At 64.3% G+C, this 57,671-nt stretch carries 47 protein-coding genes (1 of these 47 running past the window's edge); 23 read left to right on the top strand and 24 right to left on the bottom strand.

Translation table 11 applies throughout. The features are described 5' to 3' along the window. Positions 1-934, top strand: the end of a protein-coding gene (paaZ, locus tag AC07P1_RS28410; RefSeq protein WP_494698992.1) for a phenylacetic acid degradation bifunctional protein PaaZ. The gene continues 1,130 nt to the left of window position 1, outside the view; only the last 934 of its 2,064 coding nucleotides appear in the window; its start codon lies off the left edge, out of view; the stop codon is at positions 932-934. Positions 935-1,006: 72 nt separating this feature from the next. Continuing rightward, a complete protein-coding gene (locus AC07P1_RS28405; protein WP_494698991.1) occupies positions 1,007-1,438 on the top strand; it encodes a hypothetical protein in 432 nt (143 codons plus the stop codon). Positions 1,439-1,572: 134 nt separating this feature from the next. On the opposite strand, the gene AC07P1_RS28400 is transcribed toward AC07P1_RS28405, so the two are convergent. Both AC07P1_RS28400 and AC07P1_RS28395 read right to left on the bottom strand, forming a co-directional pair. Further along, positions 1,573-1,803 carry a hypothetical protein gene (locus tag AC07P1_RS28400; RefSeq protein WP_494698990.1) on the bottom strand — a complete coding sequence of 77 codons (231 nt, stop codon included), beginning with the start codon at positions 1,801-1,803 and terminating at the stop codon, positions 1,573-1,575. An 8-nt stretch (positions 1,804-1,811) separates the two neighbouring features. Beyond that, entirely contained in the window at positions 1,812-3,041 is a 1,230-nt protein-coding gene (locus AC07P1_RS28395) for a M24 family metallopeptidase (RefSeq protein WP_494698989.1), read from the bottom strand. 163 nt (positions 3,042-3,204) lie between these two features. Between AC07P1_RS28395 and AC07P1_RS28390 the strand changes: the two genes are divergently transcribed. Continuing rightward, complete coding sequence (locus AC07P1_RS28390; RefSeq protein ID WP_494698988.1) at positions 3,205-4,836, top strand: CehA/McbA family metallohydrolase domain-containing protein; 1,632 nt, start codon at positions 3,205-3,207, stop codon at positions 4,834-4,836. 12 nt (positions 4,837-4,848) lie between these two features. On the opposite strand, the gene AC07P1_RS28385 is transcribed toward AC07P1_RS28390, so the two are convergent. The 12 genes from AC07P1_RS28385 to AC07P1_RS28330 form a co-directional block, all read right to left on the bottom strand. After that, positions 4,849-7,098, bottom strand: a complete 2,250-nt coding sequence (locus tag AC07P1_RS28385) for a M4 family metallopeptidase (protein ID WP_494698987.1) — start codon at positions 7,096-7,098, stop codon at positions 4,849-4,851. 129 nt (positions 7,099-7,227) lie between these two features. Beyond that, positions 7,228-7,749 carry a type II secretion system protein gene (locus AC07P1_RS28380; protein ID WP_494698986.1) on the bottom strand — a complete coding sequence of 174 codons (522 nt, stop codon included), beginning with the start codon at positions 7,747-7,749 and terminating at the stop codon, positions 7,228-7,230. Beyond that, entirely contained in the window at positions 7,724-8,101 is a 378-nt protein-coding gene (locus tag AC07P1_RS28375) for a type II secretion system protein (RefSeq protein ID WP_494698985.1), read from the bottom strand. Before AC07P1_RS28375 ends, AC07P1_RS28380 begins: the two co-directional genes overlap by 26 nt. A 4-nt stretch (positions 8,102-8,105) precedes the next feature. Further along, positions 8,106-8,606: a type II secretion system protein gene (locus AC07P1_RS28370; RefSeq protein ID WP_494698984.1), complete on the bottom strand. Its 501-nt coding sequence runs from the start codon at positions 8,604-8,606 to the stop codon at positions 8,106-8,108. A 2-nt stretch (positions 8,607-8,608) separates the two neighbouring features. After that, positions 8,609-10,561: a secretin GspD/PilQ domain-containing protein gene (locus AC07P1_RS28365; protein ID WP_494698983.1), complete on the bottom strand. Its 1,953-nt coding sequence runs from the start codon at positions 10,559-10,561 to the stop codon at positions 8,609-8,611. After that, the gene (locus AC07P1_RS28360) at positions 10,558-11,103 is read right to left on the bottom strand and encodes a hypothetical protein (RefSeq protein ID WP_494698982.1); all 546 of its coding nucleotides are present in this window, start codon (positions 11,101-11,103) and stop codon (positions 10,558-10,560) included. The genes AC07P1_RS28365 and AC07P1_RS28360 overlap by 4 nt, the downstream gene beginning before the upstream one ends. Beyond that, a complete protein-coding gene (locus AC07P1_RS28355) occupies positions 11,100-11,699 on the bottom strand; it encodes a hypothetical protein (protein ID WP_494698981.1) in 600 nt (199 codons plus the stop codon). The genes AC07P1_RS28360 and AC07P1_RS28355 overlap by 4 nt, the downstream gene beginning before the upstream one ends. Further along, positions 11,687-12,265, bottom strand: a complete 579-nt coding sequence (locus AC07P1_RS28350) for a hypothetical protein (RefSeq protein WP_494698980.1) — start codon at positions 12,263-12,265, stop codon at positions 11,687-11,689. The genes AC07P1_RS28355 and AC07P1_RS28350 overlap by 13 nt, the downstream gene beginning before the upstream one ends. Next, entirely contained in the window at positions 12,262-13,158 is an 897-nt protein-coding gene (locus tag AC07P1_RS28345; RefSeq protein WP_494698979.1) for a hypothetical protein, read from the bottom strand. The genes AC07P1_RS28350 and AC07P1_RS28345 overlap by 4 nt, the downstream gene beginning before the upstream one ends. Beyond that, positions 13,145-14,827 (bottom strand): GspE/PulE family protein, encoded by a 1,683-nt coding sequence (locus AC07P1_RS28340; protein ID WP_494698978.1) that lies wholly within the window; start codon positions 14,825-14,827, stop codon positions 13,145-13,147. Before AC07P1_RS28340 ends, AC07P1_RS28345 begins: the two co-directional genes overlap by 14 nt. After that, entirely contained in the window at positions 14,824-16,026 is a 1,203-nt protein-coding gene (locus tag AC07P1_RS28335; RefSeq protein WP_494698977.1) for a type II secretion system F family protein, read from the bottom strand. The genes AC07P1_RS28340 and AC07P1_RS28335 overlap by 4 nt, the downstream gene beginning before the upstream one ends. Positions 16,027-16,097: 71 nt before the next feature. Continuing rightward, on the bottom strand, positions 16,098-18,650 hold the full coding sequence (locus AC07P1_RS28330; protein ID WP_494698976.1) for a M4 family metallopeptidase: 2,553 nt from the start codon (positions 18,648-18,650) through the stop codon (positions 16,098-16,100). 758 nt (positions 18,651-19,408) lie between these two features. On the opposite strand from AC07P1_RS28330, the gene AC07P1_RS28325 reads away from it, so the two are divergent. Next, positions 19,409-20,065, top strand: coding sequence for a hypothetical protein (locus AC07P1_RS28325; RefSeq protein WP_494698975.1), 657 nt, complete (start codon positions 19,409-19,411; stop codon positions 20,063-20,065). A 1-nt stretch (position 20,066) separates the two neighbouring features. Here the strand turns inward: AC07P1_RS28325 and argH are convergent, their stop codons facing one another. From argH to AC07P1_RS28310, 3 genes are all read right to left on the bottom strand, one after another. Next, the gene (gene argH, locus AC07P1_RS28320; RefSeq protein WP_494698974.1) at positions 20,067-21,464 is read right to left on the bottom strand and encodes an argininosuccinate lyase; all 1,398 of its coding nucleotides are present in this window, start codon (positions 21,462-21,464) and stop codon (positions 20,067-20,069) included. A 206-nt stretch (positions 21,465-21,670) separates the two neighbouring features. Beyond that, positions 21,671-23,065: a YfcC family protein gene (locus AC07P1_RS28315; protein ID WP_494698973.1), complete on the bottom strand. Its 1,395-nt coding sequence runs from the start codon at positions 23,063-23,065 to the stop codon at positions 21,671-21,673. Between the two features lie 36 nt (positions 23,066-23,101). Continuing rightward, positions 23,102-24,250, bottom strand: a complete 1,149-nt coding sequence (locus tag AC07P1_RS28310; RefSeq protein WP_494698972.1) for a succinylglutamate desuccinylase/aspartoacylase family protein — start codon at positions 24,248-24,250, stop codon at positions 23,102-23,104. Positions 24,251-24,451: 201 nt separating this feature from the next. Here AC07P1_RS28310 and AC07P1_RS28305 point away from each other — a divergent pair, with 201 nt between their 5' ends. The 5 genes from AC07P1_RS28305 to AC07P1_RS28285 all read left to right on the top strand — a co-directional run bounded on the left by AC07P1_RS28305 (position 24,452) and on the right by AC07P1_RS28285 (position 32,231). Next, a complete protein-coding gene (locus AC07P1_RS28305; protein ID WP_494698971.1) occupies positions 24,452-27,223 on the top strand; it encodes a TonB-dependent receptor in 2,772 nt (923 codons plus the stop codon). Positions 27,224-27,330: 107 nt separating this feature from the next. Then, complete coding sequence (locus tag AC07P1_RS28300; protein ID WP_494698970.1) at positions 27,331-28,650, top strand: cyanophycinase; 1,320 nt, start codon at positions 27,331-27,333, stop codon at positions 28,648-28,650. A gap of 73 nt (positions 28,651-28,723) precedes the next feature. After that, a complete protein-coding gene (locus AC07P1_RS28295; protein ID WP_494698969.1) occupies positions 28,724-29,965 on the top strand; it encodes a cyanophycinase in 1,242 nt (413 codons plus the stop codon). Positions 29,966-30,156: 191 nt separating this feature from the next. Beyond that, positions 30,157-31,605 carry an IgA Peptidase M64 gene (locus tag AC07P1_RS28290; protein ID WP_494698968.1) on the top strand — a complete coding sequence of 483 codons (1,449 nt, stop codon included), beginning with the start codon at positions 30,157-30,159 and terminating at the stop codon, positions 31,603-31,605. A 158-nt stretch (positions 31,606-31,763) separates the two neighbouring features. Beyond that, on the top strand, positions 31,764-32,231 hold the full coding sequence (locus tag AC07P1_RS28285) for a hypothetical protein (protein WP_494698967.1): 468 nt from the start codon (positions 31,764-31,766) through the stop codon (positions 32,229-32,231). Positions 32,232-32,400: 169 nt separating this feature from the next. On the opposite strand, the gene parC is transcribed toward AC07P1_RS28285, so the two are convergent. Next, entirely contained in the window at positions 32,401-34,809 is a 2,409-nt protein-coding gene (gene parC / locus AC07P1_RS28280) for a DNA topoisomerase IV subunit A (RefSeq protein WP_494698966.1), read from the bottom strand. A 12-nt stretch (positions 34,810-34,821) separates the two neighbouring features. Further along, positions 34,822-36,819 (bottom strand): DNA topoisomerase IV subunit B, encoded by a 1,998-nt coding sequence (locus tag AC07P1_RS28275; RefSeq protein ID WP_494698965.1) that lies wholly within the window; start codon positions 36,817-36,819, stop codon positions 34,822-34,824. 223 nt (positions 36,820-37,042) lie between these two features. Between AC07P1_RS28275 and AC07P1_RS28270 the strand changes: the two genes are divergently transcribed. The 9 genes from AC07P1_RS28270 (at position 37,043) to AC07P1_RS28230 (ending at position 48,047) form a co-directional block, all read left to right on the top strand. Beyond that, positions 37,043-37,798, top strand: a complete 756-nt coding sequence (locus tag AC07P1_RS28270; protein ID WP_494698964.1) for a TorF family putative porin — start codon at positions 37,043-37,045, stop codon at positions 37,796-37,798. Positions 37,799-38,146: 348 nt separating this feature from the next. After that, positions 38,147-38,236 carry a potassium-transporting ATPase subunit F gene (locus AC07P1_RS28265; protein WP_494698963.1) on the top strand — a complete coding sequence of 30 codons (90 nt, stop codon included), beginning with the start codon at positions 38,147-38,149 and terminating at the stop codon, positions 38,234-38,236. Next, positions 38,236-40,053 (top strand): potassium-transporting ATPase subunit KdpA, encoded by a 1,818-nt coding sequence (kdpA, locus tag AC07P1_RS28260; RefSeq protein ID WP_494698962.1) that lies wholly within the window; start codon positions 38,236-38,238, stop codon positions 40,051-40,053. The genes AC07P1_RS28265 and kdpA overlap by 1 nt, the downstream gene beginning before the upstream one ends. Before the next feature lie 33 nt (positions 40,054-40,086). Further along, on the top strand, positions 40,087-42,171 hold the full coding sequence (kdpB, locus tag AC07P1_RS28255) for a potassium-transporting ATPase subunit KdpB (protein WP_494699086.1): 2,085 nt from the start codon (positions 40,087-40,089) through the stop codon (positions 42,169-42,171). 10 nt (positions 42,172-42,181) lie between these two features. Next, positions 42,182-42,772 carry a potassium-transporting ATPase subunit KdpC gene (gene kdpC, locus AC07P1_RS28250; RefSeq protein WP_494698961.1) on the top strand — a complete coding sequence of 197 codons (591 nt, stop codon included), beginning with the start codon at positions 42,182-42,184 and terminating at the stop codon, positions 42,770-42,772. A gap of 15 nt (positions 42,773-42,787) precedes the next feature. Then, complete coding sequence (gene kdpD / locus AC07P1_RS28245) at positions 42,788-45,592, top strand: two-component system sensor histidine kinase KdpD (RefSeq protein WP_494699085.1); 2,805 nt, start codon at positions 42,788-42,790, stop codon at positions 45,590-45,592. 14 nt (positions 45,593-45,606) lie between these two features. Continuing rightward, positions 45,607-46,305: a two-component system response regulator KdpE gene (gene kdpE, locus AC07P1_RS28240; protein WP_494698960.1), complete on the top strand. Its 699-nt coding sequence runs from the start codon at positions 45,607-45,609 to the stop codon at positions 46,303-46,305. A 70-nt stretch (positions 46,306-46,375) separates the two neighbouring features. Then, on the top strand, positions 46,376-47,311 hold the full coding sequence (locus tag AC07P1_RS28235) for an alpha/beta fold hydrolase (RefSeq protein WP_494698959.1): 936 nt from the start codon (positions 46,376-46,378) through the stop codon (positions 47,309-47,311). A 28-nt stretch (positions 47,312-47,339) separates the two neighbouring features. Beyond that, the gene (locus tag AC07P1_RS28230) at positions 47,340-48,047 is read left to right on the top strand and encodes an ArsR/SmtB family transcription factor (protein ID WP_494698958.1); all 708 of its coding nucleotides are present in this window, start codon (positions 47,340-47,342) and stop codon (positions 48,045-48,047) included. Positions 48,048-48,179: 132 nt separating this feature from the next. Here the strand turns inward: AC07P1_RS28230 and AC07P1_RS28225 are convergent, their stop codons facing one another. From AC07P1_RS28225 to AC07P1_RS28215, 3 genes are read right to left on the bottom strand one after another with little or no spacing between them, the layout of a single operon-like run. Next, positions 48,180-49,349: a vWA domain-containing protein gene (locus AC07P1_RS28225; protein ID WP_494698957.1), complete on the bottom strand. Its 1,170-nt coding sequence runs from the start codon at positions 49,347-49,349 to the stop codon at positions 48,180-48,182. Between the two features lies 1 nt (position 49,350). Continuing rightward, positions 49,351-49,944 (bottom strand): GNAT family N-acetyltransferase, encoded by a 594-nt coding sequence (locus tag AC07P1_RS28220; RefSeq protein ID WP_315220275.1) that lies wholly within the window; start codon positions 49,942-49,944, stop codon positions 49,351-49,353. After that, positions 49,944-50,798: an AAA family ATPase gene (locus AC07P1_RS28215; RefSeq protein ID WP_494698956.1), complete on the bottom strand. Its 855-nt coding sequence runs from the start codon at positions 50,796-50,798 to the stop codon at positions 49,944-49,946. Before AC07P1_RS28215 ends, AC07P1_RS28220 begins: the two co-directional genes overlap by 1 nt. Positions 50,799-51,016: 218 nt before the next feature. Between AC07P1_RS28215 and AC07P1_RS28210 the strand changes: the two genes are divergently transcribed. The 3 genes from AC07P1_RS28210 (at position 51,017) to mqo (ending at position 53,708) form a co-directional block, all read left to right on the top strand. After that, positions 51,017-51,361, top strand: coding sequence for a c-type cytochrome (locus AC07P1_RS28210; RefSeq protein ID WP_494698955.1), 345 nt, complete (start codon positions 51,017-51,019; stop codon positions 51,359-51,361). An 11-nt stretch (positions 51,362-51,372) separates the two neighbouring features. Then, on the top strand, positions 51,373-51,714 hold the full coding sequence (locus AC07P1_RS28205) for a c-type cytochrome (protein WP_494698954.1): 342 nt from the start codon (positions 51,373-51,375) through the stop codon (positions 51,712-51,714). 386 nt (positions 51,715-52,100) lie between these two features. Continuing rightward, positions 52,101-53,708, top strand: coding sequence for a malate dehydrogenase (quinone) (mqo, locus tag AC07P1_RS28200; RefSeq protein WP_494698953.1), 1,608 nt, complete (start codon positions 52,101-52,103; stop codon positions 53,706-53,708). Positions 53,709-53,869: 161 nt separating this feature from the next. On the opposite strand, the gene AC07P1_RS28195 is transcribed toward mqo, so the two are convergent. Together AC07P1_RS28195 and AC07P1_RS28190 are read right to left on the bottom strand one after the other, a co-directional pair. After that, positions 53,870-54,298, bottom strand: coding sequence for a DUF1841 family protein (locus AC07P1_RS28195; RefSeq protein ID WP_315220284.1), 429 nt, complete (start codon positions 54,296-54,298; stop codon positions 53,870-53,872). A gap of 91 nt (positions 54,299-54,389) precedes the next feature. After that, a complete protein-coding gene (locus AC07P1_RS28190; RefSeq protein WP_494698952.1) occupies positions 54,390-55,037 on the bottom strand; it encodes an RNA pyrophosphohydrolase in 648 nt (215 codons plus the stop codon). Positions 55,038-55,239: 202 nt separating this feature from the next. Here AC07P1_RS28190 and AC07P1_RS28185 point away from each other — a divergent pair, with 202 nt between their 5' ends. Both AC07P1_RS28185 and AC07P1_RS28180 read left to right on the top strand, forming a co-directional pair. Further along, positions 55,240-56,976: a proline--tRNA ligase gene (locus tag AC07P1_RS28185; protein WP_494698951.1), complete on the top strand. Its 1,737-nt coding sequence runs from the start codon at positions 55,240-55,242 to the stop codon at positions 56,974-56,976. Positions 56,977-57,020: 44 nt separating this feature from the next. Continuing rightward, positions 57,021-57,572, top strand: a complete 552-nt coding sequence (locus AC07P1_RS28180) for a lytic transglycosylase domain-containing protein (protein ID WP_494699084.1) — start codon at positions 57,021-57,023, stop codon at positions 57,570-57,572. Positions 57,573-57,671: the final 99 nt, after the last annotated feature.

The raw sequence follows: 57,671 nt of genomic DNA, 5'->3' as shown, positions 1-57,671 counted from the left end.
CGACGGCGTCGCCGATGGCGCCTTTTTCGCGCCGACACTCCTGTTATGTCGCAACGGCATGGTCAACGATGCGGTGCACGATGTCGAGGCCTTCGGCCCGGTCAGCACCATCATTAGCTACAACGGTATCGACGAGGCGCTGGCGCTTGCCGCGCGCGGCAAGGGCAGCCTGGTATCGACCCTTGTGACGAAGGAACCGGCCATCGCCGCCTACGCCGTGCCGGTGGCAGCCGCCTCCCATGGCCGCGTGCTGATACTGGATCGCGAAGCGTCGGTCGATTCCACCGGCCACGGCTCGCCGCTGCCGCAGCTCAAGCACGGCGGCCCGGGACGCGCCGGCGGCGGCGAGGAACTGGGCGGTATCCGCGCGGTGCGCCACTTTTTGCAGCGTGCGGCGGTTCAGGGTTCGCCGACGATGCTGGCCGCCGTCACCGGCGAATACGTGCGCGGGGCCAGGGTGCAGGAGAGCGAAGTGCACCCATTCCGTCGGCACTTCGAGGACCTCAAGATCGGCGACTCGCTGCTCACGCACCGCCGCACGGTCAGCGAGGCGGACATCGTCAACTTCGGGGGCGTCTCGGGTGACTACTTCTACATGCACTTCGACGAGATCGCCGCCAAGGACACGCAGTTCGGCAAGCGTATCGCGCATGGCTATTTCGTGTTGTCGGCGGCGGCCGGCCTTTTCGTCTCGCCGGCACCGGGGCCTGTGCTGGCCAATTATGGGCTGGACAACCTGCGCTTCATCACACCGGTCGCCATCGGCGACACCATCCGTGCGCGCCTGACCTGCAAGCGCAAAGTGGACCGCAACCGCACCGACGACAAGGGTGTTGGCCAGGGCGTGGTCGCGTGGGACGTGCAGGTCACCAATCAGAAGGACGAACTGGTGGCCAGTTACGACATCCTCACGCTGGTGATGAAACGTTCGTGATGGGGGCGGGGAGCTTTCCTTTTTGACCGCCGCCGGTCACAATAGCGCTTTATTTTTAAGCAGGCGGCAGTCATGGCGAGCACCATCACCAAACACAAAATCGTTCTCAATCCGCTGGAGAACCCGCGCAGTTGGCTGACCATCGCCGTGGCGGTGTTATGTCTATTTGTGGTGACGCAGCTGCCGCGCGGCTGGGACCTGGTCGGCGTGCTGCGGATAGTTTTGCTGGGGTTTGCCGGCTACATCGCCTCGGCGGCGATTGAGCACCTGCCGGTGCGCGGCATGGTGTCGGCGGAGAGCAGCACAGCGTTCCTCGGCCGGATCGCCCAATTCGGCTACGTCCCGGCGGAGGAAACCGCGCAAGGCCGCACCTTCGTGCGAAAAAGCGCCTCGCCGCTGCGCGCGATGTTCGGCCCGATCATCGTCGGTCGGCCGGTGGGAAACGAGTTCCCCGTCACCGTCCCGCTACGCTTCCACCGCGCTTTGAAGAGAATCCAGGCCTGAGCGTTAGCGCACCGTTAAAACACGTAGGGCGGATTAGCGAAGCGTAATCGGCCATGGTCGAGCCGTCGGCGGCTTTACCATGGCCGATTACGGCGTTCCGCCTAAGCCGCCCTACGTTATCAACATCAAATCGGTCAGCTGAGGACAACCTTCCGGAAAACCTCGTATCCCACCAACGCGAAGAAGATGTACGCGCACCAGGGAATGATAAACGCCGGCACCGCCGCGATGTATATCGCCTTGTCCAGGATCGTGTAGATCGAGGAAAAGGCGAAAGCCGCCGCCAGCACCCAGTTCTTCTGTTTCGTGAAAAGACCGACACACGTGATCGACGCGGCCAGGCTGAGTATCGTCGCAGTCTGCATCGTCACTCTCAGCGCGCCAGGCCAAACGGATCATCGATGCTGTGCGCCGGTTCGGTGAACCACTTGGGACCGTTCTCGGTCATGTAGAAATGGTCCTCGTGACGCACGCCGAATTCGCCGGGGATGCAAATCATCGGCTCGTTCGAGAAGCACATGCCCACGTCCAGCGGCGTCTTGTTGCCGCCCACCAGATACGGCCATTCGTGGATATCCAGCCCGATGCCGTGACCGGTGCGGTGCGGCAGCCCCGGCAGCTTGTAGCCCGGACCGAAACCGTCCGCCTCCAGCGAACGTCGCGCCGCCTGGTCCACTTCCTCGCACGGCACGCCCAGTTGCGCCGCGTTGAAGGCCGCCAGTTGCGCCGCCTTCTCGCTGTTCCACACCGAACGCTGACGCTCGCTGATCTCGCCGTACACATAGGTGCGGGTGATGTCGGAGATGTAGTTATGCAGCTTGCAGCCGGTATCGATCAGCACCGTGTCGCCCGGTTTGAGCGTCTGCACATAGCTCACGCCATGCGGATACGCGGTCGCCTCGCCGAACAGCACGATGACGAAATACGAACCCGAGGCGCCGACCTTGCGGTGCGCGCGGTCGATGAATTCCTCCACTTCGACGGTGGTGATGCCTTCGCGCAGAATGCTGGCGGCGGCCACGTGCACCGCCATCGTCATGTCCTTGGCGCGCTGCATCAGGGCGATCTCGTTGGCCGATTTTCGGGTGCGGCAATGCGCGGTCACGGTGCTCGCGTTCTCCAGCGCGTAGCCTTCGGCCAGTGGACGGATGCCGTCGTAGATAAAGAAGTTCGCGCTTTCGCAAATGCCTACGCGCGGCGCGGTAGCGCCAGCGGCGGCGGGCGCGATGCCCATGCGCTTGAGCGTATCGACGAACAACTGGTAAGGGCTTTCGTGCTCGTGCCAGCAGTTGACCGCTCCCTCGACCAGCATGAAGTCCTTCAGCGTGCTTTCCTCGAACGCCGGGGCGATATATTCGACCGCTCCGCTGGCGGGGATGATGGCGCCGACCATGCGTTCGCTCGCATGCCACTTGGTGCCGGTGAAGTAGGTCATGTTGGCACCGGCGTTGACATAGATCGCCGCGATGCCCTGCTGGCGCATGAAGGCCTGGGCGCGTTCGACGCGCTGCAGATGCTCCTCCTTGCCGATAGGGACCGCGCCTGCGGTCATATCGGATAACGTCGACAAAGCCTGCTCCATGGTCTTTCCGCCAATAGTCATTTTCTTAACATCCCTGTTTGAGTTTTCGAACGCGCGCGGAACCGGCCCGCGACAGCCCCCGATGATAGCAGTTTTGCGCTGGGGACTTGCCGCTGCGTCATCGTGCCGTAACAAGCAAATGCTAGTGTGCCGGCTTCTCCGCACTCACTTTCAGGACAATAGCATGCAGCGCAAAAAAGCCTTCTCCACCCGCCTCCTGTTGATTCCGACGGCCGCCGCGATCCTTGTGGCGGCTGTCGCCTGCGGCGGCGGCGATGAGCCGGTCGGCAGCAATGTGCCGCCGTTGCCGAGCGGCCGCTGGATCGCCGGCGATCTACACACCCACACCACGCAGTCGGCCGACGCCGATGTCAGCCAGACGCTGGACAAGGTACTGGGCAAAGCCTTCACCACGTTTGGCCTGGACTGGATGGCGGTGTCCAACCACCTGCGCGTATCGACGCGCGACGAGAAGGGCGCGAAGCTGGATACCACGATCCCGATGTCGGTCGGCGTGGAGCGCTACGAGATCCCGCGCGTGCAGGCCTTGCAGGCGGTCGGCACCTATGCCGACAAGCTGATTTTCAGCGGCTTCGAATGGGATATGCCGACCCACGACCATATCGGTATCGGCCTGTTCCAGGGAACCGACAAGCTGACCGCCAGCACCAAGGGCATGAAGGAATTCGAGTACTTGTTCACCACCCGCGACCCGGCCATGTTCGACGCCGCCGACGTCGCCGCGTGGAAGGCCAAGTACGGCGAGATCCGCTACAACAAGACCGCCGACGACGCGCTCAAGGCGATCAGCTGGTTGAAGGACAACTACCCAGACACCAGCTACGCGGTCATCAACCACCCGTCGCGCAACAAGGGCAGCTACACGGTCGATGACTTCCGCCGCTTCAACGACATCGCGCCGAACATCATGTTCGCCATCGAAGGCATGGTTGGCAACCAGATGGAACCGGATCGCGGCGGCTACACCGCCGCCTACACGCCGGAAAACGCGCCGCTGCGCGCATATGGCGGCGTCGATTACGTGGTGGCCAAGGTCGGCGGTGTGTGGGACGCGCTGCTGGGTGAAGGGCGCCGCGTCTGGAACCTGACCGATTCCGACACCCACTTCAAGATCGTCAACGGCAACAGCAGCGGCTACTTCCCGGGCGAGTACGCGAAGAACTATGTGTTCAACGCAGCCCAGGGCGTGCCGGCCATGAAGGACCTGCTGCAAGGTCTACGCTCGGGAAAAATGTTCTCGGTCTACGGTGATTTGATCAACGCGCTGGACTTCAACTTGGCCAGCAAGGACGATCGCAAGGAGATGGGCGGCGAGTTGAAGGTGGCCAGCGGCGAGAAGGTGGTCGTCACGATCCGCTTCAAGACTCCCGCGAAGAACAACTACGAGAAGCCGGTCGACAGCGGCACCGCCGCCAACGTCAAGCCGGTGGTCGATCACGTCGACCTGATCGTCGGCGATGTCGGACCCAAAGCAGCCCAGGGCAGCGCCGCCTACAGCGTGGCCACCAACGCCAGCGCCAAGGTGGTCAAGCGCTTCACCAGCGCCGACTGGAAGGTCGACGCCGACGGCTACTTCACCATCAGCTACGAGACCACCGCCAGCAAGAACCAGTACTACCGCCTGCGCGGCACCAATCTCGGCACCGATGTCGCCGGCCTGACTCAGGGCGGCGAGCCGCTGGCGGACCAGCGCACCGGCACCACCGACAACACCCAGCGCTTCAACGACATCAACGACCGTAACTACCGCAGCCTGTGGTTCTATTCGAACCCGGTGTTCGTCACGCTGCGGTAATCGGAACTGCCCTCACTTGGCGAGCAGGCTGACCTTGTCGAGGACGAAGGAGGTCTTCAGCGATGCGTTCTCGCGCATCGCGAAGTGCAGCGTCACCTGCTTGCCCTTGAACTCGCTGAGATCGAAGGTGCGGATCTTGTAGCCGTCGGCGGCATCGGCGTTGGAGTAGGTGGCCAGCGTGCGCAGCACCCGGCCCAAGCTGCCGCGTACCGTGACCACCAGCGTGTCGTGGGCGGTGTTGGTTGTATCGGCGCTGTCGATGTGCAGCGCGAAGCTCAGCTCCGCGCTGGTCGATTCCGCCGGTATCGTCACCGCCTGGGTCAATGTCTGGCTGGTCTTCCGGCCTTTGCCGCCCATCCAGGCGAACCTGGTGCCCTCGTGCGCGGTCTGGCCGGGCAGGCTGCCGATGGTGCTGGTGGTGCCGCGCCAGCCCGAGGTTCCGTCTTCGAAGCCGCCATTGACAACAAGTTCGGTGGCGTCGTCGCCGCCGCCGTTTTCGTCGATATCGGCGCCGACGTTGATGGCCGCGTAGGCGCGTTTGACGGCGATGGCTTCCTTGGAGTCGGCGCCGTACAGTTCCTGGGCGGACGCCAGTACCTTTTTGCGGGCATCCGCATAGTTGGTCGACGATGTGAACTTGGTGGTCAGCGCCTTGAACCAGATGCGATAGGCCTTGTCGTTGCCGATCCCGGTCATCGCCGCCGGCTGCTTGACCAGGTATTTGCTGTAATGGTCGCTGGCGGGATCGGCGTTCGATCCCTGGGACAGGAAGTAAAACATGCGGTTGTTCGGGCCGCTGGAGTAGTGCACGTCCAGTCTCTTGAGTGAGCTGCTCCAGGCATCCGGGCTGCTTCCGTCCTTGCTCGGTTTGTACATCCAGCGCAGCGGTTCGCCGCTCTTGCTGATCTCCTTGCCCGTCATCCAGTCGTTGCCGGTCGCCGGCACCACGTCGCCGGTGCCGCCCGCGCGCGCATAGGCTTCCACCATGTCGCCGCCGATGTCGGAGTTCGATTCGTTCAAGCCGCCCGACTCCCCGGAGTAGATCAGGTCCGCCGTGGACGCGGTGACCCCGTGCGACATCTCGTGGCCGATCACGTCGATCGATCCCAGGCTATAGAAAAATGAACCGTCGCCGATGTACATGCACTTGCAGCTGTCGTCGTAGAAGGCGTTGTCGTAGTTCTTGTCGACGTGGACGGCGATGTAGGTCGAGGTATTGTTCCCGTCCAGCGACTGCCATCCCAGTACGTTCTTGTTGGTGTCGTAGGTGTTCATCAGGCCCCATAGCGCGTTGACGGCGGCGGTCTGTCCATTGGCGTCGGTGGTACTGCCGCCGTTGTACTGCAGGCCGTCGCCCCAGGTGTTGGTGCTGTTGGTGTACACGCTGCCGGGGTTGGGATTGTTGGACGAGCTGTGGTTGGCGTTGGTGATGGCCATGCCGCCGAATTTGCCGCCGGTGCCGCGCATCGGGTCAAGCATCTGGAACGTGCCGCCCGATTGCGAGGTACTGATCGGCACCTCGCCGTTATACTGGCTCTTGCCCTGGCCGATCACCGTTTGCAGCGCTTTCCATTGGTCGATGATCGCGCCGGTCCGGGCGTTGACCACGGTGTCGAAGTAAAACGGCTTGCCGTCCTGCGCCATGCGGGTCTGCACATAGTAGGCCAGCTCGTGGCGCTCGACCACATCCTGGACATCGAGCGCATTGAGTTCGGCTTCCGGTTTGTTGGTCGCCGAGGCCACGCGCACCGTCTTCATGATCGGATAGAGCAGCAGTTCGGCGCTCGGCGTCCAGCGGTGAACACCATGCGGCGAGACCGACCTTATGGCGACATCGATCGCTTGTTCGGACGTCAGCGCCGGCGTCATGTCCACCGGCGTGGCGGCCGCGCCGGGGACCAGGCCGGGGCGGCGGTCCGAGACCGAGGAACTGATGATCTCCCCGGCGTTGTTGGTGACCACTACCGACTCCGAGCCGAACACCCGCAGGCCCTTGAAGGTGTGCTGCGCGCGCGTGATCTTCTGGCCGACGACGCCGGGATGCTGGGCGCTGATGCGGAAGCTGTAGTCGGCCGGGACGCCGCGCGACCTTTCGAGCGCGGTCAGTTTCGATACCAGTCCCGCGCTCTCCTGCGGGGATGGGGGCGCGATCGGCGCCGCCATCAGCTGGATGGCCGCTTGCGCCGTGGTGGTCGCGGCCATGGCGGCGGTGGCGATGCATGCGGCGATGCGTGTGACAAGTAAGGGCGTGTGCAGGTTCATCTCATCCTCCGAATCCGTTCCGGCGGGCATCGATTGATGGCGCCGAGTCCGCAAAAGCGGATGAGTCACGCTAGACCGTCCGCGCCTGTGGTGTTATGTCCCAGATCAAAAAATATTATTAATCATGCACTACTTTTTATCGCCGCCCTGCGAGACGGTGAAAAGATCGTGGGGATACGTGAAGATCCAATCGGCATAGCGCGATTTTTTGGCCAGGCCGGCATCGTCGTCGTCGAAGTTGTCCTGTTTGATCGGCCGTTGCGTGGATGCGGAGCGGATGCCGACGATGCGACCCTGCTGCAGCACCAGATGCCAATCGGCCTTGCCGGTGACCGGATCGGTGTACAGCCGGCGCAGGTGGCGTCTGGGATTGGCGAAGCGCGGGTCCTTCAGCAAGTCCTCCATCGTCAGCGGGTACTGGTTCTGGCCCGCCGCGCCGGCGTTGTAGTAGCGCTCCAGCGCGTGCCGGAACTCGTGGCCGATGAAGAGCAACTCGCGCTCCTTGTCGCGCCGCGCGGCGGTCGCGTACAGGTCCGCGCCGATGGTCAGGCCGATGCCCATGAACGCCACCAGCATCAGCGTCCATAGATAGGCGAAGCCGCGCTGGCGGGTTTGGGAGCATAGTCTAGAGCTGTTGAAACGGCGTGCCATCGCGTGTCTTTCCCTTTGCTCCACTGCGAATGTCGGCCACGCCGGGCTTCTCGGCGTCGGCGGACGGCAGCAATTGCCAGGTCGATGCGGATTCCGTCACCGGGTCCAGCGGGATCTTGCGGAAGTAGTGGTGGTTCACCAGATCGGCCAGCGCGGCGGGGTATTCGCCTTTGTCGGCGTAGTATTTGTCGATGCCGCTGCGCAGAACCTGCAGGTTTTCCTTCAACGCGATCTCCCTCGATTTGTCGACCGAGCTGAAATAGCGGGGCAGGGCGATCGTCAGCAGCAGCGATATGATCGCCAGCACCACCAGCAGTTCGACCAGCGTGAATCCCTTGTTTGTGCGGTTCATGAGGTCACCATAGACGGAGCGGAATGCCGTTCAATCCCGTTCTTGTGGAACGGGAGCTGATGTCGAAAACGTCCTCGCCCTCTGTCGGGTTGTCGGGCGGCGAGGCGTAGGAGCGCAGCGCCCAGCCGCCGCCTGCTCCGCCGCTGGCGAAGCCGTTGCCATTGCCCTCGGGCGGCGCGAAGGGATCGCGCGGCAGGCGGCGCAGGAAGTACATATTCTGCTTGCGCGGGCTGCGCAGGTCCGGCACGCCGTTGACCAGATCCTCCAGCTTCTTCGGATAGCCGGAGTCGCCGATCGCCAATTTGATGCGGCCGTTGTCGGCGGCCCGCTTGTAGGCGTCAATGGCTTCGCGTATCTCGATCAGCGCGGTGCGCAGCTGACGTTCGTGCTCGCGCTGCACCGCCACCTGCGCCATCGGCGCGGCCACCATGGCCAGCGTGGCGAGGATGGCCAGTGTGATCATCAGTTCGATGAAGGTGAAGCCACGCTGGCTTGCGCGAGACATGGCTATTGTCCCTTCTTCGGCGGGTACGGCGTCTGGCCGGTGGGCTCGGGCTTGGACGCCTGCGGCATCAGCGCGCTATCGGCGCCGGTCATGCCCGAACCGTTGTTTACGGCCGTGTTGTCCGCCGCCGGTTGCGTGGGTACGCTGTCTTGCACCATGCCCTGCGCCATGTCACCGGCCGAGGCCAAGGTGGCGCCGGACTGACCGCGCCCACCGACATCGGATTCGGTGCCCGAGTTGAATTCCGCCGCTGGCAGTTCCGGACGCTGTATCGAGCGCAGGATGCGCGGCGTGATCGACAGCACGATCTCGCTGCGGGTCGAGTCGTCCTTCTGGCTGCCGAACAGGCGGCTCATCATCGGCAGATCGCCGATGCCCGGAATCTTGTTGGCCGTTGTGCGGTCCTCGTCGTTGATCAGGCCCGCCAGCACCTGTGTTTCGCCATCCTTCAGCCGCAGCACGGTGGCCGCGCTGCGCGTGCCGATCTGGTAGGCCTGGGTGCCGGATTTGCTGATGATCTCCTTGACCACGCTGCTCACCTCCAGGTTGATCTTGATGGCCACCTCGTCGTCCAGATACACGTTAGGTTCGACATCGAGTTTCAGGCCCACGTCCACATAATTGACGCTGTCGGCGCTGACGCCATTGTTGGTGGTCACCGTGATCACCGGCACGCGGTCGCCGATCAGCACCTTTGCCTTGTCCTTGTTGCGCACGCGGATGCGCGGATTGGCCAGGATATTGCTGTCCGTGTCGGTCTTGTTGGCATTGAGTTTGACGGAACCAAGTTCCAGGCCGATCTTGCCGCTGTTTATGTGCCGCAGGTCGCCCACGTTCAAGGCGCCGAATTCGCCGCTGCCCAGCAAGGTCAGGCCGGCGGAATCGGGCCAGCGGATGCCCAGCTCCTGGCCGCGCGTGCGCTTGACCTCCAGCACCTCCACCTCCAGCATGACCTCCGGATCGGCTACGTCCTGCATGGAGATGATCCGCTCCGCCATGCGTATCATGGCGGGCGTGTCGCGCATGATGATGCTGCCGATACGCTCGTCGGTGACGATATCCCTTGCCTTGAGCAGCGTCTTGAGCGAAAACGCCACCGTCTTGACGTCGGCGTTCGCCAGCAGGAAGTTACGAACCACCAGTTGCTGGTAGTCCTTCACCTTTTGCGGATTGTTCGGATAGATGGTGATGGAACGGTCGCCGGTGATGCTTTGCTCCAGCTGATTGGCGCTGAGCAGCATGCCGATTGCCTCCTCGATGCTGGTGTCGCGCACCGAGATCGTCGCGCGCAGCGCCGGATCGACTTCGCGGTCGAAGACAAAATTCAGGCCGGACACCTTGCCGATGAAATCGAACACCGCGCGCACCGGCGCGTCGCGAAATTCCAGCGTGACGGGTTTACGGTAGGCGGCGGCCAGCCGGCCGTTGGCGGGCCGCAGGCGCGTCTGCGCGTCGTTCAACCGCGCCTTGAGCCGCAGCAGGTCGCGCTGGCCCGGGCGCTGTGCCAGCGAGGGGCGCAGCAGTTCCTGCGCCTGCGCCAGATCCGCTTCGCCGCCGCGCTGGTACAGCGCTTCGGCGTCCGCCATCACCTGCTGGTGGCGCTGGTCCTGCGTCAGCGCCGACAGGCCCTGGCGCGCCACCTGGTTGGCGGGATCGATCGTCAGTGCCTGCTCGTACAACTTGGCCGCTTCGATGCCCTGGCCCTTGAGCCGCAGCGCGTCGGCGCGGCTGTTCATCGCGTTGACCAGTTTGAGCCTGCGATTCAACAGCACGATGCGGTATTCGGCGTTGTGCGGGTCTTCCTTGGCCGCCTGTTCCAGTTTGGCCAGCCCCTGGTCGATTTGGCCGGCGTCCAGCAGCGCGTTGCCTTCCTTGAAGGTCTGGTTGCCGGCGCAGGCGCACAGCAGCAGGCTGGCTGCGATCACGTGGAAGCGCGTGGCGATGGTCTTGTTCAATTGGTGTCCCCTACAACGAGAGATTGTTTCTGATTGAGCGGCAGATAGATGAAGTTCATCGTGTCGCCGCTGACGCTGTCGAGCAGGTAGTTGTCGTTGATTTTTTCGCCGGGGCGGGCGACCACGTTCTGCCCGTCGATTTGCAGGAAATAGGCGGTCTTGCCTTCGTCGGTGAAGCGGCCCATGAAGTGGAACGGCAGTGGCGGCGGGCCTGATGGCGTGGCGCTCTGGCGCGCTGGCGTTATTTGTTCCGCCATCACCTTGAGCGGCGACTGTGGCGCCCAGCTTTGTTTGCCGAACACGTTACCCAATTCATCGTCCGCCACGCGCGAATGGATTTGCAGATCGACGCCGGCCGGAGGCGCCGCCTCCACGGCGGCGATTTCCGCGGGAAGCGCATCCGGTTGCGGAGCGCTGGCGGGGACCGATACCTCGCGCGGGGTGGCCGCCGCCGGACCCACCACGCCGCCGTCCTGCTCGGGCGCGAACCACGCCGCCAGCAAAGTCGCGACGGCTGCCGTGCCAAGTACGATTTTCCTCATCGCCGCTCCTCCTGCCGCCGTACCAGCAGAACGAACTGGATACGGGCCTCGACTTCGCCGGCCTCGATCTGCTCGCGCTTGAAGGCGACCGACTCCAGCGTCAGCGTCGGCAGCGTTTGCAGCGCGGTGATGAGGAAGCTTTGCACATTGGCGAAATCGGCTTTGACGGGTAGCGTGATCCGGTAGCGCAGGAATCCTGCGTTGGCGTCCCGCTCCGGCTTGTATTCCGCCTTGGCCAGCGGGATGTTGCTCTGCTGCGCCACCCGCACCAATTCCTTGAGCTGGTCGGGAATCGCGTCATGCGGCGGCAGATGATGGAAGAATGCGGCGACGCCGCTGGCGGTGGTCACCACCGGGGCGCGGGGTATCGCGGCCGCGCGTGCGGCGGTGTTCAGCTGCCCGATTAGAGCGACCCGCTGCTGTTCCAGTTGCGTCGAGTGCCATTGGGCCAGCAGCGCAAGCAGGGCGCAAGCGATGCCGATGACCGCGCCGGCGCCGGTGAGACGCATCCGGCGCCGCGCTTGCCAAACCAGCCGGCCCGCCAGATTGGGCGCCATGTTCAGCTTTATAGCTTTGCCGGGTTTTACTGCCGCCATTGTGCCTCCAGCTGAAATTGATACGGGCGCTCACCGCTGGCGCCGGACACCGCGCCGGTCATCTCGTGCTTGAGCAGATACACCGACCGGAACATCCGTTGCTGATTCAGGAAGGCGAGGTAGTTGATCATGTCCTGTGCGGTTTCCGCTTCGGCGCTGATTTTCAGGGTGCCTGCGGGCCTCGATGGCGCGGCCGCTTCGCCATCCTGGGCCGGCTCGCCATTCAGATCGAGTCCCAGCAGGGCGATGCGCATATCCTCGCGCGCCTCGATGGTCTTGAGCAGGCGCGTGACAGGCAGGTTCAGTTGACGCACCGCCTCCGCCACCGCCTTCACCTGAAGGTCCATTTGCTGCTGTTGCGCCGGCGCCAGCGCGGGCCGGGTCAGGCGCTGCGGTTGCAGCGCTGCCGACTGCGCATCCAGCCGCGCGTGCAGGCGAGCGACGGTTTGTCGCTGCGCCATCCAGTTGATGGCCGCCGGCATAAGCATCAGCAATCCGACGGCAAGCACCGCCAGCCGCCAGCCGGTTAGCGGCGCCGCGCGTGGAATAAAATCAAGGCGGGTCATGCCGCGACTCCCGATGAAGCGGTATTCGGCTGCGGTTCCATCACGGCGGCGCCGAATGGGTTGGCAACGATACGGAAGCGCGGCGGCAGGGTATCCGCGACCAGTTGGACGATGGCGCCGGGCGCGATACCGGAGGCGGTCCCCGGATCGACCACGGTAACGTGCTCGATGGCGGCCAACTCCGGCAGGCGCAGAGTCCAGCGCTGCCAGGCTTGCGGCAGCTCCTGCCGCCATGCCCCGCTGGCTGGTTGCGACTGGATTGCCACGATTCGTCCCCGATTCAGCGCCGCCATGGTGATACGTCCGGGTTCGATCAGCGCCAGGGCGGCGGAGGGCGCGCGCATATCCTCCGCCGACAGTGCGCGCAGCGCGGTGCAGAGCAAGGGTTCGACGACGCGGCACGAGTGAGCGCATTCACCGGCCAGCTCCTTGAGCGCGTGTAGCAACGTGGCGTCGATGCCGCAGACGACGCGCGCCTGGCCGTAAGGCGCATCGTCGCCGACGACATGCCAGCCGCGCGCGGCGTCGCCGTAAAGGGCGGTCAGTTGCGATTGCAGGAAGTGGGCGGCGCCCGGCTCCGACAGCAGCGCGTCGCTCCACGGCGCCAGCACCATATGGCTCCAGCGACCGGAGAGGCTGATCTCCAGCGGCAGGCCCGCCCATGCCGTCGCCGATTCGACCAGCATCGCGCGCAGCGCATCGAGGCCGACTTGCCAATGGCCTGCGGGATTGACCAGCGCGATCTGTTGCGCGCTGCCCTCGATGACGCGGCGGCCCTGGCGCACGACGCAAGACAGCTGTTGCGGCGCCATCAGGATATGCAGGCTGCGCGCGGCCAGGGGGCGTAACCTGGTCGCCTGGAGAGGCCGGGTCAGACGTTCAATAAGTGACACGATTGAGCTCCAGTAAAGTGGTTTCGCCCTGCCGCACCAGATCGAGACCGGCGCTGCGCGCCAGGCGGAATCCCATCGTCGCGGCTTCCTCCTTCATGCGCGAGACCGGCGCGCGGGTGCAGATCATCTCGCGCATGGCGTCGTTCAATATCAGCACTTCGGCCACCGCCTTGCGGCCCTTGTAGCCGGTGCCCCGGCAATGTCCGCACCCCGCGCCGGCCTTGAAGCGCCACTCGCCCACATCCGCCAGTGCCAGGCCGCTGTCCTTCAAGTCCTGGGGATCGGGTTCGATATCGACCGCGCAATGCTCGCAATTGAGCCGTAGCAGCCGCTGCGCGACGATGCCGTTCAACGCCGCCGCGAAGCTGTACGGGTCCACGCCCATGTGCAGGAAGCGGCCGACCACGTCGAACACGTTGTTGGCGTGGACCGTGGTGAAGACCAGGTGGCCCGTCAGCGACGCCTGCACCGCGATCTGCGCCGTTTCGTCGTCGCGGATCTCGCCGATCATGATCTTGTCGGGATCGTGGCGCAGAATGGAGCGCAGGCCGCGCGCGAAGGTCAGGCCCTTCTTTTCGTTGACGGGGATTTGCAGCACGCGCGGCAAGCGATACTCCACCGGGTCTTCGATGGTGACGATCTTGTCGCGGCCCGTATTGATCTCGGTGATGGCCGCGTACAGCGTGGTGGTCTTGCCGGAGCCGGTCGGCCCGGTTACCAGCAGCATGCCGTGCGGCTTGGCGGCCAGGCGCCGGATTTGCACGATGGCGTCGCTGTTCAAACCCAGGTTTTCCAGCCGCAGCGCCTGCGCCGCCTCGGTCAGCGCGCGCCGGTCCAGCAGCCGCAGCACCGCGTCCTCGCCGAAGATGTTGGGCATGATCGAGACCCGGAAGTCGATCTCGCTACCTTTCACGCGCACCTTGAAGCGACCGTCCTGCGGGACGCGGCGCTCGGCGATGTCCAGTTCCGCCAGCACCTTGATGCGGGAAATGATCTGCTCGGCCATCTGCAGGCCCTGCACCTGGCCGGCCTGCACCAGTACCCCGTCGACACGGTATTTGATGATCAAACTGGCCGCGTCGCACTCCAGGTGGATATCGCTGGCCTGGAATTTGAGCGCGTCGTAGATGGTCGAGTTGACCAGTTTGACGACCGGGCTGCTGTCTTCGCTGATGCGTATCAGCGAGATGTCCTCGATGCCCTGATCGAGACCTGACAGCTCGCCGTGGCTGCCGTCCTCCATCATGTCCTGCATGGCTTGCTGCACGTTCTCCTGCTGCGCCAGATAGGCGGTCAGGTCGTCCGGGTGCGCCAGCGCCACGGTGTAGCCGACGCCGATCGCGTAGTCGGCCCATTGCAAGGTGTCGTCGGCGAAGGGATTGCCGATCACCAGAACCGGCGCTCCGTCGTCGACGCGCAACAGCACGCATTCGCGCTGGGCGCAGTCGGTGAAGGACAGCAGGTCGAAGGCCGGCAACGCCGCCTGCAGCCACGCCATCGGCCAGGCCGGATAGAAGAACAGCTGCGCGAGCTGGCGCGTGAATTCCTCCGGCGTCAGGCCGGACATCTCCTCCATCACCGTCATCGGCGGACGGCCCTGCGCCAGCGCGGCAGCGCGCGCGCTGTGCAGCATCTCGGGGCCGAGGACGGCCGGTTCACGTGCATTCATGACAAACTCCCCGCCAACTCGAAGATCGGCATGTACATCAACACCACCACGCCGCCGATCACCACACCGATCAGCGTCATCAAAACCGGTTCCAGCAGGCGCGAAGCCCAGTCGACCCAGCGCGCGAACTCCTCGTCGTGGAATTTGGCCGAGCGTTCCAGCATGTCGCCCAGGCGGCCGGTGTTCTCGCCGACCTTGAGCAGCGATTGCGCCACCGGGGTAGCGAGCGCGTTCTGTTCCAGCGCGGTGGAAAAGGGCAGTCCTTGTTCGACCGCGCGGCGCGTTTGCACCAACTGCGGTTGCTGCGACGGCAGCAGCATGGCGTTGGTCATCGCCAGCGCCCTGGCCAGTGGTATGCCGGCGTGCAGCAGCAGGCTGAGGGCGCGGTAGAAGCGCGCCAGCCGGAATTCGGCCGCCTTGGCCGACAACACCGGCAACCGCAGCACCGCCAGCACCAGCCGCTGTCGCAGCGCGGCGTTGGTTATGCCGAGCACCGCCGCCAGGCAAACGGCAGCCAGCGCGCCGGCGCACAGCCAGGGATGGGCGGCGAGCGCCTGGCCGAAGCCGAGCAGCATCTGCGACGCCCACGGGATATCGCGGCCGGAGCTTTCGTACACCACGCTGAATTTTGGCACCACGTACCCGAGCAGGAACAAGGTGACCAGGCTGCCGACCACCAGCAGCATGGCGGGGTAGATCGCGGCCGAGACGAGTTTTTTGCGGATCGCGTCGAACTGCAACTGGTAGCCGACGAAGCGCGCCAGCGCCTCGGGCAGGTTGCCGGAGCGTTCGGCCGCGCGCACGGTGGCGACGTACAGTTCGGGGAACACGGCGGGGAAGTCCGCCAGGGTGTCGGAAAAGCTTTTGCCTTGCTGGAGCGAGCGCTGGATCGCGGCCAGCGTCGCGCTCGCGCCGGCGCGGGTTTCCTTGTTGAGCAGCGTGGCGGTGGCCTCGCTCAGATTGAGTCCCGCTTCGAGCAGCGCCAGTAGCTCCTGGCTGAATTGCAGCAGCGGGAAGGGCTGTTTGCCGATGCCGGAGCGTAGACGTTCCCCCGCGCCCGTGGCGCCGGTATTGTCGATGGCCAGCACGCGCCAGCCGTTGCGCGCCGCCTGCCGGACCGCCTCCGCCTCGCTGGCGGCGTCGATCGCTATGGTTTGCCGGCCCCCAGGCCCGCCCTGCACTTGTAATCGAAACTGCATCGCATACTTTGCATACCGAGTGGCTTTAAAAACAGGGCGGCGACCATGCCGCGGCGCCGCCCCTGTCTACCTTACTGCGTGACCAGGCTGACCTTATCGACCACGAACGAGGTTTGCAGCGACGTGTCCTCGGTGGCCGCGAACGACAGGGTCACGGTCTGGCCTTTGTAGGCGGCCAGGTTGAAGGTACGGGTCTGGTAGCCGCTGGCCGCATTCGCGTTCGAGTACGTGGCCAGGGTTCCCAGCACGCTGCCGGCGCTGTTCTTCACGGTCACGACCAGTTTGTCGTAGGCGGTGGTGCCGCTTTCGGCGGTGTCGATGTGCAGCGCGAAGGTCAGCGTGGCGGTGGTGGCGGCCGATGGAATCGCCACGCTCTGCGTCAGCGTCTCGGTCGCGGTCCTGCCGTTGCCGCCCAACCAGGCGTAGCGCGCGCCTTCGAAGGCCGTTTGGCCGGTGAAGGTGCCGATCGCGCCGGTGGTGCCGGCCCAACCGGTGGTGCCGGACTCGAAGCCGCCGTTGACGATCTTCTCGGCGCCGCCGCTGGTGCCGCCGACGGTCAAGGTGGCGTTGCCCGACGTTGCGGTCTTGACCGGCGAGGACGAATCGCTGACGACGGCGTTGAACACCGCGCCGTTGTCGGCCGTTTGCGCCGTCAGCGAGTAGGTGGCCGAGGTGGCTCCGCTGATCTGCGTGCCGTTGCGGAACCACTTGTAGGTGTACGGCGACGTGCCGCCGCTGGCGCCGACGCTGAACGACGCGGTCGCGCCCACGGCCACGGTCACGCTGGCCGGCTGGGTCGAGATCGAGACGCCCGAGCCGCCGCCGGTTTCGTCGACGTCGGCGCCGACGTTGATGGCCGCGTAGGCGCGCTGCACGGCGATGGCCTCCTTCGAGCCCGTGCCATACAGCTCCTGCGCCGCCAGCAGCACCTTGGCGCGGGCGTCGGCGTAGTTGGTCGACGACGTGAACTTGGTGGTCAGCGCTTTAAACCAAATGCGATAGGCCTTGTCGTTGCCGATGCCGGTCATCGCGGCGGGGCTCTTGACCAGGTATTGGCTGTAGTAGTCGCTGGTGGTGGTGGCGTTCGATCCCTGCGACAGGAAATAGAACATGCGGTTGTTAGGACCGCTCGACAGGTGGACGTCGATGTTCTTGATCGTGCTGCTCCAGGCGTTCGGGCTGCGGCCATCCTTGCTTGGCTTGTACAGCCAGCGCAGCGGCTGTCCGTTCCGCGCGATCTCCTTGCCCGTCATCCAATCGTTGCCGGCGGCCGGGATCACGGTGCCGGTGCCGCCGGCGCGCGCGTACGCTTCGACCATCTCGCCGCCGATGTCGGAGTGCGATTCGTTCAAGCCGCCCGATTCGCCCGCGTAGGTCAGGTTCGAGGTGGCGTCGGTGATCCCGTGCGACATTTCGTGGCCGATCACGTCGATCGAACCGAGGTTGTAGAAGCTGCTGCCGCCGTCGCCGATGTACATGCATTTGCAGCTTGGGTCGAAGAAGGCGTTGTCGTAGGCGGTATCGACGTGGGCGGCGATGTAGGTCGCCGTGTTGTTACCGTCGAGCGATTGCCAGCCCAATACGTTCTTGTTGGTGTCGTAGGTGTTCATCAAGCCCCACAGCGCGTTGACCGCCGCTGTCTGGCCGTTGGCGTTGGTGGTGCTGCCGCCGTTGATGTACTGTTGGCCGTCGCCCCAGGTGTTGCTGCTGTTGGTGTAGATGGTGCCGGGGGTCGGATTGTCGGCCGATGCGTGGTTTGCGTTGGTGATGGCCATGCCGCCGAATTTGCCGCCCGTGCCACGCGTGGAGTCGAGCATCTGGAAGGTGCTGCCGGACTGCGAGGTGTTGATCGGGACCGCGCCGTTGTACTGGCTGTTGCCGGTGCCGACCACGGTTTGCAGCGCCTTCCATTGCGCGACCACGGCGCCGGTCTTGGCGTCGATGATGGTGTCGTAGTAGACCGGCTTGCGGTCTTGCGCCATGCGGGTTTGCACATAGTAGGCCAGCACGTAGCGGTCGACCACTTCCTCCAGATCGAGCGCGTTGAGCGCGGCCTCGGACTTGTTGACGGCGGACGGTACGCGCACCGATTTCACCACCGGATAGATCAGCAGCTCGGCGCTCGGCGTCCAGCGGTGCACGCCGCGCGGCGCCACCGCCTTGACGACCTTGTCGATGGCGTCGCCGGAGCTCAGTGCCGGCGTCAGGTCCGTCACCGGCGCGGCGAGCTGGCGGCCCGCCTCCGAACTGGTGCTGTTGGCGTTGGCGGCCAATCCGGCGCGCCGGTCCGCCACCGATTCGCTGACGATGTCGCCGGCGCCGTTGGTCACCACCACCGATTCGGAGCCGAACACGCGCAGGCCCTTGTAGGTGTGCTGTGCGCGGACGATCTTCTCGCCGACGACGCCGGGATGCTGGCTGGCGATGCGGAAGCTGTTGTCGCTGCCGATGCCGCGCCGCGCGTCGAGCGCGGTCAGTTTGGCCACCAGTCCCGCCGTCTCTTGTGGAGAGGCGAGGCTGACTGGGGCCGCCATCAGCGGGCCGGCCGCGCAGGCGGCGTTCGAAGCGAGTATCGACAATGCGGCGACGACGGATGCGGTAAGTAGGGTCTTACGTTGGTTCATCTCTTCTCCAGGGTGGGTAGGTGCGCGAAGGTTTGCCTGGCCATGGTGGCGGCCAACTCGGCGTCTCCGATACCGCGCTGACGGATGGCTGCGCGGCGATTTTTTTGCGTCAAAACGGCGAGTAAAAACGACACTATTCTTTTCAAGATCACGAAGTCAAAAATCTTTGAAAATTGGTCGCGGACCAAAAAAATGTCTCAAATGAGACATTTTGCGCGGCGGGTCTATGGCTTTGGAGGTGGGGCGCCCTAGCACGTCAGGCGGGTTAACCCGCGCACGATTGCCGTGTTTTGTCGTAAATCAATCATGAAGTTGATCGATGCCGCAAGTTTCGGTTGCTATGCAACACTATGCTCATCTTTTCAGCAAGGCTGTTGCAAATTTTTAATCTTGCGAATTAAACTAGGTCATGCCGGCCGCAGCTTATTGCCACGAGCCGGCGCATAAAAAGCGCAGGGGCACGACTCCGCAAGCGCGACCCGGGAACTTCAGGAAAAGAGAAAATGACCACACACCCTCAAGACGTTCGCATCGCCACGCGCTCCCTGCGCGCCAACCGTACCGCGCTGCCGCCTCCCATCTAGCGCGGTCGCGTAGTTTGTCATGTTAGCTGCATACCGGCCGCCGGCCAGTCCCTATCCGGGACGCCGGCGCGGGTATCGCATCGTCCGCGGCCGCCGATCACGGTGGGTCGCGGGACGCAGCGCCAGCTAGTTGTTCAGGTTTTGTCCGCCGGCGCGCGGGCAGGGGGATCTTTTATGCTATCGATTGCCACCAAGGTGGAACGCATTGTTATGGAGTCGTCCTTCCTGACGGAGGGACTGAGGCGGGGATTGATCAATTTGTCGGAGCTGGCGCGCCAGCTGCAGCCGCAGATCGAGAGCGATCTGTGGAAGCCGGTGGGGCAGGCCGCCGTGGTGATGGCGCTGCGGCGCGTGGCCGAACGGTTGCCGGAGCAGCCAAGCCGCGGGATCTCGCTGGTGCACAAAACCGGCGAGCTGACCACCCGCACGGAGCTGACCGAATACACGTTCCGCCACTCCGACCGCATCCACGAATGCCACCGCGAGCTGCTGGCCAAGGCCGAGCCTTTGCGCGGCGCCTTCGTGACGGTGACGCGCGGCGTCAACGAGGTGATGGTGATCTGCAGCCGGGTGCTGATGCCGGTGGTGGAGGAGGTGTTCGCCGGCGAGCGGCTGCTCGCGCGGCAGGACGATCTGAACGCCGTGACCTTGCACCTCAATCCCGACACCAGCCGCGAGCCGGGCATCTACCACGCCATCCTCAAGCAACTGGCGTGGGACAAGATCAACCTGGTCAACATGATCTGCACCTACACCGAGCTGACCATCCTGCTCAAGCAGGAGCAGACCGGCGCGGCGTTCTCGGTGCTGTCACGGCTGGTGATGCACTAGCTTATTTGGCCAACTGTTCCCGCACGCGGGCGATGGCCTTGCGCACCTGGTTCGGGGCGGTGCCGCCGACGTGGTCGCGCGCGGCCACCGAGCCCTCGAGCGTCAGCACGGCGAACACGTCGTCCCCGATCAGGGCCGAATAGGCGCGCAGCTGCTCCAGCGTCATTTCGGACAGGTCGATCTTCAAATCGTCGCAGGCGCGCACCGCGTGGGCCACGGCTTCGTGGGCGTCGCGGAACGGCAGGCCTTTCTTGACCAGGTAGTCGGCCAGGTCGGTCGCGGTGGCGTAGCCCTGCAGCGCGGCGGCGCGCATCGCCTCCGGCTTGACGCTGATGCCGCCGGCCATGTCGGCGAAGATGCGCAAGGTGTCGACGACGGTGTCGACGGTGTCGAACAGCGGTTCCTTGTCTTCCTGGTTGTCCTTGTTGTAGGCCAGCGGCTGGCCCTTCATCAGGGTCAGAAGGCCCATCAGGTGGCCGTAGACGCGGCCCGTTTTACCGCGCGCCAGTTCCGGCACGTCCGGGTTTTTCTTTTGCGGCATGATCGACGAGCCGGTGCAGAAGCGGTCGGCGATGTCGATGAAGCCCACGCGGGGGCTCATCCAGATCACCAGCTCCTCGGACATGCGCGACACGTGCGTCATGATCAGCGCGGCGGCGGCGGTGAATTCGATCGCGAAGTCGCGGTCGGAGACGGCGTCGAGCGAGTTGTGGCAGACGTCGTCGAAGCCCAGCGTTTTCGCCACGCGTTCGCGGTCGATCGGGAAGGTGGTGCCGGCCAGCGCGGCGGCGCCCAGCGGCAGGCGGTTGACGCGCTTGCGGCAATCGAGCATGCGCTCGGCGTCGCGGCCGAACATCTCGACGTAGGCCAGCATGTGGTGGCCGAAGGTGATCGGCTGCGCCACCTGCATGTGGGTGAAGCCGGGCATGATGGTGTCGGCGTTCTTCTCGGCCAGGTCGGTCAGCGCGCCGCGCAGGGCGCCGAGCAGTTCGACCACGTCGTCGATGGCGGCGCGCACGTACAGGCGGATGTCGGTGGCCACCTGGTCGTTGCGGGAGCGGCCCGTGTGCAGGCGCTTGCCGGCGTCGCCAACCAGTTCGGTCAGGCGTTTTTCGATGTTCAGGTGGACGTCTTCCAGGTCGAGCAGCCATTCGAACTGGCCGGCCTCGATCTCGGACGAGATCTGCGCCATGCCGCGCTCGATCTCGGCGCGGTCGGCGGCGCTGATGATGCCCTGCGCGGCCAGCATCTCGGCGTGCGCCAGCGAGCCCTGGATGTCGGCCTTGGCCAGGCGTTTGTCGAAGAAGACGGAGGCGGTGTAGCGTTTGACGAGGTCGGAAACAGGTTCGTTGAAGCGGGCCGACCAGGCTTCGCTCTTTTTGGAAAGTTGTGCGGTCATAGTGGTGGGGATGGCTTTCGCGGTATTGGTGTCGATTGTCAGGACGGATTATAAACCGTCAACTGCTCAAAAATATGCCAAAATTGCCATTTTGCCCACGAAAATCAGGGTCAGTGCCGACATTCGGACAAATCGGAAAAACGGGGAACCTTTTTTATCCCGTAAAAGTTCCACAATGTCCGAATGTCGGCACTGACCCCCGGGTTTTATTGCCAGTTCATCAGGACCGGCGGCACCAGCAGCGCCAGCGCCATCACCGCGTAGATCAGTTGCAGCGGGATCATCCACTTGGCCCAGGTGATCCACGGCACCCGCGCCAGCGCCAGCACCCCCACCGTGATGCCCGACGTCGGGATCATCGGCGTGGTCAGCTCGCCGAACTGGAACGCCAGGATCGCCGTCTGGCGCGTCACGCCGACCAGGTCCGCCAGCGGCGCCATGATCGGCATCGTCAGCGCGGCCTGCCCGGTGCCCGAGTGGATGAAGAAGTTGATCACCGTCTGGATGCCGAACATTTTCCATGCCGTGAAAATGGGGCTGGACGATTGCACCAGCGGCGTCAAACCGTGCAGCATGGTGTCGATGATCTGGGCGTCGCGCGCCAGGATCATCGTGCCGCGCGCCAGCGCGATCACCAGCGCCGTGCCGACCAGGTCGCGCGCGCCCTGGATGAAGCCTTCGACGATCTGCCCCGAGTCGAGCCGCCCCACCAGGCCGATGACCACGCCCATGGTCAGGAACAGCGCGGCGATTTCGTCGATGTACCAGCCGTAGTGCACCACGCCGGCCACCATGATGGCCAGCGAGCCGGCGAAGATCCACAGCACGCGCTTGTGGCGCGCCGTCATGCCGTGCAGTTCTCCCAGTCCCTCGGGCCGCTCCTTGCGCTTTTCCAGGTCGAGCGCGTACGTCGGGCTCAGTTGCGGATTCTTTTTCACGCGCGCCGCGTACCACATCAGGAAGGCGGCCGTGATGGCCGTGGCGATGGTCCAGGCGATCAGCCGGTAGCCCCAGCCGGAGAACACCGGCACGCCGGCGATGCCCTGCGCGATGCCGACGTTGAACGGATTGAGGAAGGCGGCGCCGAAGCCCACCTGCGAACCGAGGAAGGGGATCGAGACGCCGGTGATGGTGTCATAGCCCAGCGCCAGCGCCAGCGGCACGAAAATCAATATGAACGGTATGGCCTCCTCGTTCATGCCGAAGGTGGCCCCGCCCAGCGAGAACAAGGTGACGAACACCGGGATCAGCGCCTTCTGGATGAAGGCCGAATCCTTGTGCGCGCGCGCCAGCGCCTTGATCATCGCGTCGACCGCCTCGGTTTTTTGCAGCACCGCGAAGGCGCCGCCGACGATCAGCACGAAGCCGATGATCTGCGCCGCCTCGACGAAGCCCTTGATCGGCGCCTTGAGCAGCGCCACCACGCCCTGCGGCGCGCTCGGCACGTAGTGGAAGCTGCCCGGCACGATCAGCTGTTTGCCGTCGACCAGGTGGGTGTCGTATTTGCCGCCGGGGACCAGCCAGGTGGCGGCGGCGATCAGCGCCAGGATGATGAACAGCAGGACGAAGGTGTGCGGCAGCTTGAATTTTTTGGTGGTCATGGGAGCGTCGCTATTGTCGTTTTTATTGTGATCGTTTTATTGGCTCAGCAAATCGCCGGCGCGGTAGGCCCGGGCGCCCGCCACTTTGCCGACGTTCATCCCGCGCAGCACGTGGCGGTGGGCGCTGCGGGCGAAGAACACGCCGGCCACGCCGGCGCGCACCACCGTCGTCTCGCCGCTGACCGGGTCGATCAGGTCGGCGATGGCGTCGCCGGGCGCGACGCGCTCGCCCAGGTCGCGGGTGTAGACCAGCACCCCGGCGTGCGGCGCGTACAGCGGCTCGACGCCTTCGAGCGGCGTGGCCTCGCACAACGGCACCGGCAGCGGCCCGGCGGCGATGGCGGCGGCGCCCATGCCGCTGCCGTCGTCGCGCAGCACGCCGCTCAACACCAGGAAGCGCAGCAGGCCGGCGGCGTCCTTCTCCGCCAACTCGTAGCCGACCTCCATCTCGCCGCGCAGCTCGACGGTGGTCGACAGGCAGGCCGGCGGAATCGGATATTTACCCTCGAAGTGGCGCTCCAGGTCCCACCACAGGCGGCTGCAGGCCTCGTCGAACGGTTCGCCGCCGGCCTGGTAGGCCAGCAGCAGCGCGTGCGCGCCCATCAGGGCCGACAGCGGCGCGATGGCTTCGGCCAGCGGCGTGCCGGCGTAGATGTGCATCACCGCCTCGTTATCGCAGTGCAGGTCGAGCACGATGTCGGCGTCGACGGCCATCGTCATCAGCGCCTTTTTCAGGGTGTCGGCGTCGGTCGACGGGCGCCACTCGGCGATGGCGGCGCGCGCGTGCTCGCGGATCAGGCGCACGTTGGCGTCGGCGTCCTGGCCCAGCAGGCCTTCGAGCGATTTTTTCAGGTCCTCGAACACGTGCTTGTAATTGCGGTTGAAATTGACGCCGGTGGTCAGGTCGAAGCGGCCGAAGGCGGCGCCGTGGATCGCCTGCGCCAGCCCGATCGGGTTGGCCGCCGGCACCAGGATGACCTCGCCGGCGATCTGGCCGGCCGCCTCCAGCGCCACCAGCCGCTTGCGCAGGAACTGCGCCACCAGCATGCCGGGCACCTCGTCGGCGTGCAGCGAGGCCTGGATGTAGACCTTTTTGCCGGCGCCCGGGGTGCCGAAGTGCAAGCTGGTCAGTTCGAACGCGGTGCTGCTGTGCGGGCCGGAGAGGGGGTGTTTTTGTACTTGCATGATGGTCTGGCAGGGAAGGTTGACGGTGGCGGCGACGTGCTGAACGCGGGCTTTAGTGCTTGAGTATGTAGCACTATTTTCACAAAGTAAATCGTTCGGGCCGAATCGGACGGCGCTTTCTTGAGTTTTCGGCGCGAACTGCGTACAGTTAGTTGATTGGAATTATTTACATATAACACAACAACCCGCAGAGAGAGAATTATGGCTGAATTGCACGGCATGCGAATTTCCACGATGGCGCGCTCGGTGCGCCGCGCGGTCGGCTTGGGCGCGGTGATCGGCGTGCTCGGCCAGCCCGGCCTGGCGCTGGCCCAGGACGCGCCGGCGGCCGACACCGCCGCCAAGCCGATGCCCCGGGTGGAGATCACCGGCTCGGCGATCAAGCGCATCGAGTCGGAAACGGCGTTGCCGGTGCAGGTCATCACCCGCGAGGAAATCGACAAGGTGGGCGTGACCACCGCTTCGGAAATCCTGGCCCGCCTGTCGGCCAACGTCGGCGGCCTGACCGACGGCGCCAGCATCAACGTCGGCGGCGACCAGCGCGGCTTCAACAGCGCCAACCTGCGCGGCATCGGCACCTCGTCGACGCTGGTGCTGCTCAACGGCCGCCGCATGGCCAACTTCGCCTCCCCCGGCGACGACACCGGCGTCGACCTCAATAACATCCCGGCCGCCGCGATCCAGCGCGTCGAAGTGCTGCTCGACGGCGCCTCCGCGCTGTACGGCACCGACGCCATCGGCGGCGTGATCAACTTCATCACCCGCAAGGATTACCAGGGCGTGGAACTGAACGCCTACGGCCTCAAAACCGAGGAGGGCGGCGCCGGCAAACGCAAGGCCAGCATCACGGCCGGTTTCGGCGACCTTGCCAAGGACGGCTTCAACGTGTTCGCCGTGGCAGACGTCCAAAAATCGAATGCCTTGAGCACCTCGCAGCGCGATTTCATCGGCGACCTGCGGGTGCCCGAGCGCCTGCCGCACCTGCTGTCGGGCTACACCTCGCCGGCCAACATCCGCCTCTCGAGCGCACAGCGCGACGAGCTGCAGGAGCAGAACTTCCTCATCAACGGCAAGCCGATCACCAACCGCACCATCAACCCGTCCGTACCGACCTGCGCGGCGCCGGCCAATCTGTACCTGCCGGCCGGCATCGGCGGCATCGACGCCTGCACCTACGACTACATGCGCGACACCGAGTTGTTCCCCAAGTCGGACAAGACCAACCTGCTCACCCGCGGCGTGCTGCAGATCAACCCGAACACCCAGCTGTACGCCGAGGTGGCCATCAGCCACTCGAAGACCTGGTACATCGGCTCGGGCGCGCGCGCCGATGACGCCGAAATCGACTACAAGAAGATCCCGGCCTTCGCCGGCTTCACGCTCTCGCCCGAGGAGGACGCCGATCCGGACGCGCCCGTCACCGTCGGCCTGCGCATGCGCATGAACGAGGCCGGCCGCCGCGCCACCGAGTTGACCAGCGACAGCCAGCGCTACGTGGTCGGCCTGACCGGCACCGCCAACGGCTGGGACTACGACGTCGGCCTGAACCACAGCGTCAACAAGGTCAAGGACCGCGACACCCACGGCTACCTGTTGAAGGACAAGATGCTGCAGGGGATAGCCGACGGCCTGATCAATCCGTTCGGGCCGTCCAGCCAGGCCGGCGTCGACTTGCTCAACAGCATCCAGGTCGACGACGTGCCCCGGCGCGCGCGCGGCACCATGGATTCGGTCGACTTCAAGCTCTCGCACACGGTCGGCACCCTGGCCGGCGGCGACGCCGCGCTGGCCGTCGGCGGCGAATACCGCCGCGAGCGCACCAGCTACGCGCTGTCGGACCTGTACTTGAGCGACAACATCAACAACGATTCGGCGCCCGAGGAAGAGCGCGGCAACAGCAACAGCCGCAAGGTCAAGGCGGTGTTTGGCGAGCTGCTGCTGCCGTTCACCAAGCAGTGGGAGGCGCAACTGTCGGCCCGCTACGACCACTACCAGATCGTCGGCGGCGCGGCCAGCCCCAAGGTCGGCATCAGCTACACGCCGACCAAGACCATGTTGTTCCGCGCCTCGGCCGGCCGCGGCTTCCGCGCGCCGTCGATGAACGACCTGTACCGCGCCACGATACATAGCCAGACGGCCACCTTGCCCGATCCGCTTGCCTGCGCCGTCGAGGACGCCACCTTGGCCGATTGCGCCGACAACTGGAGCACGCGCCGCTACTCGAACGCCAACCTCAAGCCCGAGCGCAGTCGCCAGTTCTCGACCGGCATGGTGATCCAGCCGAGCAAGAACGCGTCGATGACGATCGATTACTGGAACATCAAGCGCACCGACTTGATCAGCGAGATCGGCGACGACATCATCCTCGGCAACCTGGCCAAGTACGGCAACCTGGTGCACCGCGACGAGGACGGCGTGATCGACTACATCGAACTGCGCAAGGAAAACCGCGGCGCGCAAAAGGCCTCGGGCATCGACGTCATCCTCGACTACAACGGCGTGCGCACCTGGGCCGGCAATTTCGGCGGGCGCCTGTCGGGCACCTACGTGCTCAACTCGAAGATCCAGAACGACAACAACGATCCGTTTGTGAGCAACCTGGGCCGCTTCGTCACCGACGGCGTGGTGCAGCGCTGGCGCCACACCATCACCTTCGACTGGGACAAGGGACCGTATTCGGCCTCGCTGTCGAACACCTTCTCGAGCGGCTACCACGACCAGAACTCGGCCATCAACACCGACGACGGCACCGTGGTCGCGCCCAACGACGTCAGCTCCTACTCGCTGTGGGACCTGTCGGGCGCCTGGCAGGTGAGCAAGGCGTTCAAGCTGCGCGCCGGGGTCCAGAACCTGTTCGACAAGGCGCCGCCGTTCTCCAACCAGGCGTACTTCTTCCTGTCCGGCTACGATCCGACCTACACGGATCCGCGCGGGCGGCGCTTCTTCGCCAGCGCCAGCTACGCCTTCAAATGAAAGCCCCCCACAATGTAATACATGCTTAAGTAATTGATTGGTATCATCTGTATTACCACGGCGCCGCGCGCAAGCCCCGGCGCCGGTTTCATCATTGGAAGGGCAACATGAAATTTACAGGTTCTACGTTCCAGCGCCTTTGCTTGCTTTGGCTGCTGGTGTTCGCCGGCGTCAGTGCGCATGCGGCCCAGGGAGCGGCCGCCACGTCGTCGGCCAAGGCGCAGTCGGGGACCAAGGCCAGCAAGCCGGCCAAGGCGGTGCCGCCGCCCAAGCCCGTGCTGGCGCCGCCGGCGGGCAACCTGGTCGTCATCGGCGGCGGCCTGCGCGCCGACAACGCGGAAGTCTGGCAGCGCATCGTGCAGCTGGCCGGCGGGCGTGGCGCGCGCATCGGTGTGTTCGGCTCGGCCTCGATCAATCCGGAAAAATCGGCGCAGAACACGGTCAACAAACTCAATCAATATGGCGCCCAGGCGTTCTTCATCCCGCTCGGCGTGACCCTGCCCAACAGCGACTACCGCAAGGCCGCCGAGGACCCGGAGGTGGTGGCGCTGATCCATTCGGCCACCGGCATCTACTTCACCGGCGGCGACCAGGCCCGCATCACCAAGGCGCTGGTGCGCCCGGACGGCTCGCGCACCCTGGCGCTGGAGGCGGTGTGGGACGTCTACCGCGACGGCGGCGTGGTGGCCGGCTCCAGCGCCGGCGCGGCCATCATGAGCACGACCATGTTCTACGACGCCAAGGCGACCCTGGACATGCTCAAGCAGGGTGTCACCGACGGCAACGAGATCGCCCCGGGCCTGGGCTTCATCGGCGACGACGTCTTCGTCGACCAGCACCTGCTGGTGCGCGGACGTTTCGCCCGCATGATCCCGGTGATGTTGAAAAAAGGTTATCAGATCGGCCTGGGCATCGACGAGAACAGCGCGATGGTGGTCAACGCCCGCCGCGACGTGGAGATCATCGGCTACAGCGGCGCGCTGCTGCTCGACCTGTCGGCGGCGATCACCGACCGCGGCATCAAGGGTTTTAATATTAGCAACGCCACCATCAGTTATCTGGACCGGGGCGACAAATTCAACCTGGTCTCGCGCGAGTTCACGCCGTCTGCCGACAAGGCGGACAACAAGCTCGATCCGAACCAGCCGGACATGCGCGGCACCGTCTACACCAACGACATCCTGGGCAACAACGCGGTGCTCGACCTGATGGTGAACCTGATCGACAACGCCCAGCAAGAGGCCATCGGCATCGCCTTCGGCAATCCGCGCGACTCGTCGCCGGACCTGGGCTTCGAGTTCCGGTTCAGTAAAACCATCAACAGCGTCGGTTACAGCTCCACCGAGGTGGAGGCCTATTCGGTGCTCAAGCTGAGGATGGACATCCGGCCGATCCAGCTCCAGCAGCCGCTTTACCGATACCGGTAGCGGGCAAATCGGGTTATATTTGAAGGGACGGCGCCCAAAGCGCCGTCCCTTTTTATTTGGGGAGGCGGCCACCATGCGCACACCGGGCACCATGTTGAAACACCTGATCGGGGCGGTCCTGATGCTGGCCGTGCCGCTGGATGGCGCCGTGGCTGCGCCGGCCGGTCCCAAGGGTTCGCTGGTGATCATCGGCGGCGGCCTGCGGGGCGACAACGCCGACGTCTGGCAGCGCATCGTCGCGCTGGCCGGCGGGCCGGGCGCGCGCATCGCCGTGCTGCCGTCGGCGGCGGCCGATCCGCAACGCACGGGCGACAGGATCGTCGAGCGTCTGAATGGCTACGGCGCCGCCGCCTTCGTGGTGCCGCTGGCGGTGCGCCTGGACGGCAGCGATTTCCGCCGGGTGGCCGAGGATGGCGAGCTGGCGGCGGCCGTGCGCGGCGCCGGCGGCGTGTTCTTCTCCGGTGGCGACCAGTCCCGCATCACGCAGGCGCTGGTGCGCGAGGACGGCAGCCGCAGCGCGGTGCTGGAGGCGGTGTGGGACGTCTACCGGAACGGCGGCGTGGTGGCCGGCGACAGCGCCGGCGCAGCCATCATGAGCAGCACCATGTTTTACGCGCCGCGTTCGGTATTCGGCATGCTGCGCGGCGGCGTCAACGACGGCCGCGAAATCGCGCCCGGCCTGGGCTTCATCGGCGACGATGTCTTCATCGACCAGCACCTGCTGGTCCGTGGACGCTTCGCCCGCATGATCCCGGCGATGCTGAAAAAGGGCTACAAGTTCGGGCTGGGGATCGACGAGAACACGGCGATGGTGGTCGACAGCCGCCGCAACGTGGAAATCGTCGGCCACAAGGGCGCGCTGCTGATCGACCTGTCGCGCGCCACCACCGATACCGCCAGCGCCGGCTTCAACGTCTCCAACGCGGTGATCAGCTATCTGGACCGGGGCGACCGCTACGACCTGGCCTCGCATATCTTCACGCCGTCCGAGGCCAAGGCCGGCGGGCGGTTGCGGGCGGAGCACGCGGTGCTGCACCAGCCGGTGTTCTCGCCCGATATCCTTGGCCGCAACGCGGTGGTGGATCTGATGGAAAGCCTGATCGTCAACCGCCGCGTCGAGGCGATCGGCATCGCCACCAGCGGCCCGCAATCGCTGCTGCCGGAGCTGGGCTTCCAGTTCACCTTCAGTAAAACGCGCGACAGCGTCGGCTACGCATCGGCGTCGGCGGCTGTGCAAAGCTACTCGATTCTCAACGTCCGGCTCGATATCCGCCCGCTCGACATCGGCCAGTCGCTGACGACGCAAAAAAACTAGGCGGGGAGGGTGGTGGCGCCAAAAAAAGCGGTTTTACTAAATGCCGCTAATCTCTGCTAACCCTTGCTAGCCCCTGCTATTCCTTACTAAAGTTGCCGTGTGTGACGCTAAACCATACTAAATTTCGAGGCCACTGGCCCGGCGACGACCTAAAATAGCGGTCACGTCTTCAACCGTTCGCCAGGAATCCCATGAGCCTATTCGTTCCCTCCCGCCGCTTTTTCTCAGCGCTGATATTGGCGCTGTCCGCCGGCGCCTTTCCCGCGCTGGCGGCACCCGTGGTCGCCGCCCAGCCGGCCACCGTCCGCCTCGACTACATCCACAGCGGCAACGCGCTCAACGAGCAGTACGCGATGGAGCGCGTGGTGATCGAGCCGCTGCCGTGGCCGGGCGACATGCGCCGCACCATCGACGACACCAATCGCGGCAACAACCTGGTGGAGGTGGTCGACGCCGCATCCGGCAAGGTGCTGTACTCGCGCGGCTTTTCGACCGTGTTCGCCGAATGGGCCAGCACCGAGGAGGCGGGCAAGACCAATCGCGGTTTCCAGGAGTCGGTGCGTTTCCCTAAACCGGACAAGCCGGTGAAGGTGCGCATCCTCAAGCGCGACGAGCGCGGCGCCTTCTCCGTGGTGTGGACGACCAGCGTCGACACCGACGCGATGGACGTGGTGCGCAAGCAGGCGCCCGCGCCGGCGAAGCCGATCGGCATCCGCGTCAACGGCCCGTCGAAGGACAAGGTCGATCTGCTGATCCTGGGCGACGGCTACACGGCCGGCGAGATGAAGAAGTTCGAGGTCACCGCGCGCCGCCTGGCCGACCATCTGTTCAACACCTCGCCGTTCAAGGAACGCGCCAAGGACTTCAACGTCTGGGCGCTGGCCTTGCCGACGCAGGAATCGGGCGTGTCGCGTCCATCGACCGGCGTGCACCACGCGTCGCCGCTGGGCACCCGCTACGACATCTTCGGCAGCGAGCGTTATGTGCTGACCACCGACAACCGCGCGCTGCGCGAACTGGCGCAGAACGCGCCGTATGAATTCATCGAGATCCTGGTCAACAACGACACCTACGGCGGTGGTGGCATCTTCGGCCAGTTCAGCACAGCGGCGGCCAACAACGATTGGGCCAACTATCTGTTCGTGCACGAATTCGGCCACCACTTCGCGGGACTCGCGGACGAGTACTACACCTCGCCTGTGGCCTACGCCACCGGCGGCGCCACGCGCCAGGAACCGTGGGAGCCGAATGCGACGGCGCTGCACGATCCGGCCAACGTGAAGTGGAAGAAGTTCGTCAAGGAGGGCACGCCGTTGCCGACGCCCTGGAAGAAGGATGAATACGAGGCGGCGTCGCGCGCGTACCAGAAGGAGCGCGTCGCGCTGCGCCAGGCCAACCGGCCGGAGTCGGAGATGAGCGCCTTGTTCCACAAGGATCTGCAGCACACCAACGAACTGTTCTCGCGCGATCCGCACCGCCACGTGGTGGGCGCCTTCGAGGGGGCGAACTACGAGGCCAAGGGTTATTACCGCCCCGAGATGCAGTGCATCATGTTCGACCGCAGCGACAAGTTCTGTTCCGTGTGCGCGGACGGGATCAGCACCATCATCGACCTGTATTCCCGGTCGAAAAGCGAATAATCGGTTTTAGTACGGTACCGTACAGAGCTCATCCGTGCGAGTTGCTATTCTGGATACGTGATCTGGCGCTTCTAAACAAGAGCGCAACGCAGGCAAGGCCAAAGGTCTTGCTTTAATAAGATAAGAACGCATCCAAATTAAACTTGAGAGGAAATATCATGAGCAAAATCATCGCTACCCTGATCGCCGGCCTGTTCGCAACCGCTGCCTTCGCACAAACGCCTGAAGTCACCAAGGCGCAGCAAGAAGCCAACAAGGACATCGCCAAGGCTGAACAGAAAGAACTGAAAGTTGACGCCAAAGCCGACAAGAAGGCCAACAAGGCCGTCGCCAAAGCCGACCAGACCCACGCCGAAGCCCAGGCTAAAGTGAACGTGGAAGCCGCCAAAGCGAACGAAAAAATCGCCAAGGCAGATCCAGAAGACAAAGCTAAAGCTGCGGCAAAAGGCGAAAAGAACATCGCCCAAGCTGAAGAAAAAGCCAACAAAAAAGCTGTGAAAGCCGACGCCAAAGCGATCAAGGCAACTGTTGACGCCACCGAAGACAAAGCGCTGGCCGCCAACAAGACCGACGCCGTGAAAGCGAAAGCCGCAGCCGAAGTCAAAGAAGCCGCCGCTAAGCATTAATAGCGCGCAATAGAAAAAAGACGGGCTTGCCCGTCTTTTTTTTCGCCCAGAAATTCGTCACTCCGGGGTCAGGTCCACCAATGCTACACGGGCCGGACAGTAGACGGAGCATTCATCCGCCTAAAGCCGAGTTCGTGTAGAAATGGTGGACCTGACCCTGGAGTTGCAGTTAGACGATAGGGGTGAGGGAGGTCGGTTTGATCTTCGTCGCCAGCGCTTTGCCTTTGCGCGCGCGCTTGCCGAAGTGGACCGCCAGGGCCGATGCCGACAGGCGCTCTTCCTGCGCCTTGCCGCCACGTCCGATGCCCGAGACGATCACGCCTTTTTGGCTGATCGGCTTGGCCGCGATCAAGGTCTCCTTGTCGTCCAGCTCCATCAGGATGACGCCACGGCCGCCGTTGGTCAGCACCTTCATTTCGTCCATGCCGAACACCAGCACCCGCGCGTTGGCCGACAATACCGCGACCGCGCTGGCGCCTTCCGCCACCACCGCCGGCGGCAGCGGTACGTCGCCCTCGTCCAGGGTGACGAAGGCCTTGCCGCCCTTGATGCGGCTGACCATGTCGCCGGCCTTGGCGATGAAGCCGAAGCCCGCGCTGGTGGCCATCATCAGTTGCGTGGCGGCCGGCCCGGCGAAGTAGTGCTGGATGCGCGCGCCGGCAGCCAAATCGATCAGGGTGGTGATCGGCACGCCGTCGCCGCGCGCGTTGGGCAGCGCCGCCACGGGCACCGAGTACACCTTGCCGTTGCTGCCGAAGGCGAGCAGGTTGTCGACCGTACGGCACTCGAACGCGCCATACAGCGTGTCGCCCGCCTTGAACGTGAATTGCGTGGCGTCGTGGCCGATGCCGGTGCGCGCGCGTATCCAGCCTTTTTCCGAAATGATGACGGTGACCGGTTCGTCCACCACCTTCTGTTCGACCACTGCTTTCTGCGCTTCTTCGATCAAGGTGCGGCGGGCGTCGCCATATTGCTTGGTGTCGGCTTCGATTTCCTTGATGATGGCGCGCTTCATCGACGATGGATTGTCGAGCAGGTCCTGCAGCAACTGCTTCTCTTTGCGCAGTTCGGCGAGTTCCTGCTGGATCTTGATCGCTTCGAGCCGCGCCAGTTGGCGCAGGCGGATTTCCAGGATGTCTTCGGCCTGGATGTCCGACAGGCGGAAGCGCTCCATCAGCGCCGCTTTCGGTTCGTCCGAGTTGCGGATGATGTGGATCACTTCATCGATATTCAACAGGATGGTCTCGCGGCCTTCCAGGATATGGATGCGAGCGTCGACCTTGCCCAACTTGAATTTGGTGCGGCGGGTGACGGTGATGAAGCGGAAGTCGATCCATTCCTGCAGGATCTCGCCCAGGCCCTTCTGGCGCGGACGGCCATCGCCGCCGATCATCACCAGGTTGATCGACGCCGACGATTCCAGCGACGTATGCGCCAGCAGCATCAGCATGAACTCCGTCTGATCCTGGTTCTTCGATTTCGGTTCGAACACCAGGCGCACCGGCGCCGCGCGGCCCGATTCGTCGCGGATGGTGTCGAGCGAGTTGAGAATCAGCGACTTGAGCGCCAGCTGCTCCGGCGACAGCGCCTTTTTGCCCATCTTGATCTTCGGGTTGGTCAACTCCTCGATCTCTTCGAGCACCTTCTGCGACGAGGTGCCCGGCGGCAGTTCGGTGACCACCGCCTGCCACTGGCCGCGTGCCAGCTCTTCGATCTTCCAGCGCGCGCGCACCTTCATGCTGCCACGCCCGTTGGCGTACATTTCGCTGATTTGCGCCGCCGGCGTGATGATCTGGCCACCGCCCGGGAAGTCCGGACCCGGCACCAGCGCCATCAACTCGCTGTGCGAGATCTTCGGATTGCGGATCATGGCGACGGCCGCCTGCGTGACCTCGCCCAGGTTGTGCGAAGGGATTTCCGTCGCCAGGCCGACCGCGATGCCGGAGGCGCCGTTCAGCAGCACCATGGGCAGACGCGCCGGCAGCAGGCACGGTTCCTCGGTCGAGCCGTCGTAGTTGGCCTGGAATTCCACGGTGCCGAGATTGATCTCGTCGAGCAGCACCTTGGCGATCGGCGTGAGCCGCGCCTCGGTGTATCGCATCGCCGCCGCGCCGTCGCCGTCGCGCGAGCCGAAGTTACCCTGGCCATCGACCAGCGGGTAGCGCAGCGAGAAGTCCTGCGCCATGCGGACCATGGCGTCGTACACCGACTGGTCGCCGTGCGGGTGCAATTTACCCAGCACGTCGCCGACCACGGTGGCCGATTTGCGCGGCTTGGCGGTCGGGTTCAGGCCCATTTCGTTCATCGCGTACAGGATGCGGCGCTGCACCGGTTTCTGGCCGTCGCACACGTCCGGCAGCGCGCGGCCCTTGACCACCGAGATGGCGTAGTCGAGGTAGGCGCGTTCGGCGAAGGTGGACAGGGTCAGCGTTTCGCCGCCGTCACCGCCATCGCCGCCGTCGGGTGGACCGTCGCCGTCGCCGCCTTGTGGCGGAACGGGAGGCACAGGGGGCTGCGGCGGCTGGCCGGCTTGGGTCGGCGCCGGCGCGGATTCGTCAAAGAGATTTGCTTGAGTCATAGTCGTTCAAAATTAAATATCGGCTTCGGCTTCGTTGCCGTGTTCTTCGATCCACGCGCGGCGGGCGGCGGCTTCGCCTTTACCCATCAGCATATTGAAGCGCGCGGCCGATTCGCCGTGGGCGAAGGCGCCCAGCGAGACAGGCAGCAGGCGGCGCGTGTCCGGATTCATCGTCGTTTCCCACAGCTGCTCGGCGTTCATCTCGCCCAGGCCCTTGAAGCGGGAGATCGCCCAGGCGCCTTCCTTCAGGCCGTCCTTGCGCAGCTTGTCCTCGATGGCCACCAGTTCGCCCGGATCGAGCGCGTACAGCTTCTGGATCGGCTTCTTGCCGCGCGCCGGAGCGTCGACGCGGTACAGCGGCGGACGCGCGATGCAGATATTCCCGTTGGCGATCAGGCCGGGGAAGTGCTTGAAGAAGAGCGTCAGCAGCAGCACCTGGATGTGCGAGCCGTCGACGTCCGCATCGGAGAGGATGCAGATTTTGCCGTAGCGCAGACCGGACAGGTCGGGCGTGCTGTCGACCGTGTGCGGATCGACGCCGATCGCCACCGAGATGTCGTGGATCTCGTTGTTGGCGAACAGGCGGTCGCGGTCCGTTTCCCACGAGTTGAGCACCTTGCCGCGCAGCGGCAGGATGGCCTGGAATTCCTTGTCGCGGCCCATCTTGGCCGAACCGCCCGCCGAGTCGCCCTCGACCAGGAACAATTCGGTGCGATGCACGTCGGTCGATTCGCAATCGGTCAGCTTGCCCGGCAAAACGGCCACGCCCGACGATTTCTTCTTCTCGACTTTTTGCAGGGAGCGCAGACGCGATTGCGCCTGTTTGATGACCAGCTCCGCCAGCTTTTTACCGTAGTCGACATGGTGGTTCAGCCACAATTCCAGCGCCGGCTTGGAGTAGGTCGACACCAGACGCACGGCGTCGCGCGAATTGAGGCGTTCCTTGATCTGGCCCTGGAACTGCGGGTCCAGCACCTTGGCCGACAACACGAACGAGACGCGCGCGAACACGTCCTCCGGCAGCAGCTTGACGCCTTTCGGCAGCAGCGAGTGCATTTCGACGAAGTTCTTCACCGCGCCGTACAAGCCGTCGCGCAGGCCCGATTCGTGGGTGCCGCCGTTCGGCGTCGGAATCAGGTTGACGTAGGATTCGCGCACCACGGCGCCTTGCTCGGTCCACGCCACCACCCAGGCCGCGCCTTCGCCCTCGGCGAAGCCTTCGGCGTCCGGGCCGGCGAACTGCGCGCCCTCGAACAGCGGGATCAGGGTCTCGCCGTCGGTCGATTGGGCCAGCGCCTCGGTCAGATAGCCGCGCAGGCCGTCGTTGTACTGCCAGGTTTGCGATTCGCCGGTTTTGGCGTTGGCCAGCGTGACGGTCACGCCGGGCAGCAGCACCGCCTTGGAGCGCAGCAGGCGCTGAAGTTCGGTCTGCGAGATCGCGGGAGAGTCGAAGTATTTGGCGTCCGGCCACGCGGTGACGCGGGTACCGGACTTTTTGCCGTCGCGCGGGGCGACCACGGAGGACAGCGGCTCGACCACGTCGCCGTGTTCGAATGCCAGCTTGTGCAGGCCGGTGCCATCGGGTTCCTTGCGCCAGACGGTGATCTCCAGGCGCTTGGACAGCGCGTTGGTGACCGACACGCCGACGCCGTGCAGACCGCCCGAGAAGGCGTACGCGCCGCCCGAACCCTTGTCGAACTTACCGCCGGCGTGCAGGCGGGTGAAGACGATTTCCACCGTCGGCACGCCTTCTTCAGGGTGCAGGCCGACCGGGATGCCGCGGCCGTCGTCTTCGACGGTGATGCTGCCGTCGGCGTTTTGCGTGACGATGATGTTCTTGCAATGGCCGCCCAGCGCCTCGTCGGAGGCATTGTCGATCACTTCCTGGATGATGTGCAGCGGATTTTCGGTGCGGGTGTACATGCCCGGACGTTGCTTGACTGGTTCCAGGCCCTTGAGGACCCGGATGGATGATTCGCTGTAGTCGGAAACTGGTTTTTTAGTGGCCATACGTTCAAGCTTGTGATTTTAATACTGGGTTTATGTACAGTTTTATACGTTCGTTTGCGTATTCTATCCTCAACCGGAGGCGATCGAGGCCTAAAACTGGACAAAAAATAGCTGCGGGCCAATTTATACACGATGTTTACAACGGCAGCGTGACTTTTTAGACCGTTTTTACGGGTGTGTGACTAAGCTGTTTTGTCCCACAACCACCTGAAAGAACCGATTTATGAACAGCTTGATGCTCGCCGCAGTCGCCTGCGCCGCCTTCGCGTGCGCCCACGCGTACGCCTGGGAGGACGCTCCCAAGCCGGATAACGAGACCAGTTTCAATGCGGCCGTCGTCTCGGACTACCGCTACCGGGGGATCTCGCAGAGCCGCCTCAAGCCCGCGCTGCAGGGCGGCTTCGATTATGTCAACAACCCGACCGGTATGTATGCCGGCGTCTGGATGTCGACCATCAAATGGACCGAGGACGCGGGCGGGGACGGCGCCGTCGAAGTGGATATCTATGCGGGCAAGCGCGGGCAGGTCGGCGAGGCCGTATCGTACGATGTTGGCGTGCTAACCTACGCTTACCCGTCCAACGACCTGAAAAACCTGCGCGGCTTCGCCAACGCCGACACCACCGAGATTTATGGGCAGCTGGGTTTTGGACCTGCCTATATTAAGTACTCGCACGCGGTGACGAACTTGTTTGGCTTTGTCGACAGCAAAAACAGCGGTTACGTGGATATCGGCGCGAATCTCGATGCGGGCGATGGCTACACCGTCAATCTGCACGCCGGCCACCAAAAGGTGAAGAACAACGACGCCTCGAGCTACACCGACTGGAAGGTCGGCGCCACCAGAGACTTCGGCGCGGTGACCGGCGCGCTCGCGGTGATCGGCACCAACGCCGACAAGACGGCCTACGCCTCGCCGGCCAACGGCAAATTCCTCGGGAAGACGGCTTTGCAGCTAACAATCAGCAAAGTTTTCTGATAGAGCCTGCCATAAATCCATTCTGAATCACGTAGGGCGGATTAGCGAAGCGTAATCGGCCATCTGTGAGCCCTCGGCGGCGCATGCATGGCCGATTACGGCGTTCCGCCTAATCCGCCCTACGTGGAACACGACCAATCAACAATCCCATTCCTCCGATTTTTACGGTTTGTTTACACCGCCCCGCCAAGTCTTTACAAAATCTTTAGACCCTTCCCGCTAACCTTCACAGTATCAAAACAAGACCTGTGAGGGTGTGATGGACATAGTATTTATCGGTGCGATGGTGGTGTTCTTCGCCGCGACCGTGGCGTTTGCCGCCGGCTGCGACAAGCTGGGAGGCCAGCCATGAACGTCTTCTACGTGGTGGGCGCGGCTGCCGCCGCCGGCCTGCTGGTGTATCTGATCGTGGCGCTGCTGAAGGCGGAGGAGCTGTGATGACCCTTCAATCGACCATTTTGCTGGTGGTGTTCCTGGCCGCTGTCATCGGGCTGGCCTACCCGCTCGGCATTCTGCTGGCGCGCGTCGGCGACGGCCGCGCCATCCCCGGCATGGGCTGGATCGGAAAAGTCGAGGCGCTGCTGTACCGCGCCGCCGGCATCGCCGGCAAGGACGGTAAACCCGAAGGCCAGAACTGGAAAGCCTACGCCATCGCGCTGCTGGCCTTCAACGGCATCGGTGCGCTGGCCGTTTACGCCCTTCAACGGCTTCAGGCCTTCTTGCCCCTCAATCCCCAAGGTATGGCGAACGTCAGCCCCGATTCGTCGTTCAACACCGCCGTCAGTTTTGTCGCCAACACCAACTGGCAGGGCTACAGCGGCGAACAGACCATGAGCTACCTGACCCAGATGCTGGTGCTGACCGGCCAGAACTTCTTTTCCGCCGCCACCGGCATGGCGGTCGCCTATGCTTTGATCCGGGGCTTTTCCTCGCGTTCGGCCAAGTCGATCGGTAACTTCTGGGTCGATGCCACCCGTTCGACGCTGTATGTGCTGCTGCCGCTGTCGTTGGTCTTCGCCGTGTTCCTGATGGGGCAGGGCGTGATCCAGAACTTCTCCGCCTATAAAGATGTGACCCTGCTCGATCCAGTCACCTACACCCAGCCCAAAGTCGGCGCCGACGGCCAGCCACTGAAGGACGCCAAGGGCGAACCTGTCACCGAAACGCTGACCGCCAAAACGCAAACCATCGCCATGGGACCGGTCGCTTCGCAGGAGGCGATCAAGATGCTGGGTACGAACGGCGGCGGCTTCTTCAACGCCAATTCGGCGCATCCATACGAGAATCCGACGCCGCTGACCAACTTCATGCAGATGCTGGCCATCTTCCTGATCCCGGCCGGCTTGTGCTTCGCGTTCGGGCGCATGGTGGGCGATCCGCGCCAGGGCTGGGCGGTGCTGGGTGCGATGACGTTGCTGTTCGTCGTCACCACGGTCGTGGTGCTGGGCGCCGAGCAGCAGGCGCATCCCGCGCTGCAGGCGCTTAACGTCGACCAGGCCGTGAGCGCGCTGCAATCGGGCGGCAATATGGAAGGCAAGGAGACCCGCTTCGGCATCAGCGCCTCCGCCTTGTTCGCCGCCGTGACGACGGCTGCCTCCTGCGGCGCCGTCAACGCCATGCACGATTCGTTCATGCCGATCGGCGGCATGATCCCGATGCTGTTGATCCAGTTCGGCGAGGTGGTTTTCGGCGGCGTCGGCTCGGGCCTGTACGGCATGCTGATCTTCGCCATCATGGCCGTGTTCATCGCCGGCCTGATGATCGGCCGCACGCCGGAATACCTGGGCAAGAAAATCCAGGCCTACGAGATGAAGATGACCTCCATCGCCATCCTGGTGACGCCGACCCTGGTGCTGGTCGGTACCGCCATCGCCGTCATGACGGACGTGGGCAAGGCCGGTATCGCCAATCCCGGCGCCCACGGCTTCTCCGAGATCCTGTACGCGTTCAGCTCCGCCGCCAATAACAACGGCAGCGCCTTCGCCGGCCTGTCCGCCAACACGCCGTTCTATAACAGCATGCTGGCGGTGGCGATGTGGTTCGGCCGCTTCGCGATGATCGTGCCTATCCTTGCCATCGCCGGTTCGCTGGCCGGTAAAAACCGCTTGCAGGCGAATGCCGGCACCATGCCGACCCACGGACTGATGTTCATCGGCCTGCTGTGCGGCGTGGTGGCGCTGGTCGGCGTGCTCAATTATGTTCCGGCGCTTGCGCTCGGCCCGGTGGTCGACCACTTGCAGCTGTTTGCAAAATAAGGAATCACCATGTCGCAGACTATCCAAAAAGAGATGACCATCTTTACCAATCCACCGGTCAAAAAGCAGGGCATGTTCGATAGCGAGCTGCTGATGCCGGCCATCGCCGACTCGTTCCGCAAGCTCAGTCCCGCTACGCAGCTGCGCAGCCCCGTCATGTTCGTGGTCTATGTCGGCAGCATCATCACCACGCTGCTGTACCTGCAGGCGCTGTTCGGCAAAGGCGAGACCAGCCCCGGTTTCATCCTGGCGATCACCGTCTGGCTGTGGTTCACGGTGTTGTTCGCGAACTTCGCCGAGGCCATGGCCGAGGGCCGCAGCAAGGCGCAGGCGGCGTCGCTGCGCAGTCTGAAGCAAACCGTGGTCGCCAAGAAGCTGGCCACGCCGAAGCACGGCACCACCTGGCTGCCGCAGCCGGCGCTCGATCTGCGCAAGGGTAACTACATCCTGGTGGAGGCGGGTGATGTGATCCCGATCGACGGCGAGGTGATCGAAGGCGTGGCCTCGGTCGACGAAAGCGCCATCACCGGCGAATCGGCGCCGGTGATCCGCGAGTCGGGCGGCGACTTCTCGTCTGTCACCGGCGGCACGCGCGTTCTGTCGGACTGGCTGGTGGTCAAAGTCACCGCCAATCCGGGTGAGGCCTTCCTCGACCGCATGATCTCGATGGTCGAAGGCGCCAAGCGCCAGAAAACCCCCAACGAGATCGCGCTGACGATCCTACTGGTGGCGCTGACCATCGTGTTCCTGATCGTCACCGTGACCCTGCTGCCGTTCTCGCTGTTCTCCGTGGCGGCCAGCGGCAGCGGCGCGCCGGTCACCATCACGGTGCTGATCGCGCTGCTGGTGTGCCTGATCCCGACCACCATCGGCGGCCTGCTGTCGGCCATCGGCGTGGCCGGCATGAGCCGCATGATGCAGGCAAACGTGATCGCCACCTCGGGCCGCGCGGTGGAGGCGGCCGGCGACGTCGATGTGCTGCTGCTCGATAAAACCGGAACCATCACGCTCGGCAACCGCCAGGCATCGGCATTCGTGCCGGCGCCGGGCGTGACCGACCAGCAGCTGGCCGATATCGCGCAACTGGCCTCGCTGGCCGACGAGACGCCGGAAGGGCGCAGCATCGTGGTGCTGGCAAAGCAGAAGTTCAACCTGCGCGAGCGCGAGATGGCGTCGCTGAACGCGGTGTTCGTGCCGTTCACCGCGCAAACCCGCATGAGCGGCGTCGATATCGGCGAGCGTTCGATCCGCAAGGGCGCGGCCGACACCGTGCGCAAGTACGTCGAGTCCCTGGGCCTGCCGTATCCGGCCGAGGTGACCCGCGCCGTCGACGACATCTCGCGCCGCGGCAGCACGCCGCTGGTGGTGGTCGATGGCGGTCGCGTGATGGGCGTGGTCGAGCTGAAGGACATCGTCAAGGGCGGCATCAAGGAGAGGTTCGCGGAGTTGCGCCGCATGGGCATCAAGACCGTCATGATCACGGGCGACAACAAGCTGACCGCAGCCGCCATCGCCGCCGAGGCGGGCGTGGACGACTTCCTGGCCGAGGCGACTCCGGAGGACAAGCTCAAACTGATACGAAGCTACCAGTCCGAGGGCCGGCTGGTGGCGATGACCGGCGACGGCACCAACGACGCGCCGGCGCTGGCGCAGGCCGACGTCGCCGTGGCGATGAACTCGGGCACGCAGGCGGCCAAGGAGGCCGGCAACATGGTCGACCTGGATTCGAATCCGACCAAACTGCTGGAGATCGTCGAAATCGGCAAGCAGATGCTGATGACGCGCGGCTCGCTGACGACGTTCTCGATCTCGAACGACATCGCCAAATACTTCGCCATCATCCCGGCGGCGTTCGTCGGCACCTATCCGCAATTGAAGGCGCTCGACATCATGCACCTGGCCAGCCCGTCGTCGGCCATCATGTCGGCGGTGATCTTCAACGCCTTGATCATCGTCGCGCTGATTCCGCTGGCGCTCAAAGGCGTGCGTTACCGCGCCATTGGCGCCGTCGCGCTGTTGCGCCGCAATCTGCTGCTGTACGGCGTGGGCGGCATCATCCTGCCGTTCGTCGGCATCAAGGCCATCGACCTGCTGCTGTCGGCGCTTAACCTGGTTTAAGGAGTTCATCATGTCGTTTTCCGCAATTCGTCCCGCCGTCGTCGTCTTCAGCGCCTTGACCCTGATTTGCGGCGTGGTCTATCCGCTCGCCGTCACCGGCATCGGCGCCGCCGCGTTCTCCGCCAGGGCGGCCGGCAGCCTGGTGGAAGCCGGCGGCAAGGAGGTAGGTTCGACGCTGATCGGCCAGTCTTTCTCGTCGCCGAAGTATTTCTGGGGCCGTCCGTCGGCCACCGGGCCGATGCCCAACAACGCGGCCGGTTCCAGCGGTTCCAACCAGGGACCGAACAACCCGGCGCTGCTGGACGCGGTCAAAGGCCGTATCGACGCGCTCAAGGCGGCCGATCCCTCCAACACCGCCGCCATACCGGTCGATCTGGTGACGGCGTCCGCCAGCGGGCTCGATCCCGAGATAAGCGTGGCCGCCGCACGCTATCAGGCCGGCCGCATCGCCGCCGCCCGCAAGCTGCCGGCCAAGGAGGTGCTGGCGCTGATCGAGCGCCATCAGATCGCCCAGGTGTTCGGCTTCTTCGGCGAGCCGAGGGTCAACGTGCTGGCGCTGAATCTGGCGCTCGACGGCGCGGCGAGCCCCGACAAGCGGTAGAATCAACGCATGTCCATGTTCCCCAACGAGAGCCAACGACCCGACCCCGATGCGCTGCTGGCGCAGGTGCAGGCGCAGGAGCGCAAGGCGGCGCGCGGCAAGCTGCGCATCTACTTCGGCGCCTCGGCCGGCGTCGGCAAGACCTATGCGATGCTGGCCGCCGCCCGCAAGCTGCGGGCCGAAGGGCTGGAGGTGCTGGTCGGCGTGGTCGAAACCCACGGGCGCGGCGAAACCGCCGCCATGCTGGGGGACCTGGACGTGCTGCCGCCCAAGCGGATCGAGTATCGCGGCAAGACCCTGGCCGAATTCGATCTCGATGGCGCGCTGGAACGGCGGCCGCCGCTGATCCTGATGGACGAACTGGCGCACTCCAACGCGCCCGGCTCGCGCCACCCCAAGCGCTGGCAGGACATTGAGGAGCTGCTCGACGCCGGCATCGACGTGCTCACCACCGTCAATGTGCAGCATCTTGAAAGCCTCAACGATGTCGTCGGCGGCATCACCGGCATCCGCGTCGGCGAGACGGTGCCCGACACCGTGTTCGACCAGGCCGACGAAGTGGTGCTGGTCGATATACCGGCGGACGAGCTGCTGGCGCGCCTCAAGAGCGGCAAGGTCTATCAGGAGCAGCAGGCCGAGCGCGCGTCGAAAAACTTCTTCCGCAAAGGGAATCTGATCGCGCTGCGCGAATTGGCGCTGCGCCGCACCGCCGACCGGGTCGAGGACGACGTGCGGGCCTACCGTGTCGAGCAATCGATCGCCGACATCTGGAAGACCGGCGCCGCGCTGCTGGCCTGCGTCGGCCCGCGTCCCGGCGGCGAGCATACGGTGCGCAGCACGGCGCGGCTGGCCGGCCAGCTCGGCACCGGCTGGCATGCGATCTACATCGAGACGCCCTCGCTGCACCGGCTGCCGGCCGCGCGGCGCGAGCAGATACTCAAAACGCTCAAACTGGCGGAGAGCCTGGGCGCGACCACGGCGGTCATTTCCGGGCGCGACATCGCCTTGGCGGCGGTGGAGTATGCGCGCGGCCACAATTTGTCGAAGATCGTGGTCGGCCGCGCCCATTCGACGTGGCCTTGGCGCCCGCCGCACATCAAGCGTCTGGCGCTGTACGCGCCGGACCTGGATCTGATCGAAATCGGCCGGGCGAGCAAGGAGCCGGAGGCGGCATCGCCGGTTCCCATTGGGCGGGACGGCGGCACCGGCGCCCCGGCTGGCGACGCCGACGACAATGTGAAACTGCCCTGGCTGAGGAGCCGCGCCGCCGGTTACGTCATCGCGGCGACGGCCAGTGTGGCCACCGCGCTGGTGGCAATGCCGCTGGCTGTCTGGCTCGACCTGGCCAACATCGCCATGCTGTTCTTGCTGATGGTGGTGCTGGTGGCGGTGCGCTTCGGTCGCGGACCCTCGGTGCTGGGTACTTGCGTCGGTGTGGCGTGCTTCGATTTCTTCTTCGTTCCGCCGCGTTTCACGTTCGCCGTGACGGATTTCCAGTATGTGATCACCTTTGTCGTCATGCTGGCGGTGGGCCTGATCACCGGCCACCTGACCGCCGGCCTGCGCTTCGAGGCGCGCATCGCCTCGCAGCGCGAAAAGCGTTCGCGCGCGTTGTACGAGTTCGCACGCGAGCTTTCCGGCGCTCTGCAAACCGAGCAAATTTTCGACACCACGCAGGCGGCGATCCAGCGCGCCTTCCGCGCCCGCTCCACCTTGATGGTGCCGGACGACGAGGGGCGTTTGCGGATGCCGCCCCCCGGCGCCGGCGCAACGCGGGAAGCTGCTGGCGCATCGACCGTCGATGCCGCCTACATCGAACATCGTTCCGCTCTCGATATCGGCATCGCCCAATGGTCGTTCGACCACGCGGAAAGCGCGGGCCTGGGCACCGGCACCTTGCCGGCCAGCCGGATTTTCTACCTGCCGCTGGAGGCGCCGATGCGCACGCGCGGCGTGCTGGCGATCGAACCGGCGAACGCGCGCTGGATACTGATCCCCGAGCAGAGGCAGCAGCTCGACACCTTCGCCGCGCTGGCCGCCATCGCGCTGGAGCGGGTGCACTACATCGAGGTGGCGCAGAACGCGCTGGTCAACATGGAGTCCGAGCGATTGCGCAATTCGCTGCTGGCGGCGTTGTCGCACGACCTGCGCACGCCGCTGACGTCCCTGGTCGGTCTGTCGGAATCGCTGGCCGGTTCGAAACCGGCGCTCGCGACTTCGCAGCTGGATATGGCGGCCGCACTGCACGACGAGGCCCTGCGCATGAGCGCCCTGGTCTCGAATCTGCTCGACATGGCGCGCATCCAGAGCGGGGAAGTGAAATTCAACCTGCAATGGCAGCCGCTGGAGGAGGTGGTGGGCAGCGCGCTGCGCGCCAGCGCCTCCCTTCTGAAAGGCCATATGGTGCGCACGCGCTTGCCGTCAGACTTGCCGCTGCTGCGCTACGACGCCGTGCTGATCGAACGGGTGTTGTGCAACCTGGTGGAAAACGCCGGCAAATATACGCCGAAGGGATCGCAGATCGTTGTCGCCGCCGAGCTGCATGGCGCCTGGATTAATATCCTGGTCTATGATGATGGTCCGGGTCTTCCGCCCGGGCGCGAGGAAGCCATCTTCGAGAAATTCACGCGCGGAGAACGGGAGTCGGCCAAGCCTGGCGTGGGTCTGGGACTGGCGATCTGCCGCGCCATCGTCGAGGCGCACGGCGGGCGCATCGCGGCGGCGGCGTCGCCGTTGGGCGGAGCGGGCTTCGCGATTTCACTACCGCTTGGAACGCCGCCGGAAATGCCGGAGATGCAGGAGCTGGAACAGGATAGCTGATATGAACGACGCAAATGAATGACGTAGCGACCGCCCCCATCGCCTTGCTGGTCGAGGACGAGCCGCAAATCCGCCGCTTCGTGCGCGCCGCGCTGGAGCAGGAGGGCTGGCAGGTGCACGAAGCGGCGACCATGCAGCGTGGCCTGATCGACGCCGGCACCCGCAAGCCGGACCTGATCGTGCTCGATCTGGGGCTGCCCGACGGCGACGGTATCGATTTCGTCGCCGATCTGCGCAAATGGTCGACGGTGCCGGTGATCGTGCTGTCGGCGCGGGTCAACGAGGCGGACAAGATCCGCGCGCTCGACGCCGGGGCCGACGATTATCTGACCAAGCCGTTCGGCGTCGGCGAGCTGCTGGCGCGGGTGCGCGCCACCTTGCGGCGCCAGCGCCAGCCGGCCGCCGACAATGACGGCCTGATCGTGTTCGGCGACGTCGCGGTGGACCTGAAAAACCGCCGCGTCACGCGCGCCGGCGAGAATGTCCACCTGACGCCGACCGAATATCGCCTGCTTGCGGTTTTGGTTGGCAACCCCGGCCGCGTGATGACAAATCCGCAGTTGCTGCGCGCCGTCTGGGGGCCGTCGCAAGGGGAGAACGGCCACTACCTGCGCATTTACATGGGGCACCTGCGGCACAAACTGGAGGCGGATCCTGCCCAGCCGCGCCACCTGCTGACCGAGACCGCTGTCGGTTATCGCCTGCAACTCTAACTTCGCTCCGCGCCGAAGTGTCGCGGCGATCGCGCCGCTATAGTCTACGCATCGTTATCGGGGAGACTATATGACTGGGCAGACAAGCGTGCCGCGCGCGCTTTTTTTTGTGAGCTGCGCCGATGGACCAACGCTGGCGATGCCGGTGAGGCGCGCCGCCGGTTCGCGCGGCGATGTGTTGTACGTCCACGGCTCCACATTCGGAGCTGATCTGTCGGTGCTTTACGCGCTGGACGGCCGTAGTTGGGCCGATGCCTTGAACGATGCCGGCTTCACCGTGTGGGGCCTGGACTTCGCCGGTTACGGGGAATCCGAGCGCTATGCCGCCTCCTCGCACCGCGCCGTCGGAAGCATGGCCGATGTTCTGCCTCAGTTGCGGCGCGCGGTGGCTGCGGTAAGGCGGCGCAACGGCAACCGCCGGCTATCATTGCTCGGACATTCATGGGGCGCGACGGTGGCCGCCGCATACGCGGCCGCGTATCAGGATGAAATCGATGCCTTGGTGTTGTTTGCGCCCTTGACGGTGCGCCCGTCGGCGGCAATCGCACCGCCGCCGGCCGCCGGCCAGCCGTCGCATTATCCGCTCACGCTGTGGGCGCAGTACCGCCGTTTTGTCGAGGATGTGCCGCGTGGCCAGCCGCAGGTATTCGATGAAGCGCACTTCCAGAGCTGGGGCGCGGCCTTCCTTGAAACGGATGCCGACGCCCACCTGCGTACGCCGCCGGCGGTGAGCACGCCGGCCGGGCCGCAATTGGATGTGCGGGCCATGTGGGCGGGCCGGGCGCTGTACGATCCGGCACGCATCGTGGCGCCGACCTTGCTTGTGCGTGGCGAATGGGACAGCGTCTGCGATGCCGACGACGCCTGTCGCCTTCTCGGCGCGCTGGGTTGCGCCGTGCGGGCGGCTGCGACCATCCCCCGCGCCACGCATTTGATGCACCTGGAGGCGCGGCGCGGACTCCTCTACAATGAGGTGAACAAGTTTTTGCTGGAGCGTGGAGGATGACGACAGTGATGATCGAGGCGGTGCGAACATGACGGCGCCGGTGCAGCCGCGCTTCGCGCGCGTCGCCGCCGCCATCGGCGATCCCACGCGGGCGTTGATGTTGTCACGGCTGCTGGATGGGCGCTGTTATACGGCCACGGAACTGGCGGAGCATGCGGGGGTGGCCGCGTCCACCGCGTCGCAGCATCTCAAGCTGCTGGTGGACGAGGGGCTGGCGCAGGTGCGGGCGCAGGGGCGGCATCGGTATTTCATGTTGGCCGATGCGGATGTCGCGCACGCGCTCGAGGCGTTGTTGCGCGTGGCCGACGGCGCGCTGCCGGAGACCACGCGTTGGCGGGAACCGGCGATGCGCGGGTTGCGTCATGCGCGGAGTTGTTATGGGCATTTGGCGGGGGAGCTTGGCGTGCGGCTGTGCGAGGCGATGGTGGCGCGGGGCTGGGTGGTGGAGGAGGGCGGTCGGGAATATGCGTTGACGGCGGCGGGGCGCGACGGGCTGGCGCAAATGGGCGTGCCGACGGAGGCGCTGGAAGCGCGGACAGGGCGGCGGCAGTTGTACGGCTGTGTCGATTGGTCGGAGCGGCGAGATCACTTTGCTGGACCGCTGGCGGTGGCGATGCTGGAAGCGTGGATAGAGCAGGGTTGGCTGCGCCGCGAGCGGGATTCGCGGGAGTTGACGTTGACGGCCGCCGGCGGCAAGCGCCTGGCGAGTATTTCTGAAACACGTAGGGCGGATTAGCGCGCAGCGCGTAATCCGCCAGGCTCCGTCGGCGGCGCGTACATGGCGGATTACGGCGTTCCGCCTAATCCGCCCTACGTGTTTTAGAAGATTCATACATTTAGACGATTTAGAGGATTTTGAGCATCGTGTTCACTTGCTCAGCGTCCGCATGGCCCGCTCCAGCCCATCCATCGTCAACGGGAACATGCGGTTGTTCATCAGCTGGCGGATGATGCTGACCGATTGCCGGTACTGCCAAATCCCCTCCGGCTCCGGATTGAGCCAGACGAATTTCGGAAACGCGTTGGTGAAGCGCGCCAGCCACTCGCTGCCCGCTTCCGCGTTGTTGTACTCCACCGATCCCCCCGGCTGCAGCACCTCATAGGGGCTCATGGTCGCATCGCCGACGAAAATCAGCTTGGTATCCGCCGGATACTTGCGCAGGATGTCCCACGTCGGAAAACGCTCCGAATGCCTGCGCCGGTTGTTCTTCCACATATAGTCATAAACGCAGTTATGGAAGTAGAAGAACTCCATGTTCTTGAACTCCGTCTTCGACGCCGAAAACAGTTCCTCGGTGCGCTCGATATGGTCGTCCATCGTTCCGCCCACGTCGAACAGCATCAGCACCTTGATGTTGTTCTTGCGCTCCGGCTGCATCTTGATGTCGAGGTAGCCGGCGTTGCTGGCCGTGGCGCGGATGGTGGCGTCGAGCGCCAACTCCTCCTCCGCGCCCTGGCGCGCGAACTTGCGCAGGCGCCGCAGCGCCACCTTGATGTTGCGCGTGCCGATTTCCTTGTCACCGTCGTAGTCCTTGTAGGCGCGCGCCTCCCATACCTTGACCGCCGTGCGGTTGCCGCCCTTGCCGCCGATGCGCACGCCCTCCGGATTGGTGCCGCCGTTGCCGAAGGGCGATGTACCGCCGGTGCCTATCCATTTGCTGCCGCCCTCGTGGCGCTCCTTCTGCTCCTTGAGCAGTTCCTGCAAACGGTCCATCAGCTTGTCGTAGCCGAACTTCTCCAGCTCGGCCCTTTGCTTGTCGCTCAGCTCGCGCTTCATGCGTTGCAGCAGCCAGTCCAGCGGAATCGCGCTGTTGGTCTCGAAGACGTCGTTGACGCCCTTGAAGTACATGCCGAAGGCGCGGTCGAACTTGTCGAAGTGCGCCTCGTCCTTCACCAGGGTGAGGCGCGACAGGTAATAGAAGTCGTCGAGCGAGGCGTCGATGACGTTCTTTTGCATCGCTTCGAGCAGGGTCAAAAACTCCTTGATCGTGACCGGGATCTTGGCGTCCTTGAGGGTGAAGAAGAAATCGATCAGCATCTCAGGCCTTCCCGTGCCGTTCCAGCCGGTAGCGCAGCTGCGCCTTGATCTCCGGCCATTCGCCGGCGGTGATGCTGTACATGACCGTGTCGCGCACGGTGCCGTCGCGCCGCACCGCGTGGTGGCGCAGCACGCCATCCTTGCGCGCGCCGAGGCGCTCGATGGCAGCCTGCGAGGCGTGGTTGAAGTTATCGGTGCGCAGTCCTACCAGCTCAGCGCCCAGCTTTTCGAACGCGTGCGTCATCAGCAGCAGCTTGCAGGTGGAGTTGACATGGCTGCGCTGGCGGCTTTTGGCGTACCAGGTGTAGCCGATCTCCATGCGGCCGATGCCGGGGACGATGTCGTGATAACTGGTCGTGCCGACGACGGCGCCGCTGGCGGTGTCGATGACGGCGAAGGCCAGCCGGGTGGGGCGCATCTCCAGCGCCTTGTCGATGTAGGCGTCCACTTCGTTCGGCGCCGGCACGGAGGTGACGCGCAAGTTCCACAGTTCACCGTCCTGCGCGGCGGCCAGCAGGCCTTCGGCGTGCTGCGGCCCGAGGGGCTCGAGGCGCACGCCGTTCAATTCCAGCGTGAGGGGGGAGACGGACTTCATCAACGGTTGGTCCTCGACATGAACACCAGACGCTCGAACAGGTGCACGTCCTGCTCGTTCTTGAGCAGCGCGCCGTGCAGCGGCGGCACGATGGCCTTGGCGTCCTGGCTGCGCAGCGCCTCGGCGGGGATGTCCTCGGCCATCAAGAGCTTGAGCCAGTCCAGGAACTCGGACGTCGACGGCTTTTTCTTCAGGCCCGGCACGTCGCGCACCTCGTAGAAGCTTTGCAGCGCCTGCGCCAGCAGATCCTTCTTCAGATTCGGGTAGTGCACGGCGACGATCTGCGCCATCGTGTCGCGGTCGGGGAACTTAATATAGTGGAAGAAGCAGCGGCGCAGGAAGGCGTCCGGCAGCTCCTTCTCGTTGTTGGAGGTGATGATCACCAGCGGCCGGTGCACCGCGCGCACCATTTCGCGCGTCTCGTAGACGTAGAACTCCATCCGATCGAGCTCGCGCAGCAGGTCGTTGGGGAACTCGATGTCGGCCTTGTCGATTTCGTCGATCAGCAGCACCACCGGCTCCGGCGCCGTGAAAGCCTGCCACAGCACGCCCTTGACGATATAGTTCTGGATGTCGCGCACACGCTCGTCGCCGAGCTGGGAGTCGCGCAAACGCGACACCGCGTCGTACTCGTACAGCCCCTGTTGCGCCTTGGTGGTCGACTTGATGTGCCACTGCATCAGCGGCATGTTCAACGCGGCGGCCACTTCCTCGGCCAGCATGGTCTTGCCGGTGCCCGGCTCGCCCTTGATCAGCAGCGGGCGTTGCAGCGTCAGGGCCGCATTCACGGCCAGTTTCAGGTCATTGGTCGCGACGTACTGGTCGGAACCCTCAAAGCGTGGGGTGGCTTGCATGCGTTATGTCTCGGTGAAAATGGGATTTGTCGAGTATAGGGGAGAATGGCCGATGTTGTGGTCCGGTATCACCCCGATAGGCGGCCTCGGCACTGTGTTGTTCCGGCAATGATTCTGTGTAGCTTAGAAAAATTTCTTGAGTTAGAATCGCAGGCTAATAGTGCAAAAGTCAAGTTTTGCATCCGCGGTAGTATCCGATTACTTACCTTGCAAACACCATGAAAAAAATCACCGCACTTCTCGTGCTCGCAGGCCTCGCTCAGACCGCCCAGGTCGCCGTCGCGGCGGAAATCGTGGGCAATGCCCAGAACGCCAAGGCAAAGGTTGAAATGTGTATTGGTTGTCATGGAATTCCCGGCTACAAAGCCACCTTCCCGGAAGTGTTTCAGGTGCCGATGATCGGCGGCCAGTCGGCCAAGTATATTGAAAACGCGCTGCAGGCCTATAAGAAGGGCGATCGCAAGCATCCATCCATGAAGGGCATCGCCGCCAGCCTGTCGGACCAGGATATCGCCGATGTTGCCGCCTTCTACGCGCAGCAGACGCGCACCGCCGCGAAATGAGGACCGCCATTATGAAAAAACTGATCGCCGCACTGTTTTGTTCCGCCCTGTCGTTCTCCGCCGTCGCTGGCGGCAATGTCGCCGCCGGCAAGGCCGTGGCCGACAAATACAGCTGCTTCACCTGCCATGGCAAGGATTACAACTCCCCGATCGATCCCAGCTATCCAAAGCTGGCCGGCCAGCACAAGGACTACCTGGAACACGCGTTGACCGGCTACAAGCGCGGCGACGGCGCCAACGGCCGCAACAACGCCATCATGACCGGCCAGGTCAAGCCGCTGACCAACCAGGAAATCAAGGACCTGGCGGCGTATTTCCACAGCCTGCCTGGCAGCCTGGTGGTGCACCGCTAAACCGCTAAGCCACGGCGGCTCAGCCGCCCCAGCCCCGAAAAGCCACGCATTGCGTGGCTTTTATGCATCTTTTTGTCGATTTTTGGGGCCCGTCTACGTAGTTTCTTCCGCTTTCCTTAAGTGTTATCCCTCATCTGGCGCCAACCTCGCGCTGCTAAAATCCTCTTTCTTGATAATATCTATGGACACTCGCGCAATTCTATTGTCGGTTTCGCCGCCAATAAGCATTGGGCAAGCATCGGCAGCCGTCACCCTCTTCGTCCGCGCGCGGTCACCGCCACGGCCGACCAGCCACCTTCGAATGCCACTTCCCGGCGCCCTCGGCGTGCGGGATGGCCGGCAACGCCAGTCCCGAATACAGTCGGTACCTATGAATGGAGTTACGTATGCGTAAGTCACTTGTAATTTTGATGTCGTGCCTGATCCTGGCGGCATGTAGCAAATCGCCGGCGCCGTCGGCCGACAAACCGGTCGACGTGCTGCTGGTCGGCGCCGGCACCATGAGCGCCACCCTGGGCGCTATGCTTAAGGAAATGGACCCGAGTCTGACCATGGCCATCTACGAGCGCATGGATTCGGTCGCCGCCGAGAGCTCCGACGCGATGAACAACGCCGGCACCGGCCACTCCGCGTTCGCCGAGCTCAATTACACGCCCGAAGCGGCCGACGGCCACATCGAAACCAAGAAAGCGGTCGAAATCAACGAGCAGTTCGAGATTTCCAAGCAATTCTGGGCCTACCAGGTCAAGAACAAGTACATCGGCGCGCCGCAAACCTTCATCAACAACGTGCCGCACATGGCCTTTGTCTGGGGCGACGACAACATCAACTTCCTGCGCAAGCGTTATGCCGCATTGCAGAAGGAAAACCTGTTCAAAGGCATGCTGTACTCGGAAGATCCGGCCGTCATCCAGCAATGGGCGCCGCTGATCATGACCGGCCGCGACAAGGGCCAGAAAGTGGCCGCCACCCGCATGGAAATCGGCACCGACGTCAATTTCGGCAACCTCACGCGCGCGCTGGTCAAGCACCTGACCGACACCCACGGCACCACCTTGAACCTGCGCCACCAGGTCGAAGACATCAAGCGCGGCACCGACGGCAACTGGAACGTCACCGTCAAGAACCTGGCCGACGACTCGGTCAAGACCGTGCGCGCCAAGTTCGTCTTCATCGGCGCCGGCGGTGGTTCGCTGCCGCTGCTGGAAAAATCGGGCATCCCGGAAGCCAAAGGCTACGGCGGCGTACCGGTCGGCGGCCAATGGCTGGTCACCACCAACCAGGCGTTGATCGACCAGCACGCGGCCAAGGTGTACGGCAAAGCGTCGGTCGGCTCGCCGCCGATGTCGGTGCCGCACCTGGACACCCGCATCATCGACGGCAAGAAAGCGCTGCTGTTCGGCCCGTTCGCCACGTTCTCGACCAAGTTCCTGAAAAACGGTTCGTGGATCGACCTGCCGGCCTCGATCGACAGCAATAACGTCCGCCCGATGCTGCAAGCCGGCTACGACAACATCCCGCTGACCAAGTACCTGATCGGCCAGGTGATGAATTCGCCTGAAGACCGTCTGGCCGCGCTGAAGGAGTACCTGCCGACCGCCAAGCTGGAAGACTGGACGCTGCAAAACGCCGGCCAGCGCGTGCAGATCGTCAAGGACGACCCTGAAAAAGGCGGCCTGCTGCAGTTCGGCACCGAAGTGGTGGGTTCGGCCGACGGCAGCATCGTCGCCTTGCTGGGCGCCTCGCCTGGCGCCTCGACCGCGCCGCCGATCATGATCAAAGTGTTGCAGACCGCGTTCAAGGCCAAGCTGGCCACGCCGGAATGGGACGCGAAAATGAAGGCCATGGTGCCGTCCTACGGTCACAAGCTCAACAGCGATCCGGTACTGGCGAACAAGATCCGCCACTACAGCAGCGACATCCTGGGCCTGAAGGCGTTCACCTTGGAAGAGCCGGCCGTCGCCGCCGCGCCGGCAGAGACCGCCGCCAAATAAGGCAGACCGCCGCAAAACCAAAAGCCACGCAACGCGTGGCTTTTTTCATCCGGGGTCAAGGTCCGCCATTGCTACACGGGCTGGGCCATGGGCGAGCGAATTGCCGACCTACAGCCGCGTTCGTGTAGCAATGGTGGACCCGACCCCGGAGTTGGGGTTTGTTATTTGATGCGGCGCTTGATGGCTTCGATGTAGGCGTCGCCGTCCGGCGGCGTGCCGGTGCGCTGGGCGTTCCAGATCATCTCGCCCAGGCATTCCATGATCTCGTGCTGCGCTTCGTGTGCGGAGTCAAGTTTTAGCGTGAGGGCGGTGGCGGCGTCGCGGATGCCGCGCGGCTGGTCGATCGAGATCTGCTCGTCGATCGACAGGTGCATCGACAAATGTAAAAACGGATTGGCTTGCGCGCCCTCCACCGAATAGTCGCGCGACAGCGCCGTGTCGACGTCGGCCAGCACGTCATGGTATTCGGGGTGGTGGCGCGCCCAGTCGGCCGCCATCGCTTCGAGCGGGGTGAGGATTTCGTTGGCCCGCTGCTTGCGGTAGGCCTCGCAAAAGAAGCGGCGGACGTCGTCGGATGATGGATTGAACATGCCGCCATTGTACCTCCGGCGAAAAAAAAGCGGGACAGTGTGCCTGTCCCGCCCTTGTTGTTGCCGTCCTTGTTGCCGTCCCGCCAACCGCTCAGTTGTCGCTTTTGACCGGCTCGGCCGGCCCCGCCGCGACGGCGGCCACGGTGGCCGTCGACTCCGCTGCTGCCGGGGCGCAGGGCGATCCCGCCGGTTCCGGGTTCGGACGCGGCGCGTGCGGCTGGCGCAGGTAGCGCGAGCCGTGCTGGCGTCGATCATGGCCGTTGGCCGGCCACGTCAGGAAGCGCGACAGCTCCTGCAGCGCGCGCTGGTAGACGTCGCGCTTGAACTCGATCACGACATCGAGCGGCACCCAGTACTCGTGCCAGCGCCAGGCGTCGAATTCCGGATGGTCCGTCAGGCGCAGGTTGACGTCGTTGTCGCGCGCGCACATGCGCAGCAGGAACCAAATCTGCTTCTGCCCACGGTAATGGCCGCGGATCTCCCGCTTGATGAAATGATCCGGCACCTCATAGCGTAGCCAGTCGCGGGTGCGGCCGACGATTTTCACGTGCTCGGCCCGCAGGCCGATTTCCTCTTCCAACTCCCGGTACATCGCCTGCTCAGGCGTTTCTCCATATTTGATGCCGCCTTGCGGAAACTGCCACGAATGCTCGCGCACGCGCTTGCCCCACCACACTTCGTTCTGCGCGTTGAGCAGGATGATGCCGACGTTGGGCCGAAACCCCTCCCGATCGAGCATATTGCACCTCAAACTTTCTGCGACTGAGCTCCCTGCTTATATTTTTGCCCATAAAAAGACGCTTCGGCTGGGTTTTCGGGGTACGAAAACGGTCGAAGGGCCATCTATTGAACGCATTTGTATAAAGTATGGACGCATCAGCCAGCTAATCCTTTAAAATTAGGTTGATTATAACTCTCTCTTTTTAAAAAGAATTCACCGTATGCGCGCCTCACGATTTTTTATTTCCACGCTTAAAGAAGCGCCTTCCGACGCCGAGATCGTCAGTCACCAGTTAATGATGCGCGCCGGCATGATCAAGCGCCTGGGTTCGGGCATTTACACGTACATGCCGATGGGCCTGCGCGTCATCCGCAAGGTCGAGGCCATCGTACGCGAAGAGATGAACAAGTCCGCCGCCATTGAGCTGCTGATGCCGCTGATCCAGCCGGCCGAGCTGTGGCAGGAGACCGGCCGTTGGGACAAGATGGGCGCCGAGTTGCTGCGCATCAAGGATCGCCATGGCCGCGAATTCGCCTTCCAGCCGACCGCAGAGGAAGTCATCACTGATGTTGTCCGGTCGGAAATTAAATCGTATCGTCAACTTCCGTTGAATTTTTACCACATTCAGACCAAGTTCCGCGACGAGCGCCGTCCACGCTTCGGCCTGATGCGCGGCCGCGAATTCACCATGAAGGACGCGTACTCGTTCGACCGCGACCTGGCCGGCATGCAAGCCTCGTACAAGATCATGTATGACGCCTATGTGCGCATCTTCAACCGCTTCGGCCTGAAGTTCCGCGCGGTGGCGGCCGACAACGGCGCCATCGGCGGCACCGGTTCGCACGAATTCCACGTCATCGCCAGCACCGGCGAGGACGCCGTCGTCTACTGCCCGACCTCCGACTACGCGGCCAACATGGAAGCGGCCGAGGCCTTGCCGCTGAACGCCACCCGTCCAGCCGCCGCCCAGGCGCTGACCAAGGTCGCCACGCCGGACGCCACCAAGTGCGAGCTGGTCGCCGAGCAGCTCAAGCTGCCGCTGGCGCAGACCGTCAAGACCCTGGCGCTGACCGTCGAGACCGAAAAAGACGGCAAAGTGGCTAAACAGTATTTCATGTTGCTGCTGCGCGGCGACCATGAGCTCAACGAAGTCAAGATGGGCAAAGTGGCCGGCCTGGCCGAGCACCGCTTCTCGACCGAGGCGGAAATCCTGGAAGTGTACGGCTGCGTGCCGGGCTACCTGGGTCCGATCGGCACCAAGGCCCCGGTCACCGTGGTGGCCGACCGCACCGTCGCCAACATGGCCGACTTCATCTGCGGCGCCAACGACGCCGGCTTCCACTACACCGGCGCCAACTGGGGCCGCGACGTGGCCGAACCGGCCATCGTGGCCGACCTGCGCAATGTCGTCGAAGGCGACGCCTCGCCGGACGGCAAGGGCGTGCTGGCGATCGAGCGCGGCATCGAAGTGGGCCACGTGTTCCAGCTGGGCACCGCGTACTCGGAAGCGATGAAGGCCACCTTCCTCGACGAGAACGGCAAACCGGCACCGCTGCAGATGGGTTGTTACGGCATCGGCATCACCCGCATCCTGGGCGCCGCGATCGAGCAGAACTTCGACGACAAAGGCATCATCTGGCCGACGTCGCTGGCGCCGTTCGAACTGGTGCTGTGCCCGATGGGCATGGACCGCAGCGAAGCGGTCAAGGAAGCGGCCGAAAAGCTGTATGCCGACGCGCAAGCGGCCGGCATCGACGTCATCCTCGACGACCGTGGCCTGCGTCCGGGCGGCATGTTCGCCGACTGGGAGCTGATCGGCGTGCCGCACCGCGTGGTGATCGGCGACCGCGGCCTGAAGGAAGGCAACCTGGAATACCAGGGCCGCCGCGACACCGAAGCGACCGCCGTGCCGGTGGCCGATGTGATCGGCTTCATCCAGGGCAAAATGTCGCAGTGAGCAGAAGCGGTCTAGCCGGTGTGTTGCTGGCGCTGTCGGTAACGATGGCGCCGGCCGCGCAAGCCGGCAATCAGAAGGAGGAGGCGCTGGCCGATTCGGTCCGCGTGGCCCTCGCCAACAGCATCAAGGATGCGACGCCGCCGCGCATCACCTTCCGCAACGACGTCGAACGGCTGCGTTACGAAGGCTGGCTGGCGCAGATGTCGGCGCGCCTCAAGCGCAAGTTGCCCGACGAGCAAACCCGCCACGAATTTCTTGCCACGGTGTGGTACGAGTCGCGCCGCGCCGGGCTGGAGCCGGGCATGGTGCTGGGGTTGATTCAGGTGGAGTCGGCTTATCGCAAGTACGCGGTGTCGCTGGTGGGCGCGCGCGGATATATGCAAGTGATGCCGTTCTGGACCAACGTGATCGGCGATCGCGACCGCAGCGCGCTATTTAATATGCAGACCAATTTACGCTACGGCTGCGCAATCTTACGCATGTACATCGACATGGAAGGCGGCAACCTCTACCTCGCGCTGGGGCGCTACAACGGCAGCCGTGGCCGGCCGCAGTATCCGAACGCCGTGCTCACGGCGTGGAATAACTGGAAATAACCCCCAAAAACCAAAAAACCTTGGGGTCAGATACCGTCTTGAATAGCAAGCCCTTTCACCAAGTAATTGGAGTCGAAGGGCTTGCCGTTGTGGATCACG

The organism is Duganella sp. GW821-FHT07F09 (assembly GCF_059418705.1).
This window is presented reverse-complemented; position numbering and strand designations above follow the sequence as displayed.

Bases quoted from the DNA above. Each gene is read 5' to 3' on its own strand.
- AC07P1_RS28405 (WP_494698991.1), top strand. From the start codon at position 1,007: ATGGCGAGCACCATCACCAAACACAAAATCGTTCTCAATCCGCTGGAG.
- AC07P1_RS28400 (WP_494698990.1), bottom strand. From the start codon at position 1,803: ATGCAGACTGCGACGATACTCAGCCTGGCCGCGTCGATCACGTGTGTC.
- AC07P1_RS28395 (WP_494698989.1), bottom strand. From the start codon at position 3,041: ATGACTATTGGCGGAAAGACCATGGAGCAGGCTTTGTCGACGTTATCC.
- AC07P1_RS28390 (WP_494698988.1), top strand. From the start codon at position 3,205: ATGCAGCGCAAAAAAGCCTTCTCCACCCGCCTCCTGTTGATTCCGACG.
- AC07P1_RS28385 (WP_494698987.1), bottom strand. From the start codon at position 7,098: ATGAACCTGCACACGCCCTTACTTGTCACACGCATCGCCGCATGCATC.
- AC07P1_RS28380 (WP_494698986.1), bottom strand. From the start codon at position 7,749: ATGGCACGCCGTTTCAACAGCTCTAGACTATGCTCCCAAACCCGCCAG.
- AC07P1_RS28375 (WP_494698985.1), bottom strand. From the start codon at position 8,101: ATGAACCGCACAAACAAGGGATTCACGCTGGTCGAACTGCTGGTGGTG.
- AC07P1_RS28370 (WP_494698984.1), bottom strand. From the start codon at position 8,606: ATGTCTCGCGCAAGCCAGCGTGGCTTCACCTTCATCGAACTGATGATC.
- AC07P1_RS28360 (WP_494698982.1), bottom strand. From the start codon at position 11,103: ATGAGGAAAATCGTACTTGGCACGGCAGCCGTCGCGACTTTGCTGGCG.
- AC07P1_RS28355 (WP_494698981.1), bottom strand. From the start codon at position 11,699: ATGGCGGCAGTAAAACCCGGCAAAGCTATAAAGCTGAACATGGCGCCC.
- AC07P1_RS28350 (WP_494698980.1), bottom strand. From the start codon at position 12,265: ATGACCCGCCTTGATTTTATTCCACGCGCGGCGCCGCTAACCGGCTGG.
- AC07P1_RS28340 (WP_494698978.1), bottom strand. From the start codon at position 14,827: ATGAATGCACGTGAACCGGCCGTCCTCGGCCCCGAGATGCTGCACAGC.
- AC07P1_RS28335 (WP_494698977.1), bottom strand. From the start codon at position 16,026: ATGCAGTTTCGATTACAAGTGCAGGGCGGGCCTGGGGGCCGGCAAACC.
- AC07P1_RS28330 (WP_494698976.1), bottom strand. From the start codon at position 18,650: ATGAACCAACGTAAGACCCTACTTACCGCATCCGTCGTCGCCGCATTG.
- AC07P1_RS28325 (WP_494698975.1), top strand. From the start codon at position 19,409: ATGCTATCGATTGCCACCAAGGTGGAACGCATTGTTATGGAGTCGTCC.
- argH (WP_494698974.1), bottom strand. From the start codon at position 21,464: ATGACCGCACAACTTTCCAAAAAGAGCGAAGCCTGGTCGGCCCGCTTC.
- AC07P1_RS28315 (WP_494698973.1), bottom strand. From the start codon at position 23,065: ATGACCACCAAAAAATTCAAGCTGCCGCACACCTTCGTCCTGCTGTTC.
- AC07P1_RS28310 (WP_494698972.1), bottom strand. From the start codon at position 24,250: ATGCAAGTACAAAAACACCCCCTCTCCGGCCCGCACAGCAGCACCGCG.
- AC07P1_RS28305 (WP_494698971.1), top strand. From the start codon at position 24,452: ATGGCTGAATTGCACGGCATGCGAATTTCCACGATGGCGCGCTCGGTG.
- AC07P1_RS28300 (WP_494698970.1), top strand. From the start codon at position 27,331: ATGAAATTTACAGGTTCTACGTTCCAGCGCCTTTGCTTGCTTTGGCTG.
- AC07P1_RS28295 (WP_494698969.1), top strand. From the start codon at position 28,724: ATGCGCACACCGGGCACCATGTTGAAACACCTGATCGGGGCGGTCCTG.
- AC07P1_RS28290 (WP_494698968.1), top strand. From the start codon at position 30,157: ATGAGCCTATTCGTTCCCTCCCGCCGCTTTTTCTCAGCGCTGATATTG.
- AC07P1_RS28285 (WP_494698967.1), top strand. From the start codon at position 31,764: ATGAGCAAAATCATCGCTACCCTGATCGCCGGCCTGTTCGCAACCGCT.
- parC (WP_494698966.1), bottom strand. From the start codon at position 34,809: ATGACTCAAGCAAATCTCTTTGACGAATCCGCGCCGGCGCCGACCCAA.
- AC07P1_RS28275 (WP_494698965.1), bottom strand. From the start codon at position 36,819: ATGGCCACTAAAAAACCAGTTTCCGACTACAGCGAATCATCCATCCGG.
- AC07P1_RS28270 (WP_494698964.1), top strand. From the start codon at position 37,043: ATGAACAGCTTGATGCTCGCCGCAGTCGCCTGCGCCGCCTTCGCGTGC.
- AC07P1_RS28265 (WP_494698963.1), top strand. From the start codon at position 38,147: ATGAACGTCTTCTACGTGGTGGGCGCGGCTGCCGCCGCCGGCCTGCTG.
- kdpA (WP_494698962.1), top strand. From the start codon at position 38,236: ATGACCCTTCAATCGACCATTTTGCTGGTGGTGTTCCTGGCCGCTGTC.
- kdpB (WP_494699086.1), top strand. From the start codon at position 40,087: ATGACCATCTTTACCAATCCACCGGTCAAAAAGCAGGGCATGTTCGAT.
- kdpC (WP_494698961.1), top strand. From the start codon at position 42,182: ATGTCGTTTTCCGCAATTCGTCCCGCCGTCGTCGTCTTCAGCGCCTTG.
- kdpD (WP_494699085.1), top strand. From the start codon at position 42,788: ATGTTCCCCAACGAGAGCCAACGACCCGACCCCGATGCGCTGCTGGCG.
- kdpE (WP_494698960.1), top strand. From the start codon at position 45,607: ATGAATGACGTAGCGACCGCCCCCATCGCCTTGCTGGTCGAGGACGAG.
- AC07P1_RS28235 (WP_494698959.1), top strand. From the start codon at position 46,376: ATGACTGGGCAGACAAGCGTGCCGCGCGCGCTTTTTTTTGTGAGCTGC.
- AC07P1_RS28230 (WP_494698958.1), top strand. From the start codon at position 47,340: ATGACGGCGCCGGTGCAGCCGCGCTTCGCGCGCGTCGCCGCCGCCATC.
- AC07P1_RS28225 (WP_494698957.1), bottom strand. From the start codon at position 49,349: ATGCTGATCGATTTCTTCTTCACCCTCAAGGACGCCAAGATCCCGGTC.
- AC07P1_RS28220 (WP_315220275.1), bottom strand. From the start codon at position 49,944: ATGAAGTCCGTCTCCCCCCTCACGCTGGAATTGAACGGCGTGCGCCTC.
- AC07P1_RS28215 (WP_494698956.1), bottom strand. From the start codon at position 50,798: ATGCAAGCCACCCCACGCTTTGAGGGTTCCGACCAGTACGTCGCGACC.
- AC07P1_RS28210 (WP_494698955.1), top strand. From the start codon at position 51,017: ATGAAAAAAATCACCGCACTTCTCGTGCTCGCAGGCCTCGCTCAGACC.
- AC07P1_RS28205 (WP_494698954.1), top strand. From the start codon at position 51,373: ATGAAAAAACTGATCGCCGCACTGTTTTGTTCCGCCCTGTCGTTCTCC.
- mqo (WP_494698953.1), top strand. From the start codon at position 52,101: ATGCGTAAGTCACTTGTAATTTTGATGTCGTGCCTGATCCTGGCGGCA.
- AC07P1_RS28195 (WP_315220284.1), bottom strand. From the start codon at position 54,298: ATGTTCAATCCATCATCCGACGACGTCCGCCGCTTCTTTTGCGAGGCC.
- AC07P1_RS28190 (WP_494698952.1), bottom strand. From the start codon at position 55,037: ATGCTCGATCGGGAGGGGTTTCGGCCCAACGTCGGCATCATCCTGCTC.
- AC07P1_RS28185 (WP_494698951.1), top strand. From the start codon at position 55,240: ATGCGCGCCTCACGATTTTTTATTTCCACGCTTAAAGAAGCGCCTTCC.
- AC07P1_RS28180 (WP_494699084.1), top strand. From the start codon at position 57,021: ATGGCGCCGGCCGCGCAAGCCGGCAATCAGAAGGAGGAGGCGCTGGCC.